At 59.7% G+C, this 57,259-nt stretch carries 53 protein-coding genes and 1 other RNA gene (2 of these 54 running past the window's edge); 22 read left to right on the top strand and 32 right to left on the bottom strand.

What is annotated here, in order from left to right; translation table 11 throughout:
• The 3 genes in view from AB4N43_RS22325 to AB4N43_RS22315 are tightly spaced (at most 14 nt apart) and all read left to right on the top strand, a layout consistent with a single transcriptional unit that may run on beyond the window.
• Positions 1 to 976, top strand: the 3' portion of a protein-coding gene (locus AB4N43_RS22325) for an alkaline phosphatase D family protein (RefSeq protein ID WP_027922728.1). 941 nt of this gene lie to the left of the window's left edge; the window shows 976 of its 1,917 coding nt (coding positions 942–1,917); its start codon lies beyond the left edge, outside the window; it ends in the stop codon at positions 974 to 976.
• A gap of 14 nt (positions 977 to 990) precedes the next feature.
• Entirely contained in the window at positions 991 to 1,488 is a 498-nt protein-coding gene (locus AB4N43_RS22320) for a P-loop NTPase family protein (RefSeq protein WP_027922727.1), read from the top strand.
• An 11-nt stretch (positions 1,489 to 1,499) separates the two neighbouring features.
• Positions 1,500 to 1,952, top strand: coding sequence for a bleomycin resistance protein (locus AB4N43_RS22315; protein WP_460151947.1), 453 nt, complete (start codon positions 1,500 to 1,502; stop codon positions 1,950 to 1,952).
• A 144-nt stretch (positions 1,953 to 2,096) separates the two neighbouring features.
• Here the strand turns inward: AB4N43_RS22315 and AB4N43_RS22310 are convergent, their stop codons facing one another.
• Positions 2,097 to 3,272 (bottom strand): aspartate aminotransferase family protein, encoded by a 1,176-nt coding sequence (locus AB4N43_RS22310; RefSeq protein ID WP_027922725.1) that lies wholly within the window; start codon positions 3,270 to 3,272, stop codon positions 2,097 to 2,099.
• Positions 3,273 to 3,374: 102 nt separating this feature from the next.
• Between AB4N43_RS22310 and AB4N43_RS22305 the strand changes: the two genes are divergently transcribed.
• Both AB4N43_RS22305 and AB4N43_RS22300 read left to right on the top strand, forming a co-directional pair.
• Positions 3,375 to 4,280: a LysR family transcriptional regulator gene (locus AB4N43_RS22305; RefSeq protein WP_027922724.1), complete on the top strand. Its 906-nt coding sequence runs from the start codon at positions 3,375 to 3,377 to the stop codon at positions 4,278 to 4,280.
• Between the two features lie 75 nt (positions 4,281 to 4,355).
• The gene (locus AB4N43_RS22300) at positions 4,356 to 5,369 is read left to right on the top strand and encodes a sensor domain-containing diguanylate cyclase (protein WP_059182192.1); all 1,014 of its coding nucleotides are present in this window, start codon (positions 4,356 to 4,358) and stop codon (positions 5,367 to 5,369) included.
• Between the two features lie 20 nt (positions 5,370 to 5,389).
• On the opposite strand, the gene msrA is transcribed toward AB4N43_RS22300, so the two are convergent.
• From msrA to msrB, 3 genes are read right to left on the bottom strand one after another with little or no spacing between them, the layout of a single operon-like run.
• Entirely contained in the window at positions 5,390 to 6,094 is a 705-nt protein-coding gene (gene msrA, locus AB4N43_RS22295; protein WP_059182191.1) for a peptide-methionine (S)-S-oxide reductase MsrA, read from the bottom strand.
• A gap of 30 nt (positions 6,095 to 6,124) precedes the next feature.
• A complete protein-coding gene (locus AB4N43_RS22290; protein WP_059183054.1) occupies positions 6,125 to 7,888 on the bottom strand; it encodes a cytochrome c biogenesis protein DipZ in 1,764 nt (587 codons plus the stop codon).
• 43 nt (positions 7,889 to 7,931) lie between these two features.
• Positions 7,932 to 8,450, bottom strand: a complete 519-nt coding sequence (gene msrB, locus AB4N43_RS22285) for a peptide-methionine (R)-S-oxide reductase MsrB (RefSeq protein WP_059182190.1) — start codon at positions 8,448 to 8,450, stop codon at positions 7,932 to 7,934.
• 152 nt (positions 8,451 to 8,602) lie between these two features.
• Here msrB and AB4N43_RS22280 point away from each other — a divergent pair, with 152 nt between their 5' ends.
• From AB4N43_RS22280 to AB4N43_RS22265, 4 genes are all read left to right on the top strand, one after another.
• Positions 8,603 to 9,319, top strand: a complete 717-nt coding sequence (locus AB4N43_RS22280) for a response regulator transcription factor (protein ID WP_027922719.1) — start codon at positions 8,603 to 8,605, stop codon at positions 9,317 to 9,319.
• Positions 9,316 to 10,833 (top strand): sensor histidine kinase, encoded by a 1,518-nt coding sequence (locus AB4N43_RS22275; protein ID WP_027922718.1) that lies wholly within the window; start codon positions 9,316 to 9,318, stop codon positions 10,831 to 10,833. The genes AB4N43_RS22280 and AB4N43_RS22275 overlap by 4 nt, the downstream gene beginning before the upstream one ends.
• 66 nt (positions 10,834 to 10,899) lie before the next feature.
• On the top strand, positions 10,900 to 11,415 hold the full coding sequence (locus AB4N43_RS22270) for a hypothetical protein (RefSeq protein WP_027922717.1): 516 nt from the start codon (positions 10,900 to 10,902) through the stop codon (positions 11,413 to 11,415).
• A gap of 135 nt (positions 11,416 to 11,550) precedes the next feature.
• Entirely contained in the window at positions 11,551 to 12,255 is a 705-nt protein-coding gene (locus AB4N43_RS22265) for a hypothetical protein (RefSeq protein ID WP_027922716.1), read from the top strand.
• Between the two features lie 57 nt (positions 12,256 to 12,312).
• Here the strand turns inward: AB4N43_RS22265 and AB4N43_RS22260 are convergent, their stop codons facing one another.
• Positions 12,313 to 12,807, bottom strand: a complete 495-nt coding sequence (locus AB4N43_RS22260; protein WP_027922715.1) for a RidA family protein — start codon at positions 12,805 to 12,807, stop codon at positions 12,313 to 12,315.
• A gap of 121 nt (positions 12,808 to 12,928) precedes the next feature.
• Between AB4N43_RS22260 and AB4N43_RS22255 the strand changes: the two genes are divergently transcribed.
• Positions 12,929 to 14,338: an aminotransferase-like domain-containing protein gene (locus AB4N43_RS22255; protein WP_194940607.1), complete on the top strand. Its 1,410-nt coding sequence runs from the start codon at positions 12,929 to 12,931 to the stop codon at positions 14,336 to 14,338.
• Between the two features lie 88 nt (positions 14,339 to 14,426).
• On the opposite strand, the gene AB4N43_RS22250 is transcribed toward AB4N43_RS22255, so the two are convergent.
• The 8 genes from AB4N43_RS22250 to hmpA form a co-directional block, all read right to left on the bottom strand.
• Entirely contained in the window at positions 14,427 to 14,966 is a 540-nt protein-coding gene (locus AB4N43_RS22250) for a hypothetical protein (protein ID WP_194940608.1), read from the bottom strand.
• A gap of 191 nt (positions 14,967 to 15,157) precedes the next feature.
• Complete coding sequence (cyoE, locus tag AB4N43_RS22245; RefSeq protein WP_027922713.1) at positions 15,158 to 16,045, bottom strand: heme o synthase; 888 nt, start codon at positions 16,043 to 16,045, stop codon at positions 15,158 to 15,160.
• 11 nt (positions 16,046 to 16,056) lie between these two features.
• Positions 16,057 to 16,398, bottom strand: a complete 342-nt coding sequence (cyoD, locus tag AB4N43_RS22240) for a cytochrome o ubiquinol oxidase subunit IV (protein WP_027922712.1) — start codon at positions 16,396 to 16,398, stop codon at positions 16,057 to 16,059.
• Complete coding sequence (locus tag AB4N43_RS22235; RefSeq protein ID WP_027922711.1) at positions 16,398 to 17,024, bottom strand: cytochrome o ubiquinol oxidase subunit III; 627 nt, start codon at positions 17,022 to 17,024, stop codon at positions 16,398 to 16,400. The genes cyoD and AB4N43_RS22235 overlap by 1 nt, the downstream gene beginning before the upstream one ends.
• Before the next feature lie 3 nt (positions 17,025 to 17,027).
• The gene (cyoB, locus tag AB4N43_RS22230) at positions 17,028 to 19,058 is read right to left on the bottom strand and encodes a cytochrome o ubiquinol oxidase subunit I (protein ID WP_027922710.1); all 2,031 of its coding nucleotides are present in this window, start codon (positions 19,056 to 19,058) and stop codon (positions 17,028 to 17,030) included.
• Positions 19,059 to 19,061: 3 nt separating this feature from the next.
• A complete protein-coding gene (gene cyoA / locus AB4N43_RS22225; protein ID WP_027922709.1) occupies positions 19,062 to 20,006 on the bottom strand; it encodes a ubiquinol oxidase subunit II in 945 nt (314 codons plus the stop codon).
• An 817-nt stretch (positions 20,007 to 20,823) separates the two neighbouring features.
• Positions 20,824 to 21,333 carry a disulfide bond formation protein B gene (locus AB4N43_RS22220; RefSeq protein WP_027922708.1) on the bottom strand — a complete coding sequence of 170 codons (510 nt, stop codon included), beginning with the start codon at positions 21,331 to 21,333 and terminating at the stop codon, positions 20,824 to 20,826.
• A 206-nt stretch (positions 21,334 to 21,539) separates the two neighbouring features.
• Positions 21,540 to 22,721, bottom strand: a complete 1,182-nt coding sequence (gene hmpA / locus AB4N43_RS22215) for an NO-inducible flavohemoprotein (protein WP_059182187.1) — start codon at positions 22,719 to 22,721, stop codon at positions 21,540 to 21,542.
• Positions 22,722 to 22,869: 148 nt separating this feature from the next.
• Between hmpA and norR the strand changes: the two genes are divergently transcribed.
• The 5 genes from norR to AB4N43_RS22190 all read left to right on the top strand — a co-directional run bounded on the left by norR (position 22,870) and on the right by AB4N43_RS22190 (position 27,294).
• Positions 22,870 to 24,420 (top strand): nitric oxide reductase transcriptional regulator NorR, encoded by a 1,551-nt coding sequence (norR, locus tag AB4N43_RS22210; RefSeq protein ID WP_027922706.1) that lies wholly within the window; start codon positions 22,870 to 22,872, stop codon positions 24,418 to 24,420.
• A gap of 266 nt (positions 24,421 to 24,686) precedes the next feature.
• Positions 24,687 to 25,589: a chemotaxis protein CheV gene (locus AB4N43_RS22205; protein WP_027922705.1), complete on the top strand. Its 903-nt coding sequence runs from the start codon at positions 24,687 to 24,689 to the stop codon at positions 25,587 to 25,589.
• A gap of 27 nt (positions 25,590 to 25,616) precedes the next feature.
• On the top strand, positions 25,617 to 26,075 hold the full coding sequence (locus tag AB4N43_RS22200; protein ID WP_027922704.1) for a GNAT family N-acetyltransferase: 459 nt from the start codon (positions 25,617 to 25,619) through the stop codon (positions 26,073 to 26,075).
• A 59-nt stretch (positions 26,076 to 26,134) separates the two neighbouring features.
• Positions 26,135 to 26,461: a hypothetical protein gene (locus AB4N43_RS22195; RefSeq protein ID WP_460151946.1), complete on the top strand. Its 327-nt coding sequence runs from the start codon at positions 26,135 to 26,137 to the stop codon at positions 26,459 to 26,461.
• Between the two features lie 83 nt (positions 26,462 to 26,544).
• Positions 26,545 to 27,294 carry a YkgJ family cysteine cluster protein gene (locus AB4N43_RS22190; protein WP_027922702.1) on the top strand — a complete coding sequence of 250 codons (750 nt, stop codon included), beginning with the start codon at positions 26,545 to 26,547 and terminating at the stop codon, positions 27,292 to 27,294.
• 153 nt (positions 27,295 to 27,447) lie between these two features.
• Here AB4N43_RS22190 and AB4N43_RS22185 read toward each other — a convergent pair whose 3' ends face one another.
• A complete protein-coding gene (locus tag AB4N43_RS22185) occupies positions 27,448 to 27,705 on the bottom strand; it encodes a hypothetical protein (RefSeq protein WP_027922701.1) in 258 nt (85 codons plus the stop codon).
• A 263-nt stretch (positions 27,706 to 27,968) separates the two neighbouring features.
• Between AB4N43_RS22185 and AB4N43_RS22180 the strand changes: the two genes are divergently transcribed.
• The 6 genes from AB4N43_RS22180 (at position 27,969) to AB4N43_RS22155 (ending at position 36,355) form a co-directional block, all read left to right on the top strand.
• Entirely contained in the window at positions 27,969 to 29,129 is a 1,161-nt protein-coding gene (locus tag AB4N43_RS22180) for an efflux RND transporter periplasmic adaptor subunit (RefSeq protein ID WP_027922700.1), read from the top strand.
• Positions 29,126 to 32,227, top strand: coding sequence for a multidrug efflux RND transporter permease subunit (locus AB4N43_RS22175; protein ID WP_460151945.1), 3,102 nt, complete (start codon positions 29,126 to 29,128; stop codon positions 32,225 to 32,227). The genes AB4N43_RS22180 and AB4N43_RS22175 overlap by 4 nt, the downstream gene beginning before the upstream one ends.
• A 9-nt stretch (positions 32,228 to 32,236) precedes the next feature.
• The gene (locus tag AB4N43_RS22170) at positions 32,237 to 32,914 is read left to right on the top strand and encodes a heavy metal response regulator transcription factor (RefSeq protein ID WP_007943491.1); all 678 of its coding nucleotides are present in this window, start codon (positions 32,237 to 32,239) and stop codon (positions 32,912 to 32,914) included.
• On the top strand, positions 32,904 to 34,268 hold the full coding sequence (locus AB4N43_RS22165) for a heavy metal sensor histidine kinase (RefSeq protein ID WP_194940611.1): 1,365 nt from the start codon (positions 32,904 to 32,906) through the stop codon (positions 34,266 to 34,268). The genes AB4N43_RS22170 and AB4N43_RS22165 overlap by 11 nt, the downstream gene beginning before the upstream one ends.
• 162 nt (positions 34,269 to 34,430) lie before the next feature.
• Positions 34,431 to 34,649 carry a hypothetical protein gene (locus tag AB4N43_RS22160; protein WP_059182184.1) on the top strand — a complete coding sequence of 73 codons (219 nt, stop codon included), beginning with the start codon at positions 34,431 to 34,433 and terminating at the stop codon, positions 34,647 to 34,649.
• Positions 34,650 to 34,906: 257 nt separating this feature from the next.
• A complete protein-coding gene (locus AB4N43_RS22155; RefSeq protein WP_460151944.1) occupies positions 34,907 to 36,355 on the top strand; it encodes a sensor domain-containing diguanylate cyclase in 1,449 nt (482 codons plus the stop codon).
• 203 nt (positions 36,356 to 36,558) lie between these two features.
• Here the strand turns inward: AB4N43_RS22155 and lpxC are convergent, their stop codons facing one another.
• From lpxC to rsmI, 18 genes are all read right to left on the bottom strand, one after another.
• Positions 36,559 to 37,470, bottom strand: coding sequence for a UDP-3-O-acyl-N-acetylglucosamine deacetylase (lpxC, locus tag AB4N43_RS22150; RefSeq protein ID WP_008060300.1), 912 nt, complete (start codon positions 37,468 to 37,470; stop codon positions 36,559 to 36,561).
• A 112-nt stretch (positions 37,471 to 37,582) separates the two neighbouring features.
• A complete protein-coding gene (gene ftsZ / locus AB4N43_RS22145; protein WP_007943486.1) occupies positions 37,583 to 38,776 on the bottom strand; it encodes a cell division protein FtsZ in 1,194 nt (397 codons plus the stop codon).
• A 71-nt stretch (positions 38,777 to 38,847) separates the two neighbouring features.
• Complete coding sequence (gene ftsA / locus AB4N43_RS22140; RefSeq protein ID WP_027922695.1) at positions 38,848 to 40,107, bottom strand: cell division protein FtsA; 1,260 nt, start codon at positions 40,105 to 40,107, stop codon at positions 38,848 to 38,850.
• 15 nt (positions 40,108 to 40,122) lie between these two features.
• A complete protein-coding gene (locus AB4N43_RS22135; RefSeq protein ID WP_027922694.1) occupies positions 40,123 to 40,992 on the bottom strand; it encodes a cell division protein FtsQ/DivIB in 870 nt (289 codons plus the stop codon).
• A gap of 4 nt (positions 40,993 to 40,996) precedes the next feature.
• On the bottom strand, positions 40,997 to 41,965 hold the full coding sequence (locus AB4N43_RS22130) for a D-alanine--D-alanine ligase (protein ID WP_059182182.1): 969 nt from the start codon (positions 41,963 to 41,965) through the stop codon (positions 40,997 to 40,999).
• A complete protein-coding gene (gene murC / locus AB4N43_RS22125) occupies positions 41,962 to 43,422 on the bottom strand; it encodes a UDP-N-acetylmuramate--L-alanine ligase (protein WP_027922692.1) in 1,461 nt (486 codons plus the stop codon). Before murC ends, AB4N43_RS22130 begins: the two co-directional genes overlap by 4 nt.
• On the bottom strand, positions 43,415 to 44,485 hold the full coding sequence (murG, locus tag AB4N43_RS22120; protein WP_027922691.1) for an undecaprenyldiphospho-muramoylpentapeptide beta-N-acetylglucosaminyltransferase: 1,071 nt from the start codon (positions 44,483 to 44,485) through the stop codon (positions 43,415 to 43,417). Before murG ends, murC begins: the two co-directional genes overlap by 8 nt.
• The gene (gene ftsW / locus AB4N43_RS22115; RefSeq protein WP_027922690.1) at positions 44,475 to 45,692 is read right to left on the bottom strand and encodes a putative lipid II flippase FtsW; all 1,218 of its coding nucleotides are present in this window, start codon (positions 45,690 to 45,692) and stop codon (positions 44,475 to 44,477) included. The genes murG and ftsW overlap by 11 nt, the downstream gene beginning before the upstream one ends.
• Positions 45,689 to 47,035, bottom strand: coding sequence for a UDP-N-acetylmuramoyl-L-alanine--D-glutamate ligase (murD, locus tag AB4N43_RS22110; RefSeq protein ID WP_027922689.1), 1,347 nt, complete (start codon positions 47,033 to 47,035; stop codon positions 45,689 to 45,691). The genes ftsW and murD overlap by 4 nt, the downstream gene beginning before the upstream one ends.
• Before the next feature lie 6 nt (positions 47,036 to 47,041).
• A complete protein-coding gene (gene mraY / locus AB4N43_RS22105) occupies positions 47,042 to 48,124 on the bottom strand; it encodes a phospho-N-acetylmuramoyl-pentapeptide-transferase (protein ID WP_027922688.1) in 1,083 nt (360 codons plus the stop codon).
• Positions 48,124 to 49,491 (bottom strand): UDP-N-acetylmuramoyl-tripeptide--D-alanyl-D-alanine ligase, encoded by a 1,368-nt coding sequence (locus tag AB4N43_RS22100; protein ID WP_460151943.1) that lies wholly within the window; start codon positions 49,489 to 49,491, stop codon positions 48,124 to 48,126. The genes mraY and AB4N43_RS22100 overlap by 1 nt, the downstream gene beginning before the upstream one ends.
• Complete coding sequence (locus tag AB4N43_RS22095) at positions 49,484 to 50,947, bottom strand: UDP-N-acetylmuramoyl-L-alanyl-D-glutamate--2,6-diaminopimelate ligase (RefSeq protein ID WP_194940614.1); 1,464 nt, start codon at positions 50,945 to 50,947, stop codon at positions 49,484 to 49,486. The genes AB4N43_RS22100 and AB4N43_RS22095 overlap by 8 nt, the downstream gene beginning before the upstream one ends.
• Positions 50,947 to 52,686, bottom strand: a complete 1,740-nt coding sequence (locus AB4N43_RS22090; protein WP_172825972.1) for a peptidoglycan D,D-transpeptidase FtsI family protein — start codon at positions 52,684 to 52,686, stop codon at positions 50,947 to 50,949. The genes AB4N43_RS22095 and AB4N43_RS22090 overlap by 1 nt, the downstream gene beginning before the upstream one ends.
• Entirely contained in the window at positions 52,686 to 52,979 is a 294-nt protein-coding gene (gene ftsL, locus AB4N43_RS22085; protein ID WP_027922684.1) for a cell division protein FtsL, read from the bottom strand. Before ftsL ends, AB4N43_RS22090 begins: the two co-directional genes overlap by 1 nt.
• Entirely contained in the window at positions 52,976 to 53,923 is a 948-nt protein-coding gene (gene rsmH, locus AB4N43_RS22080) for a 16S rRNA (cytosine(1402)-N(4))-methyltransferase RsmH (protein WP_027922683.1), read from the bottom strand. Before rsmH ends, ftsL begins: the two co-directional genes overlap by 4 nt.
• Positions 53,920 to 54,375, bottom strand: a complete 456-nt coding sequence (gene mraZ / locus AB4N43_RS22075; RefSeq protein WP_008147486.1) for a division/cell wall cluster transcriptional repressor MraZ — start codon at positions 54,373 to 54,375, stop codon at positions 53,920 to 53,922. The genes rsmH and mraZ overlap by 4 nt, the downstream gene beginning before the upstream one ends.
• A 355-nt stretch (positions 54,376 to 54,730) precedes the next feature.
• An RNA gene (gene rnpB, locus AB4N43_RS22070) (RNase P RNA component class A) lies at positions 54,731 to 55,082 on the bottom strand.
• A gap of 75 nt (positions 55,083 to 55,157) precedes the next feature.
• Entirely contained in the window at positions 55,158 to 56,063 is a 906-nt protein-coding gene (rsmI, locus tag AB4N43_RS22065; RefSeq protein ID WP_460151942.1) for a 16S rRNA (cytidine(1402)-2'-O)-methyltransferase, read from the bottom strand.
• Positions 56,064 to 56,239: 176 nt separating this feature from the next.
• Here rsmI and AB4N43_RS22060 point away from each other — a divergent pair, with 176 nt between their 5' ends.
• Positions 56,240 to 57,259, top strand: partial view of a penicillin-binding protein activator gene (locus AB4N43_RS22060; protein WP_460151941.1) — the 5' portion only. 792 nt of this gene lie beyond the right edge of the window; only the first 1,020 of its 1,812 coding nucleotides appear in the window; the start codon lies at positions 56,240 to 56,242; the stop codon falls past the right edge of the window.

Below are 57,259 nucleotides of genomic sequence, written 5' to 3'. Positions count from 1 at the left end.
CCTGATGATCTTCGATGACCACGACATCACCGACGACTGGAACCTTTCCGCACAATGGGAGGAAACGGCCTACGGCCATCCGTTCTCCAAGCGCATCATCGGCAACGCCTTGATCGCCTACATGCTGTGCCAGGGTTGGGGCAACAACCCCGATGCGTTCAGCGATGTGCTGGAAAAAACCCGTTTGCTCAGCGTCACCGGGGCCGACCGTTACCTCGACAGTCCGGTGCAGGATGACTTGATCGATGCGCTGTTGAGCTTTCAGCAGTGGCATTACGTGCTGCCCACCACCCCCGCCCTGGTGGTGATCGACACCCGCACCCGGCGCTGGCGCAGCGAGATGAACCTCAAGCAACCGTCGGGCCTGCTGGACTGGGAAGCCCTCAGCGAGCTGCAACAGGAACTGCTCGATCATCCGTCGGCGATCATCGTGTCACCCGCGCCGATCTTCGGCGTCAAACTGATCGAAACCGTACAGAAAGTCTTCAGCTGGTTCGGTTATCCCCTGCTGGTGGACGCCGAAAACTGGATGGCCCATCGCGGCGCGGCGCAAGTGATCCTGAACATCTTCCGACACTCGCGCACACCGGGTAACTACGTGGTGCTGTCCGGTGATGTGCATTATTCCTTCGTCTACGAAGTGCTGATCCGGCACCGTAAGGCCGGCCCGAAAATCTGGCAGATCACCAGCAGCGGCATCAAGAATGAATTCCCGCCGAGGCTGCTCGAATGGTTCGACCGCCTCAACCGCTGGCTCTACTCGCCGCGCTCGCCCCTCAACTGGCTGACCAAACGCCGACGCATGCGCATCGTCCCGCACATCCCCGAACACGCCGAGGCCGGCGAACGGCTATGGAACTCGGCAGGCATCGGCCAGGTGTACTTCAATGAGAAAGGGCAACCCCAGGATATCTATCAGCACAACTCAAACGGCTCGCCCAAGACCCGGATGGTTGCGCCTGAACATGACGACTGAAACGGCGAGTCACCATGAACCTCACCCGCACGCTGATCATCGGCAACTCCGGCGCCGGCAAAAGCTGGCTGGCGGAGCGATTGGCCGCACAACTCAAGGTGCCATGGATCGATCTCGACCTGATTTACTGGGTGTCGGACGAACACAGCATCGCCCGCCCATATGCCGCGGCACTGGACATAGCGCGGGTGGCGGCCGCTGAAGATCAGTGGGTGATCGAAGGTGTTTATGGCTGGATTGTCAGAGAACTTATCCACAGGGCAACGGCGCTGATCTGGTTGTGTGTGGATGACGACAGCTGTGTGGCCAATATTCGTCAACGAGAACATAGACCGGACAATGACGAGTTGCTGATAGCGTTGGTGGAATGGGCCGCCAGTTATCGGATGCGCGAAGACGCCAGTGGGTTTACCGTACACCGGCAATTGTTCGCAACGTTCACGGGCTCAAAAATCAAACTCATGGATCGAGGTGAAATCAGCGCTTTCGCCAAGTCCTCCCACACGGTTTAACAAGGATAGGAATGTTTGCACGGAGCAAGTTGGTCCCCGAACTGATGGTCATCGACCTCAAGAACAGCCTTCATTTCTGGACCTCATTGATCGGTTTCAAGATTGCTTACGAACGCCCGGAAGCGGGTTTCGCCTACCTCGATAACAACGGCGCACAGATCATGCTGGAGCAATATGCTCCGGATGACGGCCAGTGGGTGACGGGCGCATTGGAAGCACCGTTTGGTCGAGGTATCAACTTTCAGATCACCGTCGACCTCGTCGAACCGATACTTGAGCGATTGTCGGAAGTCGAATGGCCACTGTTTCGCCCGCGCGCCGATGTCTGGTATCGCGCCGATGCAGTGGAGGTCGGGCAACGCGAATTTCTGGTGCAGGATCCGGATGGGTATCTGGTTCGGTTGGTGGAAAGCTTGGGGGAGCGGCCGTATTCAGATCTGTCTGCTGCCGAGGAGACGGCCTAACTACTACGCTCTCCTGCTAACGCAGAACGCCTGATCAAATCGATTGGTGGCCTGCGCGCGGGGAAGACTAACGCCGGAAAACTTATAGAAGAGTGAACATTTGATCGTTCCCACGCAGAGCGCGGGAACGATCGGGAACGTGTGTCAGGCAATGGTCACGGCCCGACAAACGCCTCTGACAACCATCTCCACTTCCCGCTCATCAATCGTCAACGGCGGCAGCAAGCGAATGGTTTTCCCGCGTGTCACATTGATCAGCAAACCATGATCGCGCGCGGCGATCAGGGTCAGGTCGCGGATCGGTTGCTTGAGTTCGATGCCAACCATCAAGCCTTGACCACGGATTGCCAGGACGTTCGGATTGTCCGCCAATTCGCTGCGTAATCTGGCGAGCAGACGTTCGCCCTGAAGCCTGGCGTTGTCCAGCAGACCTTGTTCTTCGATGATGTCCAGCACGGTGCAACCCACACGGCAGGCCAGTGGATTGCCACCGAACGTGCTGCCATGACTGCCCGGAGTGAACAAATCGGCGGCTTTGCCCCGGGCCAGGCAGGCACCGATGGGGATGCCGTTGCCCAGCCCTTTGGCCAGGGTCATGACGTCCGGAACAATACCCTCGTGCTGGAACGCGAACCATTGGCCGGTGCGGCCGATGCCGGTCTGGATTTCGTCGAGCATCATTAGCCACGAGCGTTTGTTGCAGAGTTCGCGCACCGCTTTGAGATAGCCCGGCGGCGCCAGCTGCACACCGCTTTCGCCCTGGATCGGCTCCATCAGGACTGCCACGATTCGTTGACCGTGGGCTTGCTGCACGGCATCCAGTGCACTGAGGTCACCGAACGGGACCTTGACGAAATCCCCCGGCAATTCATTGAACCCCAAGCGCACGGCCGGGCCATCGCTGGCGGATAACGTGCCCAGCGTCCGGCCATGAAAAGCATTTTCCATGACCACCACCAGCGGCTGCTCGACGCCTTTGTGCCAGCCATAAAGCCGTGCGAGTTTCAGCGCGGTTTCGTTGGCTTCGGCACCGGAGTTGTTGAAGAACGCCCGCTCCATGCCGGACAACGCTGTCAGCCGCTGCGCCAACCGTTGTTGCCAATTGATGCTGTAGAGGTTGGACGTGTGCAACAGCAAACCGGCTTGCTCAGTGATCGCCGAGACGATTCGAGGATGGGAGTGGCCAACGTTAGTCACCGCCACGCCCGCCACGGCGTCCAGGTATTCACGACCCGCGTCATCCCAAAGGCGCGTGCCCACCCCTTTGCTGAAACTCAGGGCCAGCGGTTGGTAAGTGCTCATCAGGCAGGCGGCGGTCATGGCATCAAGCTCCATCAATGGTCGGTGTTTTTGCAGTATGGTTAGCCACCTGAGCTGGATAAACGCTGCAATACTTCAATCATCTTAAAGCCGAGCTTGATAATGGATTTGTTCCAGGCAATGACCGTTTACGTACGCGTGGTGGAAGCCGGCAGCATGACGGCCGCCGCGCAGCAGTGTGAAATGTCCACGACCATGGTCGGCAATCACCTGCGGGCGCTGGAGCAACGCCTGGGTGTACGCCTGCTCAACCGCACGACACGGCGCCAGCGCCTGACGGAGTTCGGCTCGGCCTATTACCAGCGTTGCCTTGAAGTATTGGGATTGGTCGCCGATTCCGAACGCCTGGCTGAACAGAGTCAGGACGCGCCCAGTGGCACCTTGCGTATCACGGCACCACTGACCTTCGGCACGGAAAGACTCGCGCCTGCGCTCAGCGAATTTTCGCTGCAATGCCCACAGGTCAAACTGGACGTGGTGCTCACCAACGGGCGCCCTGACCTGCTCGAAAACGGCCTTGATGTGGCGTTTCGCCTGGGCGCCATTGAACCATCGAACCTGATCGCCCGGCCGCTGATCGACTACACCCTGACCATGTGCGCATCACCGGAGTACCTGGCACGCCGATCTACGCCGGAAAAACCCGAAGACCTGCAACATCACGATTGCTTGTCCTTTGCCTACCCGGTCGGGGATGACTGGCAATCGGTCGAAAAACAATGGCGCCTGAGCGGGCCCGAAGGCGAAGTGATGGTGGCCGTCAGTGGTCCGATGTTGATCAACAGTTCGGCGGGGTTGCATCAGGCGGCCCGTACCGGGATGGGCATCGTGATGCTGCCCGATGCGCTGGTGGAACAGGACCTGCTCAACGGAAAACTGGTGGCATTGATGCAGCACTATCAACTGCCGAGCCGGCCCATGCACCTGGTGTACGCCCAGGATCGCTACCGGCTGCCGAAATTACGCCACTTCGTCGACTTTGCCATGCAGTTGTGGGGCAAACACTAGCCGTGGCAATGCGCCATGAACTAATCTCGACCCCCAGGCGAATCAATTGATATTTGCGCGTCAGGGAGAGCGGTGATGGGGGAAGCATCAAATATCACGCCGTTGAAATTCAATGTGTCAGATTTTAGCGAAGACCTGCTCCACACCATTCTGGAGCTGGTCAGCGATGGCATTTGGGACTGGAACGCCAACACCGGTTTTGTTTACCGCAACCCTGGTTGGTACAAGATGCTCGGCTACGAGCCTCATTCCCTGGACAACACCGCGTTGACCTGGGAAAACCTCATCCACCCTGACGATTACCCCCGCGTCATGGCCGTGTTTGATGACTACCTGAAACAGCGCGCCCCCACCTATCAAGCCGAATATCGCTGCCGCATGCTGGACGGCAGCTACACCTGGATCGAAGACCGCGGCTATGTGCTGTCCCGCAATGCCGACGGCACGGTAGCGCGGATGGTCGGCGCGCACCGCAGCATCGACGACAAGCGACGTCTGCTCGAGGAACTGGAGCGACGCGCTCATTCCCTTGAAGCCATCGTTGAAGAGCGCACCCGGGAATTGTCCCGGGTCAATCAGCAGCTGCAGATTCAACTCGAAGAGAACCGCAAACTCGCGGAAACCGACACGCTTACCTCCATCGCCAATCGCTACCTGATGGAAAAAAGCCTGCCTCAGGCATGCGAACGCGCCCAGCGCTTTCGACGCCCCCTGTCCCTGATCGCCATGGACATCGACGACTTCAAGATCATTAACGATCACTACGGCCATGCCTTGGGTGATGCCGCCATCGTGCAGGTGGTCGAGGGCGTGAAGCACTTCGTGCGCGAAGGCGATCTGCTGGCGCGATGGGGCGGTGACGAGTTCATCATGATCCTTCCCGATACCCCGTTGGCTGACGCCAGACTCCTGGCCGAAAAAATCCGCGATGGCCTGTCGAGCCTGCCCCCGGTGGGCGCGTTTCACGTGACCATGAGTTTTGGCGTGGTCCAGCGTTTTGAGGAAGAACAACAGACCGGGTTGCTGGCTCGGGCTGATCAGGCGCTTTATCGGTCGAAGGTGTCGGGCAAGAATATGATTTCGGGGTAACCCCCCGTTATCGCTTCCACTCACATCCCCGCCTTCACCAACACCGGCTTCTCCTGATAACGATCGGGATACAACTGCTTCAACTGCGCCACTTTCGGTAGATCGTTGATCACGATGTACGGATAGGTCGGGTGCTCGGTCAGAAAATCCTGGTGCTCCTCCTCCGCCGGGTAGAAGCCGTTGTAGGTTTCCAGCTTGGTCACTATAGGTTTGTTGAACGAATGAGCAGCGTCGAGCTGGGCAATGTAAGCCTGGGCGACGCGTTGCTGTTCGGTGTTCTCAGTGAAAATCGCCGACCGGTATTGAGTGCCGCTGTCGGGGCCTTGGCGGTTCAGTTCGGTGGGGTTGTGGGCCACCGAAAAATAGATCTGCAGCAGCGTCCCGTAACTGACCTGAGTCGGGTCGAACGTGACCTCGACGGACTCCGCGTGGCCGGTATCGCCCTCGCTGACCCGTTCATATTGGGCGGTGTTGGCCGCACCGCCGGCGTAACCGGAAACCGCTTTCTTCACGCCTTTAACGTGCTGGAAAACGCCTTGGACGCCCCAAAAACACCCGCCGGCAAACACCACTTTTTCGCTGTGGACCTGGGTCGTTTCATCCAGCGCCGGCGGAGGGATGACGACGGCTTCTTCGGCTCCGAACGAGAACGCCGAGCACTGACTGATAATGCCGGCAGCGGCCATCCCCAACAGGGTGCGGCGCCAGGTGAACAGGGTTTTCATGGAGCAGACTCCTCAACAAATGAAATGACTTCAACCGAACGTAAACGCGTACGCCGAAACACCCGGATCGAGAAACTCGATGCTGAACGTGCGGTCGGTCACGCCGCCGCTCTGGCGTACCAATTGATACAAACGCTGTGAATTCACACGGCCGCTGCCATCGGGTGCCACATCAGTGCCGTGGGCATCGCCTGGGGCTTTGCCGTCAATGAGCACTTTGAATCGCACCGGTTTACCGTCGGCACCGGGGCCCAGTACCAAGTGCAGATCACGGGCATGGAAGCGATAAACGATGCGACTGGCTGGCGCGCTGGAAGTCGCACGCTCTGAACCGACATTCCACTTTCCGTCCAGGCTCCAGTCGTTGAGTGCCAGCTCGGCGGGAGGGCTGTACGCGGCCACTTTGTCAGGCACAAGGCCGGTTTCGGGGACGAAATGCTCCGCCCGCTGGAAACCGACATAGGTTTCCGGTGATTGCACTTCGCTCATGTCCGGCGCGAGCTGAACCCCTGTCGCCTCCGCGTTGATCAAACCGTCCGCGACGTTCACCGTGCCCGCTTCACGCAGCAGTTGCTGGATGACCCTTTCCGATTCGGCGTATTCGCCTTCACCAAAGTGGTGATAACGAATGCGCCCCTGAGCATCGGCAAAGTAGTGAGCCGGCCAGTATTCGTTGTTGAAGGCACGCCAGATCTTGTAGTCGTTATCGATGGCCACGGGGTAGTTGATACCCAGGTCCTTCATGGCCTTGGTGACATTACCGACGTCGCGCTCAAAGGCGAATTCAGGGGCATGGACGCCGATCACCACCAATCCCTGATCGCGATACTTCTCGGCCCAGGCTTTCACATACGGCAAGGTGCGCAGGCAGTTGATGCAGGAGTAAGTCCAGAAATCCACCAACACAACTTTGCCCTTCAAGGCCTGCGCGGTCAGAGGTGGGGAATTGAGCCATTGCACCGCGCCATCCAGCGCTGGGAGATTGCCTTCAATCGGCAACGCGCCCGATGCCTTGTCACTCGCTTTCATCGCGCCACCCGCGGCCATCATCGCCCCGCTGTTGTTCGGCGACTTGCCGGCCAATCGGCCCACCAGGGCTTGCTCGATCCCGCCGGTGGACGCGGTCGAAACCCGTGCCAGAATCCCGGTATCCAACCCCAGGGCAATCGCGGCGACACCCGCCAGCATGGCGGCCCCAAGACCGCGCCGAACCCATTCCCCGGCGCCAATCGAGCGCTTCATTGCCGCGAAGACTTTACCGCCGAGCAGCAGTGCCACGGCGAGCGACGTGGCGGCACCGGCCGCGTACGCCAGCAGCAACAGCGTGGTTTCGATGCTGGCTCCTTGCAGCGCCGCCCCGGTCAGCAACAGACCCAGGATCGGCCCGGCGCAAGGCGCCCAGAGCAAACCCGTGGCGACGCCGATCAGGAACGAAGCGCCGGGACGCGGCCGGGCATCGGCGCCGGCGGCTTCCGACAATCGACTGCCGGCCGCCACCAGTGGCCGAGTCAGACGCTCGGCGAGTCGTGGCAGCAGCAGCGTCAGCCCGAACAGTGCAACGAACAGCAACGCGAGCCAGCGACCGTACTGATTGACTTGCACCACCCAACCGCCGCCCACCGCCGCCAACGTCGCGACCAGGGCGAAGGTCAACGCCATCCCCGCCAACAGCGGCAAGCCACTCTTCATAAACGGCTGCCCGGTTCGCGCGAAGACAAAGGGCAGCACCGGCAGAATGCAGGGGCTGACAATCGTCAGGACACCACCGAGATAAGCGAGAACCAAAAGCCACATAGCGTCGACCTGCATCAAGTGAGTGAAATGAAATGCCCATGAATCAAGCTGCCTGTGGCTCGAACGTCAGCGCCAGACCGTTCATGCAATAACGCAGGCCGGTAGGCTTGGGCCCGTCATCGAAGACATGCCCCAGATGACCGCCACAGCGCCGACAGTGGACTTCTTCACGCAGCACGCCGAAAGACCGGTCCTGACGAGTGGCCACCGCTTTGTCCAGGGGGGCCCAGAAACTCGGCCAGCCGGTGCGACTGTCGAACTTGGTATCGGATGAGAACAGCGGCAGATCACACCCGGCGCAGGCGAAAACGCCCTCGCGATGCTCATTGTTCAACGGGCTGCTGTAGGCCCGCTCGGTGCCCTCTTTACGCAGGATTTCGTACTGCTCGTCACTGAGCATGGCGTGCCATTCGCTGTCGCTGTGGGTCACCTCGAATACCTCCGCGGCACTGGCATCACTGACCAGTGCGGTACTGGCGGCAAATTTTGGCAACACACCGATCACCAAGGCTGCAGCGCCCAGCCCGCCGCCCGCTACAAGAAACTGTCGCCGTGAAAACATGGCCTTCTCCAAAATTCCCGATGCCTGATAAGGAACACAGCCTAGGCTTGGGTTGATCGCCAAATCCTCACGAGCAGTTAAACAATTCGTGATAACTCGGACTGAGGAAAACCCGCACAATGTGCCCATTGCGCTACAAAGGATTGAGCTTTATGGAACAGACCAAACGCGTCCTGGTGGTCGAGGACGACCTGCACATCGCCGACCTTATCTGCCTGCATCTTCGCGATGAGCAGTTCGAGGTGGTGCACTGCGCCGACGGTGACGAAGGCATGCGCCTGTTGCAGCAAGGAAGCTGGGACGCGTTGATCCTCGACCTGATGCTGCCCGGTGTCGATGGCCTGGAAATCTGCCGTCGGGCACGGGCGATGGCCCGCTACACCCCGATCATCATCACCAGCGCACGCTCCAGCGAAATGCACCGGATCCTGGGGCTGGAACTCGGCGCCGACGATTACCTCGCCAAACCCTTTTCGATGCTGGAACTGGTCGCCCGGGTCAAAGCGCTGCTACGCAGGGTCGACGCCATGGCCCGCAACCTGAAGATGGACTCGGGCAGCCTGATGACGGACGGCTTGTCCATAGACCCGATCACCCGCGACGTTTCGCTCGACGGTCGTCGCCTGGACCTCACGCCACGGGAATTCGACCTGCTGTATTTCTTCGTCCGCCAACCCGGCAAAGTCTTCTCGCGCATGGATTTGCTCAATGCGGTCTGGGGTTACAGCCATGAAGGTTACGAACACACGGTGAACACCCACATCAATCGTCTACGGGCCAAGATCGAAACCGATCCGGCGCTGCCCGCGCGCATCCTCACGGTGTGGGGGCGTGGCTACAAATTCGCCGTCAAGGAGGAGCAGCCATGAGGCTGACCCTGACACAACGCCTGTCCCTGGTGTTCGCCATTCTGTTGCTGGTGTGCTGTGGCACATCGGCCTGGATGCAAGTGCGCTCCAACAAGATGCATGAACTGGAAGTGGTCCAGGGGCTGTCGCGCGATCTGGCGCAACACATCGCCCATGACACGGTGCTGATGGACAGCAGCGGCTTGATGCCCAATGCCATTCGTGAACTGTTCAGCAAACTCATGCAGGTCAATCCCAGCGTTGAGGTTTATCTGCTGGACACCGAGGGCAAGATTGTCGGAAGCGCCGCACCGGAGGGACGGATACGTCGGGAGCGGATCGATCTGGCCCCCGTCCAGCGCCTGCTCAAAGGCGATGCCCTGCCGATTCTCGGTGATGACCCGCGCAGCGCCGACGGGCGCAAGGTGTTCAGCGCTGCGCCATTGCAGGTCAACGGCCAGCCCGCCGGTTACCTGTATGTGGTACTGCTCAGCGAAGAACACGACCGCTTCGCCGAACGCGGTGCCACCAGCGCCGCACTCAATACCGCCCTGTTGTCCATCGGTCTGGTGGCATTGCTGTGCCTGATTGCCGGTCTGACGGCATTTGCCCTGATTACCCGACCGCTGCGGCGCTTGACCGAAAGAGTCAGTCAGTTCGACATCGACGGCGTGCCCTCCACACCGCCCACCTCCGAGCCGATGGAAAAAGCCGCCAGTCACGATGAAATCGCCGTGCTGGACGCCGCCTTCCGGCAGATGCAAACCCGCCTCAGTGAACAGTGGCGCTCGCTGACGCGTCAAGACCAGGAACGCCGCGAACTGGTGGCGAACATTTCCCATGACCTGCGAACACCACTGGCCTCGCTGCATGGATACCTGGAAACCCTGTCGCTCAAGGACGCCACGTTATCCCCCGTCGACCGGCGTCGCTATCTGGGCATCGCCCTCGATCAAAGCCGCAAGGTGGGAGGCCTGGCGCAATCGCTGCTGGAACTGGTCAGGCTGGAACACGGTTTTGTGCAACCGGTGCTGGAGCGCTTCTCACTGACCGATCTGGTGCAGGACATTTTCCAGAAATTCGAACTGACCGCCGAAGCGCGCCAGATCGAACTGAAGGCCACTTTCGCCCCTAACGTTTCCGCCGCCTGCGCCGACCTGGGATTGATCGAGCGCGTGCTGACCAACCTGTTCGACAATGCCCTGCGCAACACCCCTCAAGGCGGAGAAATCGAGCTGAGCCTGCGCCCTCAGGGGCCATTTATAGAAGTCACGGTCAGCGACACCGGCCCCGGCATCGCTGCGCCGCTGCGCGAAGGCCTGTTCCTGCGTCCCTTCAACATTGGCGGTGCACGGCGCGATGGCGGGTTGGGGCTGCGCATCGTGCATCGGATCCTGCAGTTACACGGACGTGAGATCCAGCTGATCGATCTGCCCGGACGAGGCGCGACCTTCCGCTTCTCCTTGCCGGTGGATCAGCAAACGGCGGAACAATGGGCGGTTCACTCGATGAACCTGAATTCGATGGGGAAATAGCCGACCGCACCTGCTCCGGTAACGACTATTATCCCGGCACTTGTTTTTCGGCATGGACGCTGCGTGATGCTCAATACCCTGCAACACACCCCGCTGTGGGTTTATGCGGTATTCCTGGTGCTCTGCTACTACGGAATCAAAGCGCTATCCCCGACTGAGGAAAGCAAAACCTCGCTACGCGTGACTCCGCCGATCTTGCTCGGCTGGTCGCTCTATTCACTGAACCTGTCGTTGAACCCCACCGCCTCCCTCGGTTGCTGGTTGATCGCCGTTGTTCTGGGAGGTCTGGCTGCGCTGGTGCTTTCCCAAAGCAGAGGCGTCGAACTCAATAAGCCGAAAACCGGACTGGTCGTGCCGGGAACAGCGAAAACCCTGGTGCTCTACCTGCTGTTTTTTGCCGTGAACTACTACTTCGGCTACCAGGATGATGTTCACCCGGAACAGGCCACCACGCTTGAGATGTTACTGCTCAAGGCCTCCGCATCCGGGTTTGTCTGCGGATTGATCAGTGGTCGCTCTTTGCAGTTTTATCGGGCGCTATCAGCGCTTCAGTCACAACGACCGCAAATGGCCATCGACTGAGGCCTTCTCGCAAAAATCATGACCAACCGCCTGTTCATCCGTGACAACTCGGCGTGGGTCCAATAGATTAGGCGACCTGAAAAGGCCCTGTGCTTTCTCGCCTCAATTCAAGTTAAAAGAAGTAGTGAAATTTCAATGTCCGATTCCAACACCGCTGAATCCGTAGTCACCCTGTCGTCCAAAGCGGAATACGAAAACTCCATCAATCTTTCACAGCATGTGCCTCAGGCCAAGACCATCAGCGAGATGGTCCTGGACGCTTTTCAATCCACCCGGGAAAGCGACCAGATCCGCGAACTGCGCGCCGCAATTCGCCAGGCACACGACAGCTTCGACGACGATAAAGCCTATGAACTGATGGGCGAACTCAAACAACTCAAGGACGCGGAAGCGGCCGACATTGCCGCTCTCGAAGACCTGAGCAGCAAATTCCCGATCAGCCGGATTCTCTCCAGCTTCAAGGATGACCCGGCGTTTCAGGAAATCGTCTACGGCCTCGCGCTGAAAGTGCTGAACCAGACTCACCAAGCCATCAGCAACCCAAGCAGTGGCAAAAGCAAAGTGGCTCGCGCCAAGAAAGACCTCGAAGTGTTCACCATCAGCAAGGACGGCATCAACGTCACCCTGCCACTGCGCACCCCGCGTTCAAGCCTGAACGTTGACCGCAAAGCGTTGGAGTTCCTCGGCTTTACCTTCGTCGGCGAAGGCGAAGACGCCGTGATTGAAAGCGAGACGTTCCTGGATAACGCCGGCGTCGAACAAGCGGTCAACCGCAAGAACATCATCACCGCACTGCAGCAACAAACCGCGTTCGACGGCTACAGCATCGCCGCGCAGTAACACGGCCCAACCCAAAAGCCCCGCCCTTGCAGCGGGGCTTTTTATTGCCTGCAAAAATCAGGAAATCGAAGGATGCAGCGCCGCAATCATGTCCACTTCCACCGGCGCGTTTTTCGGCAACTGATAAACACCGACCGTCGTGCGCGTATGTTTGCCAGCATCGCCCAACACTTGGGTGAAGACATCCGACGCGCCGTTGGCCACCTCACTGAGGTCGACGAAATCGAACGTGGATTTCACATAAACGGTGACACGAAGCAGGGCCTTGACGTTATCCAGTGAGCCGACGGCCTCGCGGATCAATGCCAGACCGCGTATCGCGCTGATGCTCGCGGCCTCTTGGGCATCGGCCAAATTAAGCTCCAGGCCCACCCGGCCCGGGTACTGGATTTTGCCGTTCATGCGCGGCACCAGGCCACTGACATACAGCTCATCGACATGCCGAAGCAGTGGCGCGTAATGCCCCCCGGCCGCGTTCTCGTCGTAGATATCGAAGCCATGCTCTTTCGCCATCTCGAGGAAACGTTCGTCGCGGGTTGTTTGCCTAATCATCTACTGAGCCCTCTTGATCCACCATACAAACGCGATTTTGATGGTAGAGACAGACGCTTCTCTTGATCAGGGCAAGTTCGTATAGAATCCAGCGAACTTTACTGCCAGGGAGACCAGTAAAATGCAGGCTCAACGCGCTGTGATCGCCGCCATCGAGTTCCAGCCGGGGGTGCCGCTGGTGCAGCAGATTGTCGATCAGCTGTCCGAAGCCATCAGCCAGGGAGGCCTGCCGCACGGGGCCAAGTTGCCGCCGATTCGCGAACTCTCCGAATTGATGAACGTCGGAAAATCCACCGTGGTGGACGCCCTCGACCGATTGCGGGCCAAGGGACTGGTGGTCTCACGCCAGGGCTCGGGGCATTACGTCCACCGGGCAAGCACTCAGCCCCCAACCGCTACTGCCCCAGACCTGCAACCGCAAGACACCCTCAGCCGTGTCCGCCGTGCGATTCTTGTGGATAACGACGCTCTACGTCCCGGTTGTGGATTTCTACCCGGCTCGTGGTTACCGGCGGATGAACTGCTCAAAGCCGTGCGCGGCACCCTTCGTGCGACATCGCTGCGCATGGGCGAATACGGTGAGGTCGGCGGTTACCGGCCGCTGCGCGAGGCATTGCGGGTCAAGTTGTCGGGCTTCGGCATCGAAGTGCCGGTGGAACAAATCATCACCACCGCCAACACCATGCAGGCCATCGACCAACTGATGCGCCTGTTGATAAAACCCGGCGATACGGTGCTGCTCGACGATCCGTGCTACTTCAACCTGCACACCAATCTGGCGTTGCACGGCGCCAAGGTCCTCACCGTTCCCCGCGATTGCAGCGGGCTGGATCTGGAGACGTTCGAGCACCTGCTGATCGTCCACCGCCCCGTGCTCTATATGACCAACAGCACCTTGCATAACCCGACCGGGCACTCGTTTTCGGCGGCGCAGGTGTATCGCCTGCTGGAGTTGAGTCACCGCTACGGTTTTCACATTGTTGAAGATGACCTGTACGGCGATCTCCAGCAACGACGCACCCCGCGCCTGGCCGCCAGCGGGCTCGACAATGTCAGTTACGTGTCCGGTTTCTCCAAGACCCTGACGGCCAATAGCCGGGTCAGCTACGCAGTGCTCTCGCCGCAACTGGCCGCACGGTTGATCCGCTTGAAGATGAGCTGCGGCGGCGTGACTTCAGAGTTGGCGGAACAAATTATCTGCACGATGCTCACCAACGGCACTTACGCCAAACACACCCGCCGCACCGTCGATCGCCTCTACGAATCGAGCAGCCGCGTGGCGCGCTGGCTGGTAGAGGCCGGATGCTCGGTGTCTTCGCTGCCGGGCGAAGGCCTGTTCATCTGGAACCGTTTGCCCGAAGGATTGCACGCCGAGACGCTGGCCAGTAAAGGCCTTGAAAACGACCTCGTCCTGGCACCCGGCACGTTGTTGAGCAAAGCGGCTGATGCCAACAGCTTCCTGCGCTTCAACGTCGCGCACAGCGATAGCCCGCAGGTGCGGGAGGGGTTTTTGCGATTGCTTGATAGCTGAGTTTTTCTGATAAACCGAGTCGCGGCCCACCAGAAAAGCCCCAACAAAAAGCCCCGCTCTTCTCTCGAAGGCGGGGCTTTGCTTTATATTATGGCAACAAGTTCTCCATTGATGAAAAAGACGTCGCCAAGTTTCTATATATCAACTCATCATCCTTATCAATATCCTTATCACCGTCCGCATCTATTGTATCTATGACAGTTCGATATCTTCCATACGAATCGCGATTTGACGCCTTAACAATAAAATCAGGATTTTTGAGATCTCTATTACCTTTTTTGTAATGCATAATATTGACGTCTTGCTCACTATGATCAGAAAATGCAATCAAAACCCGATCAAACAGTCTATTACTCTCATCCATTGGACTTAGGGTGGCCATCTCTGCCACCAGCCTGGCTGCGATCATGTAGTAGGATTGGTCGTCTTCATCATGATCACCATCTCCATCCGCATCGTTCGTAGCGGAAGTGATGTCATACTTCCAATCATCATTGGAAGAATATATTGTAATCCTGGTATTTGGATTATCCAGGCTGTAATTTCCTTCGTCATAACGAGACATTACAACTTCTGGTTTCCCGGCGCCGTCCGTATTTATGAATTCATAAAGTTGTTTATATTTCATATCAACACCTCAGCTTTCCATGTGATTTGTAAATACCCTCCTTTAAAAAATACTCCGCCCCACCGTACCTATCTACTGTCAAAGCTGACAGGTGGTTATCTAACCAGGAACACGATCAACGCATCAATGCAGCAACAAAAAAGCCCCGCACTTCTCTCGAAGGCGGGGCTTTTGTTTACAGCATCCGACGCTTAAGGCGCGTACGTCAGCAGCAGCTCGGTCGGCACTTTGAAGTCCAGGGACATCATCACGCTCAACGCGGTAATGGTGAAGATCGAGAACACGAACAGCTTGCGTGCCCAAACCGTGTCATCCACTGCCTTGTAACCGGTCCAGGCCATGTACAACCAGTACATGCCCATGGCCGCGGCGACGGCGAGGTAGCTCATGCCGGCGTAGCCGCTGAAGGTCAGCATCAAGGTCGCCACAAGGAAGGCCAGGATGTAGATCAGGATGTGCTTCTTGGCCACCTGGATTCCGCGCTTCACTGGCAGCACCGGAATCGATGCGGCCAGGTAATCGTTGAAGCGGAAAATCGCGATGGCGTAGGAATGCGGCATCTGCCACAGGCTGAACATCACCAGCAACGTCAGTGCGGCCATGTCGAAGCTGTTGGTCACAGCGACGTAGCCAATCACCGGCGGCATGGCGCCCGACAGACTGCCCACCAGCGTGCCGTGAACCGACTTGCGCTTGAGGTACAGGCTGTAGAAGCCGACGTAGATGACGAAACCGATCACGGCGAACAGCGCGGCCAACGGGTTAGCCACCTTGTACAACAACGCAACGCCGGCAACACCCAGGACGGTCGCAAAGGCCAGGGCCAGTTTCAGGGAAATCAAGCCCTGGACCAGCACGCGGTTCTTGGTGCGTTCCATCTTCAGGTCGATGTCGCGGTCGATGCAGTTGTTGAACACGCAACCGGAAGCCACCACCAGGGACGTGCCGATCATGGCGGCCAGGAAGATGGCCAGATCGACATGCCCTTTCGAGGCCAGGAAAAATCCGCCTGCCACAGAAAGCACGTTACCGAAAATGATCCCCGGTTTGGTGATTTGGATAAAGTGCTTAAAGGACATCCGGACTTTCCTCAGTGCGCCATCATGACGGTGTGGATGCTGAACATGATCCACAGCGACAGGCCTACCAACAGGACGATTACCAATGCAGCGAAGACAAACGCGATCACGTTGTTACGCTGGGCAGCGGAGCGGTCCAGGTGGAGGAAGTACACCAGGTGCACGAGCACCTGGATCACGGCGAAGGCCAGTACGATCCACAGGGTCATGGCTTTCGGCAGCGACGGGTACATCACCAGGCCGAAAGGAATGATCGTCAGGATCACCGACAGGATGAAACCGATGGCATAGGACTTGACGCTGCCGTGGCTGTCGTCGTGGCCGTGGCCATCGTGGGAGTGTGCATTAGCCATTACAGGGTCCCCATCAGGTAAACAACGGTGAATACGCAGATCCACACCACGTCCAGGAAGTGCCAGAACAGGCTCAGGCAGCTCAGACGGGTCTTGTTGGTCGCCGTCAGGCCGTTTTTCTGGACCTGATACATCATGATCGCCATCCAGATCAGACCGCTGGTCACGTGCAGACCGTGGGTGCCGACCAGGGTGAAGAACCCGGACAGGAAGCCGCTGCGGTTAGGACCGTAGCCTTCGGAGATCAGCATGTGGAACTCGTTGATCTCCATGCCGATGAAGCCCAGGCCGAACAGGAAGGTGATGGCCAACCAGCCCAGTACCGCCTTCTTGTTGCCCTTGAACAACGCCAGCATGGCGAAGCCGTAGGTGATCGAACTGAACAACAGGCAGGCGGTTTCGCCCAGCACGTATGGCAGCTCGAAGATGTCGTGGCCCGACGGGCCACCCGCTACGTTATTAACCAGTACCGCGTACACCGCGAAGATCGACGCAAACAGAATGCAGTCGGTCATCAGGTAGAGCCAGAAACCGAATACGGTCATCTCGCCCGAGTCGTGGTGATGGTCATCGTGCCCATGTCCATCGACATGGGTGTGTCCAGCATTGGTCACTAAGTTCGACATGGTTTAAGCCTGTTCCAACGAGGTTTCAACACGGGTGGCAGTGGCCGGGATTTTCCCTGCGGCTACCAGACGTTTGCGCTGCTCGGCTTCGGTGCGCTCGATCACGTCGACCGGCACCATGTAGCCCTGGTCATCACGGGCAGCGTGGATCACGAAGTAGATCACGGCGCCGGCGAGGCCGAAGATGGCCATCCACCAGATGTGCCAGATCATCGCGAAACCGAACACGGTCAACAGAGCACCCATGACCAGGCCGGTCGCGGTGTTGTTTGGCATGTGGATCGGCTCGTACTTGACCGGAGTCTGGTACGCAGTACCGTCTTCCTTGGCTTCAGTGAACGGGTCGATGCAGTCGGCTTTTGGCAGTACGGCAAAGTTGTAGAACGGTGGTGGCGACGAGGTCGACCATTCCAGCGTGTGGGCATTCCACGGGTCACCGTGTTCGCACATGTTTTCCGGCTTCTTACGGTCACGAACACTGACGTAGAGCTGGATCAACTGGCAGGCGATACCGCAGGCGATCATGACCGCACCGAACATGGCCACGTACAGGTACGGCACCCACTCAGGGTTGGTGGTGGCGTTCAGACGACGGGTCATGCCCATGAAGCCCAGAGCATAGAGCGGCATGAACGCGACGAAGAAGCCCGAGATCCAGAACCAGAATGCTGCCTTGCCCCAACCTTCGTGCAGCTTGAAGCCGAACGCTTTAGGGAAGTAGAAGCCGAAACCAGCGATATAGCCGAACACGGCGCCGCCGATGATCACGTTGTGGAAGTGAGCAATTACAAACAGGCTGTTGTGCAGGACAAAGTCAGCACCCGGAATGGCCAGCAGTACGCCGGTCATGCCGCCGATCGCGAAGGTCACCATGAAGCCCAGGGTCCACAGAACCTGGCTGGTCATGCGCAGACGGCCCTGGTAGATGGTGAACAGCCAGTTGAATAGCTTCACCCCCGTCGGGATCGAGATCAGCATCGTCGCCAGACCGAAGAAGGCGTTGACGTTGGCACCCGAACCCATGGTGAAGAAGTGGTGCAGCCAAACCATGAAGCCCAGGATCGAGATCGCGCCCGAGGCGTAGATCATCGAGTGGTGGCCGAACAGTTTCTTGCCGGAGAACGCCGAGATGACTTCGGAGAAGATCCCGAACGCCGGCAGAATCAGGATGTAAACCTCGGGGTGACCCCACGCCCAGAACAGGTTGACGTACATCATCGGATTGCCACCAAGTTCATTGGTGAAAATGTGGAAATCCATGTAACGGTCAAGCGTCAGCAGTGCCAGGGTAGCGGTCAGGATCGGGAAGGAAGCGACGATCAGAACGTTGGCCCAGGTGCAGGTCCAGGTGAAGATCGGCATGTCCATCAGTTTCATGCCCGGGGTACGCATTTTCAGCACGGTGGCCAGGAAGTTGACCCCGGTTAGCGTCGTACCTAGCCCGGATAGTTGTAGCGCCCAGATGTAGTAGTCCACACCCACGCCAGGGCTGTAGCCCAGTTCCGACAGCGGTGGATACGCCACCCAACCGGTACGGGCGAATTCGCCGACACCCAGGGACACGTTCACCAGCACGACGCCAGACATCAGCAGCCAGAAGCTCAGGGAGTTCAGGAACGGGTAGGCAACGTCACGCGCGCCGATCTGCAGCGGCACTGCAAGGTTCATCAGGCCGGTGAAGAATGGCATCGCCATGAAGATGATCATGATCACACCGTGAGCGGTGAAGATCTGGTCATAGTGCTCAGGCGGCAGGTAGCCCGGCGAGCCTTCGGTGGACAGGGCCAACTGGGTACGCATCATGATGGCGTCGGCAAAACCGCGCAGCAGCATGACCATGGCGACGATGATGTACATCACGCCGATTTTCTTGTGGTCGACCGAAGTCAGCCATTCGGACCACAGGTAGGTCCACTTCTTGAAATAGGTGATTGCAGCGAACACGCCCAGACCGCCGAGCGCGATCATGGCGATGGTCACCATCACGATCGGTTCGTGGAACGGGACCGCTTCCCAACTTAATTTACCAAACATCGTTTACTCCTCTGCCCCGGCAGCTGAATGCGAACTCATGTCCATCCCTTCCATCTGGGCCACTTCTTTCTCTTTCTTCTCGTGGTCCACTTTCGGACCTGGTTTCATGCCTTCGTACTTGTCGACGATGGTCTGGAACAGGTTCGGCGTGAACGAGGAGTAGAGCGCTACTGGATTGTTCTGGCTTGGTTTGGAAAGGGCTTCGTATTCAGCTTTTTCAAGCTGTTTAGGTGCCTTCTTGACATCACTGACCCAGGCATCGAAGTCCGCCTGAGAGGTGGCGATTGCTTTGAACTTCATGCCGGTGAAACCCGCGCCGCTGTAGTTGGCGGAGATCCCGTCGAATTCAGCGTTCTGGTTGGCAATCAGGTGCAGCTTGGTCTGCATGCCCGCCATCGCGTAGATCTGACCGCCCAGGCCCGGAATGAAGAACGAGTTCATCACGGTGTCGGAAGTGATCTGGAAATTGATCGGCGTGTTGGCCGGGAAGACGATCTTGTTGACCGTGGCAATCCCTTGTTCCGGATAGATGAACAGCCACTTCCAGTCCATCGATACCACTTGAATGGTGATCGGCTTGACGTCGGATTCCAGTGGTTTGTACGGGTCCAGAGCGTGGGTCGACTTGTAGGTGACATAACCCAGGGCAATGATGATCAGCACTGGAATAGCCCACACCGCGATTTCAATCTTGGTGGAGTGCGACCACTTCGGCGTGTAGACGGCGTCGGTGTTGGAGGCGCGATATTTCCAGGCGAACAGGAAGGTCATGACGATGACCGGTACCACGACAAGAAGCATCAGCAGCGTTGCGGTGATGATCAGGTTTCGCTCGTCCAGGCCAACCTGGCCCTTGGGATCGAGCAAGGTCATGTTGCAGCCTGACAGCAACAATGTGCCAATCAGCGGCAATAAGCCTAGTAGTCTGGGGTACCTGTTTTTACTCATCTCACGACCTCTAAAGCAGCTTGCGCAATGCAGTTGGGTTTTGATCGCCAACACTTCACCCTGCCAAGGGTTGGCATTTTTCTTGGATTGAATAAGGGCCGCCCGTCGCGCGTCAGACGCTGCTCGACAAATCCTGGGACAGCGGTAAGTTCTTATTCGAATTCGTGGTCAAAGGCCTTGTTACAGACCAATTCCATTTGGTGCGGATAGTTGGAAGGCTCCGACACCTGGGAGTCGCATGAGGCGTTCAAGCCTCTCGACGCCCTACTTTCTGCTCATGATGAGCAGTGCCGGGAATTCAGTGCGGGCGATTGTAGATATGTAACGATTCATAAACCATGTCTCATCCCGAAATAATTTTTATCCATTCCAGCAACAATCATTAACGGATTTCGCAAAAGTCCGGCATGGTATCGAAATTGATTCTCAACAAAAACACTAAAAATAGTAGGTCTACCTAACGCAGTTCAGACAGCTTCGGGGTGACTGCGCCCTCCCCCTACCCTGCTCAACCCCCTATGTGACAAGGGCTTTGGCAATTTGCCAGACCCTGTTAAAACTGCCTGTTCCAGCATTTCCGGGGTCAGATGATGTGCCGCGGCAACAGACCAATTTTGTTGCCCGCCCCCATGCCAATTCAGCCCCTTGAAATGCCTTGCGACACTCGCGCTGTGACAACATGTCGCACACGTGCCGCACCGTTGCTTGTCGCGCATCAAGGTCTTTTTACCTGGCCTCTGAAAATGCAAAACGCCCCGGCCCCCTCAACGAGGGCCGGGGCGTTTTTATGGATGACGCAGCAGTGCGGCGAACCGCCTCAGCGCAGCGCTTTACGGTTACGCGAAGTGAGCAACGGCACCAGAATCACGATCAGCACGAACGCTAACAGCGCCCATTGCGCCAGCGACAGACCGAGGATCGGCGGGTACGGCGTGGAGCAGAAGCCATCCACCTGGAAGCCCAGCGGGAAGATCTTCGCCAGCGGCAGACCATCGACAATCGGCTGCAGCACATCGATGCCGCAACTGACCGCAGGGTAGAACTGGGTGTAGACGTGATGCCCGGCCACCGCTGTGCCTGCCAGGGCACTGATGACCACCAGCGTCTCGAACACGGTAATGCTGCGACGGGTACGCGTGGCCGCGCCGATGAAGGCAAACACCGCGATAAACAACAACGCATAGCGCTGGAGAATGCACAGCGGGCATGGCGCCTCGCCCAACACAATTTGCATGTACAGCGCGCCGCCGATCAGCGCCAGGCAGATGATGCCCAGTAACACCAGATAGCGCCGTTCGCGCCCCAATCGCATTGTTTCCTCGCTCATCGCGTTTCCCTTTTAGATAGCAGTTGCCGCCAGTCTACACGCAGGCTCGGAGGTTTGAGAGCCTGGCGCGTGCCGGTGGATTGGGGGGAATAAACGATAGGCCGGTTAAGAAGGGATTAACTTTTCTGACTGTCATCAAGAATTGAGACCGTGGTGCGGCCTGCTCGCGAAGAAGGCGACTCGGTCTCCCGAGTCGCCACATACAGTTACTCCAACGCCGAAGCCGGCCCAAAGAACTCATAACGGCTCTGCTTCTCCGGAACCCCCAACGCCTTGAGGTGGCGCTTGATCGCCGCCATGAACCCCTTAGGCCCCAGGAAATAAGCATCCAGGTCACGCTGCTCGGGCAACCACTCGCCCAACTGCTCGCGGCTCAACAACCCGACCTTGTCCGCCGCCGGACTCACACCGTCATCCTCGGCGTAGCAATAGAAGCGCTTGAGTTGCGGATGACGCTCAGCCAACCCATCGATCCAGTCGCGGAAGGCATGCACGCTGCCGTTACGCGCGCAGTGGATAAAATGCACCGGGCGCTCGGTGGCCAGCGCGGCTTCGAGCATCGCCAGTGTCGGAGTAATGCCGACACCGCCGCTGATCAGCACCAGCGGTTTGTCGCTGGCCGTCAGGGTGAATTCACCTGATGGCGGGAACAGCTGGATGCTCGCCCCGACATGCAACTGATCGTGCAAATGGTTGGACGCCCGCCCACCGGTTTCACGCTTGACGCTGATGCGGTACTCGCCCTTGTTTGCCAGCGCCGACAGTGAGTAGTTGCGACGGATCTCTTCGCCGTCGAGGATCAGTTTCATGCCGATGTACTGGCCAGGCTCAGCCTCAAGAATCGGGCCTTTGTCGGCAGGTTCGAAGTAGAACGAGGTGATTTCCGCGCTTTCTTCAACCTTGGCCGTGACGATGAATTCCCGCGCCCCGCGCCAGCCGCCGGGCGCCTGTTCCTTCTGATCGTAGATGCTGGTTTCGGCACCGATCAGAATCTCGGCGAGTTGCCCATAAGCAGCGCCCCAGGCCGCGATGACTTCAGGGGTGGCGATTTCTTCGCCCAGCACTTCGGCGATGGCACGCAGCAGGCAGGTGCCGACAATCGGATAGTGTTCCGGCAGGATTTGCAGGGCCACGTGCTTGTTGATGATCTTGGCCACCAGGTCGCCCAACTGGTCGAGCTGGTCGATGTGCCGTGCGTACATCAAGACACCGTTGGCCAACGCACGCGGCTGATCACCGCTGGCCTGGTGGGCCTGGTTGAACAGCGGGCGGACTTCCGGGTATTCGGAGAGCATCATGCGGTAGAAGTGAGTAATCAGCGCTTCGCCGCCGCTTTCCAGCAACGGTACAGTGGATTTGACGATGGCACGGTCTTGAACGCTCAGCATAAGGACGACTCCGGAGCTTGATGTGTATTTCCTTAGACTTATCAGTTTCCGTGCCAAGTAATAAAACCATATAAATCAATAGTTTAAGAACATCGTAGTCATATCGACACACACTGTTTTATAGTCATGTCGACTACACGGAGTCACTATGACTGCAAAATCCCTGCTCACCGCCCTGCTGCCCCTGGTCTCCGACCTGTCCCGCGAACTGCCCGAAGGCGAGCGTTATCGACGCTTGCTCGAAGCCATGCGCGCCCTGCTCCCCTGCGATGCCGCGGCCCTGCTGCGCCTTGATGGCGAATGGTTGGTGCCGCTGGCCGTCGATGGCTTGAGCACGGACACCCTGGGCCGGCGCTTCAAAATCAGCGAGCACCCGCGATTCGAGGCTTTGCTGAGCAGCCACGGCCCGACCCGTTTTGCGGCCGACAGCGACTTGCCCGACCCTTACGACGGACTGGTCGAGGGTCTCGACGATCATCTGGAAGTCCATGACTGCATGGGTTGCCCGCTGTTCATCGACGAGCGCCCATGGGGTTTGCTGACCCTCGACGCCCTCGACCCGGAGCAATTCGAACCGATCGAACTGGATGCCCTGCAAGCCTTTGCCAGCCTCGCTGCGGCCACAGTCAACGCTGCCGAGCGCATTGAGCGCCTGGCCAACCGCGTCGAAGACGAGCACCAGCGCGCCGAGGTTTACCGTCAAGCCAGCGGTCAGCAGAACCGCGAGTTGATCGGCCAGAGCAAGTCCCACAAACGCTTGGTGGAAGAGATCAACCTGGTGGGTGGCAGCGACCTGACCGTGCTGATCACCGGCGAAACCGGGGTCGGCAAGGAACTGGTCGCGCAGGCGATTCACGCCGCCTCTGCCCGCGCCGACAAACCGATCATCAGCCTCAACTGTGCGGCACTGCCCGACACCTTGGTCGAAAGCGAATTGTTCGGCCATGTGCGCGGCGCGTTCACCGGCGCGATGAATGATCGTCGCGGCAAGTTCGAACTGGCCAATGGCGGCACGCTGTTTCTCGATGAGGTCGGTGAACTGTCACTGACGGTGCAGGCCAAGCTGCTGCGCGTCCTCCAAAGCGGCCAGTTGCAGCGCCTCGGCTCGGACAAGGAACACACAGTGGACGTGCGCCTGATCGCGGCGACCAACCGTGACCTGGCCGAAGAAGTGCGCAACGGTCGCTACCGTGCCGACTTCTACCATCGCTTGAGCGTTTACCCGTTGTTAGTCCCGGCACTGCGCGATCGCGGGCGGGATGTATTGCTGCTCAGCGGCTTCTTCCTGGAGCAAAATCGTTCACGCATGGGCCTCAACAGCCTGCGTTTGAACAGCGACGCCCAGGCGGCCTTGCTGGCCTACAACTGGCCGGGGAATGTGCGGGAGCTGGAGCATTTGATTGGTCGCAGCGCGCTTAAAGCGCTGGGTAATTGCAAGGATCGACCGAAGATTCTCAGCCTGAGTGCGGCGGATCTGGATTTGCCTACTGGCAGTGTCGAGGTGCTTACCGAACAACCCGTCGTCAGCCCTGTGTCATTAGTAGCCGGTGATCTGCGTGAGGCCACGGAGAATTATCAGCGGCAATTGATCAGCGCTTGCCTGGAGCGGCATCACAACAACTGGGCGAGCGCGGCGCGCGAGTTGGGCCTGGATCGGGCGAACCTCGGGAGGATGGCCAAGCGCCTAGGGATGAAATAACCCCCCCACTGTGGCGAGGGAGCTTGCTCCCGCTCGGCTGCGAAGCAGCCGCAAAACCTGAAAATGCGGATAGTCTGAAAACACACATCACCTGATCGGGAGTGCTTCGCACTCCAGCGGGAGCAAGCTCCCTCGCCACAGGGTTCGCCGTTGGGCCGGGAATGGGTATTTAGCCTAAAGCCTGCCCCCAACAAGTCGATAACCCGGCATCAATAGTTTTTGGCGACTTTTTACTCGCCCATCACCTTTTTCCACAGAAGGTTTTTATGTCCACCAACAAAGCCCGCGCAGATTCACTTTCGCTTTTGCTGTTTACCTTGCGCAGCGGCAAGCTGATGGCGATCAACCTGCTCAAAGTCAGCGAAATCATCCCCTGCCCGCCGCTGACCCGGCTGCCGGAGTCGCATCCTCACGTTAAAGGCATCGCCACCCTGCGCGGCGCTTCGTTGTCAGTAATCGACCTGAGCCGTGCCATCGGCGAACGCCCGCTGGAAGACCCGAACGGTGGCTGCCTGATCGTCACCGACGTCAGTCGCTCCAAGCAGGGCCTGCATGTTCAGGCCGTGAGCAAGATCGTCCACTGCCTCACCACCGACATCCGCCCGCCACCCTTTGGTTCCGGCGGCGTGCGCTCGTACATCACCGGCGTGACCTCGGTCGACGGCACGCTGGTGCAAGTGCTGGACATCGAAAAAGTCATCCACGGCATCGCCCCGGCACAGATCGAAACGGCCCCCACCGAACTGAGCATGGAAGACGCTGAAGTACTGGGCAGCGCACGCATTCTGGTGGTCGATGACAGCCAGGTCGCCCTGCAACAATCCGTGCATACCCTGCGCAACCTCGGCCTGCAATGCCACACCGCCCGCAGCGCCAAGGAGGCCATCGACTGCCTGCTGGACCTGCAAGGCACGGCCCAGCAGATCAACCTGATCGTCTCGGACATCGAAATGTCGGAGATGGACGGCTACGCGTTCACCCGCACCCTGCGCGAGACGCCGGACTTCTCGCACCTTTATGTGCTGCTGCACACATCGCTGGACAGCGCGATGAACAGTGAGAAAGCGCGTCTGGCCGGGGCCAACGCGGTGCTGACCAAGTTCTCTTCGCCCGAACTGACCAAATGCCTGATCGAGGCGGCCCGGGCTGTCGCTGAACAAGGTCATTAAGAGGTGGCCGAGCACTTTTGCTATTTGATGCGGCGCAACCTCGCCGAGGCTGTGCCGGTGATCACCTGGCCTGAAGGCATCGTCCTCAGCCAATACCGCCCTGAATTGGCAGTCGCCGTTCATCACTTGATGGAACAGGGTTACCAGGACGGTGGCGGCCGCGTCCCGATACTGGAGGTGTGGCAGCAGCGGTTTGAAACCGATCCCGAATACGATCCAGCCCTGTGTTTCATTGCGCTGGATGCCGACGGCATCGTCGGTGTATGCCAGTGCTGGACCAGCGCCTACATCAAGAACCTGGTGGTCCACCCGCGGGCGCAACGCCTCGGGCTGGGCCGCGCCTTGTTGCTGCAGGCGTTTCACGTGTTTCAGCAACGTCGGGAAGGGTTTGTCGATTTGAAGGTATTGGAAGACAACCTTCGGGCGCAGCGGCTGTATGAAAGTGCCGGGATGTATGTGGTCCGCCGGGAGCCGGTTCCCGTCTGACCCGCGTCATCAGACCTTAAGGCATACTCGGCCATACAAACCCAATGGATGCCCGACCAATGAAAGCCGCCACCCTGACCTTCCTCTGCCTCACCGCCCTCGCCTCCCAGGCCCACGCCTCCAGCCCCGACGCCTGGGCCGCCTACGACAAAGCCGTCCTCACCAGTTGCACCAAAGCCAGCGGCCAGAAAAACGCCAAGCCCGTCGGCAACCCTGCGCAATTCGATGACCGGGTCGACTACACCGCCCTCCTGCTGCAAGGCCAATACCCGCAAAAACACATGAAAGGCCAGCAAGGCACCGAGCTGTGCCTCTACAACAAGAAGACAAAAACCGCCTATGTGACCGAGTGGGACTCCGTTCACCCGACCGCCAAGTCCCAGTGAATGGCGCATAACTTGCTTCATCGCTGAGCAGTGCGGTGACATTCTGTCGCCGTTTCTTGCCCTCACATGCGGCCCGGCGATCAATGAACACAACGTTTTCCTGCGTAGGTTGCGGCAAGTGCTGCACCGACCACCACGTCCCCCTGACCCTGGCGGAAGCCCGCATGTGGGCGGCCGATGGCGGTCAAGTGATCGTGCTGGTCGAGGGTTTTCTGGGTAACGGCCTGGGCTTGCCGGTGCAGCAACGCGAACACGCCGAACGCCGTTCGGTGCTGGTTCGAAGCGGCGCGTCCGAGGCGTACGTGGCGATCACCTTCGCCGCCTATAACGTCGGTCGCTGCCGGAATCTTGACGAAGACAACCTGTGCCGCATCTACGAGCGCCGACCGCTGGTGTGCCGTATCTACCCGGCAGAAATCAACCCGCACATCCTGCTGAACACAGCGATCAAGGATTGTCCGCCCGAGTCATGGGAACAGGGCCCGGATTTGATCATCGGCGGTCAGGTGGTGGATCAGGAGCTGGTGGAGTTGATCCAGCGTTCTCGCCAGGCGGATCGCGATGATATTCAGGCCAAGGACGCGATTTGCGCGTTGCTGGGGATTCGCACGACAGCGCTGAAGGGCGATGGGTTTACCGCTTATCTGCCGGACATGAACGCGTTTGCCACGGTTATTGATCAAGTGTCAGCGCAACCACTGGCGGCGCCGGAGGGTGAGTGGCTGTTTCATGTGTCGGGGGATGACATTGCCGGGCAGGTGCAGGCGGCGGGTGCGCAACTGGTGACTGAAGCACCGGTGAACTATGCGTTTATTTCGTTGCGGGCGGCTTGATTCAGGATTGATGTCGCCGGGTATGGCCCATCGCGAGCAAGCTCGCCCCCACAGTGGTTCTTCGTCGTACACAGAATCTGTGACCTGTGACGTTAACTGTAGGAGTGAGCCTGCTCGCGATGACGGCAGATCAGGCACCGCTCAAGTCAAATCCTAGCGCTTGCCCATCGAACGACGCGTACCCGGAGGCGCCGCCCCAGGCGTCTTGGTATGACCATTCTTCGCGCCATTCTTGTACCAGGGCTGACTGGCGTTCTTCGCGGCAGCCAGATCACCTGGTTTGAACGGGAACTTGAACGCCGGGATCGCGGTTTTGGTTTCGCTGTCTGCGCTGGAGTCGACGCTGTCTGGCAGGTCTGCCTGGTCGTCGCTCAAAGCGTCGGCAACCGGCGGTTGTGTCGGGGAAGTCATGAAAGCTCCGGGTGATGCACATAGAGTCGGGCCCGGTCAGCGAGCCGCGAAAGGCGGCAGTATACCTGTGTCGAGAGCCGCAAGCTTCACACCGCGCGTGAGTCCGTCGGGTTTTGTGCTGGCGGGCCCATCGCCGCAAATTTGAAAATCCCAAACTGACAGCCCCGTCAGTTAGCAGTCACCTTCCTGACGGGCTGACAGGGTTATAAAGAAGGGTATAAACCTGAAAATACCCCAACCTCTCAGCCCGGCGCCCCACTCGCATGCGAATTCAGAAAAAACCCGCCTTGATCGCAGGTCTGCTAATGGCCTTGGCAGCGCTGGGCACCTGGTACCTCGTCAAACCGGCCACCGCCAAGCTCACCGCCCCGACCGCCATCCCGGTGCGCGTGGTCAACGTCGTTGAGAAAGATGTGCCGCGTTATGTCAGCGGTATCGGGTCGGTGTTGTCCTTGCACAGTGTGGTGGTGCGCCCGCAGATCGACGGCATTCTCACCAAAATCATGGTCAAGGAAGGCCAATTGGTGAACAAAGGTGACCTGTTGGCCACCATCGATGACCGCTCGATCCGTGCCAGCCTCGATCAGGCCCGCGCTCAACTGGGAGAAAACCAGGCGCAGTTGCAAGTGGCACTGGTCAACCTCAAGCGTTACAAATTACTGAGCGTTGATGACGGCGTGTCCAAACAGACCTACGACCAGCAACAAGCGCTGGTCAATCAGCTCAAGGCCACCGCCCAGGGCAACCAGGCTTCAATCGACGCCGCTCAGGTGCAGCTCTCCTACACACAGATTCACTCGCCGGTCACCGGGCGCGTCGGTATTCGTACAGTGGATGAAGGCAACTTCCTGCGCATGACCGACGCCCAGGGCCTGTTCACGGTGACGCAGATCGACCCCATCGCCGTTGAGTTCTCCCTGCCGCAGCAAATGTTGCCGACCCTGCAAGGGCTGATCGGCGACCCGCAACGCGCACAAGTGAAAGCCTACATTGGCGCCGACACCGACGGTGAAACCGGCAATTTGCTGGGCGAAGGTCACTTGACCCTGATCGATAACCAGATCAACGCCAACACCGGCACCATCCGCGCCAAGGCCGAATTCAACAACCCCGGGCAGAAACTCTGGCCGGGCCTGCTGGTGACGGTAAAAATTCAGACTGCCTTGGAGAAAGATGCGCTGGTGGTGCCACCCACCGTCGTACAACGCGGTCCCGATCAACACTTCGTGTACCGGGTCAACGGCGACAAAGTGGAAACCGTGACCGTGCAGGTGGTTGCCCAAGGCAGCAGTCAGGACATCATCAAAGGCGTGAAACCGGGCGATGTGCTGGTCAGTGATGGCCAGTCGCGACTCAAACCGGGGTCGACCGTGCAGGTCATGAGCGATCCGCCACAAGTGGTGCAAACGGAGCCGAAGCCATGAAGGGCCACGGCTCGGTCTCGGCCTGGTGCATCGATCACCCGGTCGCCACCATCCTGCTGACCTTTGCGCTGGTGCTGCTCGGCGCCATTGCCTTCCCGCGCCTGCCGATTGCGCCGCTGCCGGAAGCCGAATTCCCGACCATTCAGGTGGCCGCGCAATTGCCCGGCGCCAGCCCGGAGACCATGGCGTCGTCGGTGGCCACGCCGCTTGAAGTGCAATTCAGCGCCATTCCCGGCGTGACCCAAATGACGTCGAGCAGCGCCTTGGGCTCGACCAACCTGACCCTGCAATTCACCCTCGAAAAAAGCATCGACACCGCCGCCCAGGAAGTCCAGGCCGCGATCAACACCGCCGCCGGCAAACTGCCCAAGGACATGCCAACACTGCCGACCTGGCGCAAGGTCAACCCCGCCGACAGCCCGGTGCTGATCCTCAGCGTCAACTCCACGCAAATGCCCGGCACCGAGCTCAGTGACCTGGTGGAAACCCTGCTGTCCCGCCAGATCAGCCAGATCGAAGGCGTAGGCCAGATCAACATCACCGGTCAGCAACGTCCGGCGATTCGCGTTCAAGCCTCGGCGGACAAACTCGCCGCTATCGGCCTGACCTTGGCCGACATACGTCTGGCAATCCAGAACACCAGCCTCAACCTGGCCAAAGGTGCGTTGTACGGCGAGTCGAGCATTTCCACGCTGTCGACCAACGACCAGTTGTTTCACCCCGAGGAATACAGCCAACTCATCGTCTCCTACAAGGACGGCGCTCCGGTTCACCTGCGGGATGTCGCCAAAGTCGTCAACGGGTCAGAAAATGCCTACGTGCAAGCCTGGGCCGGTGACAAGCCGGGGGTGAACCTGGTGATTTCCCGGCAACCAGGCGCGAACATCGTCGAGACCGTGGATCGAATTCAAGCCGCGTTGCCGGCGCTGGAAGCCATGCTCCCCGCCTCGGTGCAGGTCGAGGTACTGGTCGACCGCACCCAGACCATCCGCGCGTCCTTGCATGAAGTGGAAATCACCTTGCTGATCGCGATCATGTTGGTGGTGGCGGTGATGGCGCTGTTCCTGCGCCAATGGTCGGCGACGCTGATTGTGTCTGCAGTGTTGGGCGTTTCCCTGATCGCGAGTTTCGCCCTGATGTACATCATGGGCTTCAGCCTGAACAACCTGACCCTGGTGGCGATTGTGGTGGCCGTGGGGTTTGTGGTCGACGATGCGATTGTGGTGGTCGAGAACATTCACCGACACCTTGAGGCTGGCGAGGGCATGCGCGAAGCGGCGATCAAGGGCGCGGGCGAGATTGGTTTTACCGTGGTCTCGATCAGTTTCTCGCTGGTGGCGGCGTTCATTCCGCTGCTGTTCATGGGCGGCGTGGTCGGGCGGCTGTTCAAGGAATTCGCCCTGACCGCGACGTCGACGATCATGATTTCGGTGGTGGTGTCGCTGACCCTGGCGCCGACGCTGGCCGCGCTGTTCATGCGTGCGCCGGTGCACCACGCCCACAGCAAACCGACGTTCGGCGAACGCTTGGTGGGCGGCTATGAAAAACTGCTGCGCCGCGCCCTCGCCCATCAGAAATTGATGATCGGCGTGTTTGGTCTTTCCCTGTGCCTGGCCGTCGTCGGTTACATCTTCATTCCGAAGGGCTTCTTCCCGGTGCAGGACACCGGTTTTGTCCTCGGCACCACCGAAGCAGCCGCCGACATTTCCTACGGCGACATGGTGAAAAAACACCTGGCGATGGCCGAGATCGTCGCGGCGGATCCGGCGGTTGCGGCGTTTTCCCACTCGGTCGGGGTGTCGGGCAGTAACCAGACCATCGCCAACGGGCGCTTCTGGATTTCCCTGAAAAAACGCGGCGACCGCGACGTCTCCGCCAGCCAGTTCATCGACCGGATTCGCCCACAACTGATGAAAGTCCCCGGCATCGTGCTGTACCTGCGCGCCGGCCAGGACATCAACCTCAGCTCCGGCCCGAGCCGCGCCCAGTACCAATACGTGCTCAAGAGCAACGACGGCGCGACCCTCAGCACCTGGACCCAGCGCCTCACGGAAAAACTGCGCAGCAACCCGGCGTTCCGCGATATTTCCAATGACCTGCAACTGGGCGGCAGCATCACCCACATCAGCATCGACCGCAGCGCCGCGGCGCGTTTCGGCCTGACCGCCAGTGACGTCGACGAAGCGCTGTACGATGCGTTCGGTCAACGACAGGTCAATGAATTCCAGACCCAGATCAACCAGTACAACGTGATTCTGGAACTGGACACCCAGCAACGCGGCAAAGCCGAAAGCCTCAACTACTTCTACCTGCGCTCGCCGCTGAGTGGGGAAATGGTGCCGCTGTCGGCGCTGGCCAAATTTGACGCACCCACGGTCGGTCCGTTGTCCATCGCCCACGACGGCATGTTCCCGGCCGCCAACTTGTCGTTCAACCTCGCGCCTGGCGTGGCGTTGGGCGATGCGGTGATCATGCTCAACCAGGCCAAGGCCGACATCGGCATGCCAGCGGCCATGAGCGGCAATTTCCAGGGCGCGGCCCAGGCATTCCAGAGTTCGCTGGCCAGCCAGCCGTGGCTGATTCTGGCGGCGCTGGTGGCGGTGTACATCATTCTCGGCGTGCTTTACGAGAGCTTCGTGCATCCGCTGACCATCATCTCGACGCTGCCGTCGGCGGGGCTGGGGGCGGTGATCATGTTGTGGATTTGCGGCCAGGACTTTTCGATCATGGCGCTGATCGGGCTGGTGCTGCTGATCGGTATCGTGAAGAAGAACGGCATCCTGATGATCGACTTCGCGCTAGACGCCCAGCGCAACCGTGGCTTGCCGCCGGAAGAGGCGATTTTCCAGGCCTGTATCACGCGGTTCCGACCGATCATCATGACCACCCTCGCCGCCTTGCTCGGTGCGCTGCCACTGATGCTCGGCTACGGCACCGGCGCCGAACTGCGCCAGCCCCTGGGTATCGCGGTGGTTGGCGGCTTGCTGGTGAGCCAGGCGCTGACGCTGTTCACCACTCCGGTCATATACTTGTGGCTTGAGCGGCTATTTCACGGGCCCAAACCTTCGCCGGTACCGGCGTTGGCGACCACAGACTGAGGCGGGGTCATGCGCGTTCTGATTATCGAAGACGAAGAAAAAACCGCGGACTATTTGCACCGCGGCCTGACGGAACAGGGGTACACCGTGGATGTGGCGCGGGACGGCGTTGAAGGCCTGCACCTCGCGCTGGAAAGTGACTACGCGGTGATCGTCCTCGACGTCATGCTGCCGGGCCTCGACGGCTTCGGCGTGCTGCGCGCCTTGCGTGCGCGCAAGCAAACTCCGGTGATCATGCTCACCGCCCGCGAGCGCGTCGAAGATCGCATCAAAGGCTTGCGCGACGGCGCTGACGATTACCTCGGCAAGCCGTTTTCCTTCCTTGAACTGGTGGCGCGCCTGCAAGCGCTGACCCGGCGCAGCGGCGGTCACGAACCGGTACAAGTGAGTATCGCTGACCTGTGGATAGATTTGATCAGCCGCAAAGCGACCCGCGCCGGCACACGCCTGGACCTGACCGCCAAAGAGTTCTCGCTGCTGAGTGTGCTGGCTCGTCGGCAAGGCGAAATCCTCTCGAAAACGGCGATTGCCGAGATGGTCTGGGACATCAATTTCGACAGCGACGCCAACGTCGTCGAGGTCGCGATCAAGCGTCTGCGGGCCAAGCTCGACGGGCCGTTCGACGAGAAGCTGCTGCACACGATTCGTGGCATGGGTTATGTGCTGGAGAGCCGTGGTGTCCAGTAACTCCATCGCACTGCGCCTGAGCGGGATGTTCACGTTGGTGGCGCTGTTGGTGTTTTTGTTGATCGGCTGGGCGTTGTATCAGCAGGTCGACAAGGGCCTGGGTCTGTTGCCCGAAGCCGAGCTGGATGCGCGCTACAGCGTGCTCGAATCCACGGTTGGCCGTTACGGCACGCCCGAGCATTGGGTGAAGATCAACAACAAGCTCAAGCTGCTTGGCGAGGAAGACAAGCGCATCAGTTTCTGGATTATCAGCGGCGATCCGACGTACGAATATGGCAACCCGACGCCGCAGATTCGCGCCTTCGCCGAAGGGCCGCTGGGCATGCGCGACTTGCAGTTGCCGGATCATCCTTATCCGCTGAAAGTGCTGGTGAGCCAGTTCCCGGCCAAGGATCAACGCCCACCGCTGCGCTTCATGATCGGCATCGACACCGAAACATTTTTCGAGACTCAGCATCACCTGCTGATCGCGCTGATCAGCCTGGCGATTGTCGGCGTGTTGCTGGCGTCCGCGTTAGGGTACTGGGTGGCGCGCATCGGCCTTAAACCCTTGATCAAACTGTCCCAGGAAGCCCAGCGCCTGGCGCCGCCGCTGCGTTCCGGACGCTTGCGCCTGTCGTCGCTGCCGCCGGAGTTGAATCAATTCGTCAACTCGTTCAACTCCACACTGGAGCGGGTTGAGCAGGCCTATTCGCGGCTGGAGTCGTTCAACGCCGACGTCGCCCATGAATTGCGCTCGCCGCTGACCAACCTGATCGGCCAGACCCAGGTCGCGCTGACGCGCGGGCGCTCGGCCGAACACTATTTTGAAGTGCTGCAATCGAACCTCGAAGAACTGGAACGGCTGCGCTCGATCATCAACGACATGCTGTTTCTCGCCAGCGCGGACCAGGGCAGCAAGGCCACCAAACTGACGTCCACTTCCCTCGCCGTTGAAGTGGCGACAACGCTGGAGTATCTGGATTTCATTCTTGAGGATGCACAGGTTCAGGTGCAGGTCAGCGGCGATGCGCAGGTGCGGATCGAGATCGCGCATCTGCGCCGGGCGTTGATCAATTTACTGAGCAACGCGGTGCAGCACACTGAGCCCGGGCAAGTGATTCAGGTACGGATCGAGGTTGAGGAACATCAAGTGAGCATTGGTGTGGCCAACCCTGGATCGCCGATTGCCAGTGAGCATCTGCCACGGTTGTTTGAACGGTTTTATCGGGTGGATGCGTCGCGCAGCAACAGTGGCAACAATCACGGATTGGGGCTGGCGATCGTCAAGGCGATTGCGCTGATGCATGGCGGCGATGTGTTTGTGCGCAGCGACCACGGCATGAATACCTTCGGTATTCACCTCCCCGTCTGACCCCACCCATGATCATTCCCACGCAGAGCTTGGGAATGATCACTGGCAAACTGTTGCTTCTGGCGCAACAGTCCTTTCTTCGATTGGCTCTGTTTCCCATCGGCCAAGATCCTTATCTTTGCCCGCACCAAACAGCACTTGCCAAGCAAGAAGGTTTAAAAGATGTCCAACATTACGGGTATTGCCAGCGCTTTCGTTTTGTCCTCATTGTTTCTGTCTCCGTTCGCAATCGCGGAAGAGTCGCAGACGTTCGTCGCGCAAAATGCTGCACGCGCCGCCGCCTACGATCAGAGCGAAATGACGGCCAAGGCTCAAGACGCCGCGCAAACCCCTCAAGCGTCCACTTCCGCCACCCAGCAACGGGTTGAGAAAGACAGCTGACTCATCGAACACCTGTTTCCCTCGACACTTTTCATCGGCTCTTCCCTTTGAAAAGTTGTCTTCAAAGCCGCTGCTATCAGCGGCTTTTTTTCATTGGGGATTGGCGCAAGTGCGTTCCCGCTCAATGTCTTCTAAGCTTGAATAAGTAAAGGCCAGCGCGTTTTGCTGGCCTTTTTTATGCTCTTCAAGCAGACAAACGCCCCATGCCAGTGAGCCCCCCCCAACACCTATCAGGCAAGACCGGACGACCTGAGCTCATGGTGATGCTTGGCAGCCTGCTGACGGTGATCGCGATTCTCAGCATCGTCGCGTTTCTGCTGATCCGCGAACACGCCAACGCCCAGCAGGCCGCGACCCGCGGCGCGACCACCATTGCGCAGTTGATCGACACAGACGTGCTGCGCACCGTCGAGCTCTACGACTTGACCCTGCAAGGCCTGATTGCCGCGTCGCAGCGCGAAGACCTGAAACAGGTTTCGCCGCAGATTCGCCATCTGGTGCTGTTCGATCGCTCCACCACCGCGCGCTTCAAGGGCGATATTTTGTTGTTGGACAAGCACGGGGACGTCCTCGCCGACTCATCGCTGATCGATCCCAAGCCCGGCAACTTTGCGGACCGCGACTATTTCCTCGCCCATGCGTTTAACAGTGACACCGGCATGTTCATCAGCCGGCCATTCAAGCCCCGCTGCGACTGCGACGACAGCGAGGAATGGCGGATCAGCTTCAGTCGACGCATCTCCTCGTCCACTGGCGAGTTTCTCGGCGTCGCCGTGGCATCGATGCGCCTCGCGTACTTCGAACAATTATTCAACAGCCTGGACATCGGCAACGACAGCACCCTGAGCATCATCAATGACGACGGCATTCTGCTCGCACAAAAACCTCATCTGATCAACGACCCCATCGGCAAGAACTTCGCCGGCAGGCCCAATGTCATGCGCATCCTGCGTGAGGGCGCGGGCAGCTTCGACAGCGTGTCGAGCGTCGATCATCTACAACGCCTGTACACCTTTTCCAGGGTCGGCAACCTGCCGTTGACGGTCATCGTCGCGCTCTCCGGCAACGAAGTGTTCGCCACCTGGAAGCGCACCGCGATTGTCATCAGCGGTGCCACCGGCGTGCTGTGCATCGGCCTGCTCTGGCTGACCTGGTTGCTGTGCCGCGAGCTACGCCTGCGCCATCACGCCGAACAGGAGTTGGCACTTTTGGCCGCCACCGATGCCCTGACCGGTGTCGCCAACCGCCGAACCCTGGATCAGACCCTGCGCCATGAGTGGTTTCGTGCTCAACGCTCGGGTAAGCCGCTGTCGGTGCTGATGGTTGATGCAGACCACTTCAAGGCGTTCAACGATCGCCATGGCCATCAGGGTGGCGATGATGCGTTGCGGGCCGTGGCCAAGGTGATCTGCACCAATGTACGGCGGCCCGGGGACCTGGTGGCGCGGTATGGCGGTGAGGAGTTCTCGGTGATCCTGGCGGAAACGGACAACGCAGGGGCCCGGCAGATTGCCGAAAAAATCCGCGTGGCAGTGGAGCAGATGCCATTGGTGGCGGGGGCGGAAACACCGATCACTGTCAGTATCGGGATCAGTACCTGGACGACGGAAAAGGAAATCAGTCTGGAGCAGTTGCTGTTTATGGCGGACAAAGCGCTGTATCAGGCCAAGGAAGGTGGGCGCAATCGGGTGGTGACTGCGCAGTGAGTCCTGCGTTGCAGCGCAGGGCCTCATCGCGGGCAAGCCCGGCTCCCAAGTAATGCGTCGGAGCTAAATCTGTGGCTCTCCAAATAACCTGTGGGAGCCGGGCTTGCCCGCGATGAGGCCGGAACGAACATCGCACGACTTTCCCAGGGGCATAAAAAAAGGCCACCCGAAGGCAGCCTTTAAAAACTAGAGAGGTTTTTTGCTTACACGGCCGCGACGGGACGCATGTAAGAGATCGGTGCAGTGCTGGCGTCTTCGAAAGTCACGACTTCCCAAGCATCTGTCTGCTCAATCAACTTGCGCAGCAGCTGGTTGTTCAATGCATGTCCGGACTTGAAGCCCTTGAACTCACCAATCAGGCTATTGCCCAGCAGGTAGAGGTCACCAATTGCATCGAGGATCTTGTGCTTCACGAATTCGTCTTCATAGCGAAGACCGTCTTCGTTCAGTACGCCATCCGCGTCGACCACAATAGCGTTTTCAACACTGCCGCCGAGTGCGAGGTTGTGCTTGCGCAGGTACTCGATATCACTCATGAAACCAAAGGTACGGGCGCGGCTGACTTCTTTTACGAACGAAGTGCTGGAAAAATCCACGCTTGCACTTTGTGTGCGGTCACGGAAAACCGGGTGATCGAAATCGATCTCGAAGCTCACCTTGAAACCTTCGAAAGGGACGAAAGTGGCGCGCTTGTCGCCATCTTCCACTGTCACTTCCCGCAGGATCCGGATGAACTTCTTGGCTGCGTCCTGTTCTTCCAGGCCGGCCGACTGAATCAGGAATACGAAAGGTCCAGCGCTACCATCCATGATCGGTACTTCGGACGCGGAGAGCTCGACGTAGGCGTTATCGATGCCCAGGCCAGCCATGGCCGAGAGCAAGTGCTCCACCGTGTCCACTTTGACGTCACCGTTAACCAGTGTGGTCGACATAGTGGTTTCGCCAACGTTTTCTGCGCGAGCAGGAATCTGCACCACAGGATCGAGGTCAGCACGACAAAACACGATGCCGGTGTCGATAGGCGCGGGCTTGAGGGTCAGGTATACCTTCTCCCCGGAGTGCAGGCCTACACCTGTGGCACGGATAATATTTTTCAGTGTGCGTTGTTTAATCATGGCTTGGGCCGCTTCAGCGCAAATTGCGAACTGGTATCAACAAAGGCTGGCGATGATAGCAGACCAGACCTTTGCTGAACACCAATCAACTTCATAGCCCTGATACATTCCATCAATCAGCCTGACGACGCAGGAAAGCCGGGATGTCCAGGTAGTCCAGATCATCTTGCGGATTCATCTTCGCGGCAGTCGCAGCACCGGCCTGAGCCTGGTTGCGCATGACGGTCGGACGGTCCAGGTCACGGTAGTTCACCGCAGGCTGTTCCTGACGAGCGGGCGCCGATTGTTGCGGCTGGGAGGCCATCGAGGTGTGAACGGTGTTGTCGATGACCTTCACAGGCTTCTCGATTTTCGCGCCCAGACCGGTAGCAACCACAGTCACGTGCAGTTCGTCGCGCATGTCCGGATCGATAACGGTACCGACCTTGACCATGGCGTGCTCGGAAGCGAAGGCTTCGATGATGCTACCCACGTCGGAGTACTCACCCAGGGACAGGTCAGGACCGGCGGTGATGTTCACCAGGATGCCGCGTGCACCTTGCAGGTTCACGTCTTCGAGCAACGGGTTGCGAATGGCCGCTTCGGTGGCCTCGCGTGCACGGTTCGGACCGCTGGCGCAGCCAGTGCCCATCATCGCCATGCCCATTTCGCTCATCACGGTTCGGACGTCGGCGAAGTCGACGTTGATCATACCCGGACGCTTAATGATGTCGGAGATACCGCGAACGGCACCGGCCAGTACATCGTCAGCCTTGGCGAATGCGGACAGCAGGCTTGCGTCCTTGCCAAGGATGGTCAGCAGTTTCTCGTTGGGAATGGTGATCAACGAGTCGACGCTTTCGGACAGCAGACGGATGCCTTCGTCCGCGATCTGCATGCGCTTGCGGCCTTCGAACGGGAACGGACGAGTCACCACCGCAACGGTGAGGATCCCCATTTCCTTGGCCACTTCGGCAATGATTGGCGCCGCACCGGTACCGGTACCGCCGCCCATGCCAGTGGTGATGAACACCATGTTGGTGCCCTGCAGGACTTCGGCAATGCGCTCACGGTCTTCGAGAGCGGCCTGACGACCTACTTCAGGGTTGGCGCCGGCGCCCAGACCTTTGGTCACACCGGTACCCAGTTGCAGGATGGTCCGCGCGCCGATGGATTTCAGCGCCTGGGCATCAGTGTTGGCGCAGATGAATTCAACGCCTTCAATGTTGCTCTTGACCATGTGGTTGACAGCGTTGCCGCCGCCTCCGCCAACACCGATAACTTTAATAACCGGGCTTGCGGGGATGTTGTCTACGAGTTCGAACATTTTCCCTCTCCTTTACGTTCTCTAGTTTTTTCGCCTACTGCCTGTATCTACAACGGTGCTGCGATAAATCTTTAGAAGTTGCCTTGTACCCAGCTCTTGATGCGATCGAGCAAGGCGGCTTTCGGTTCTTCATTGCTGTAGCTGTCACGGCTGCTGATGCCCGAGAACGAAATCCCGTCGGACTGCTTTTGCAGGCCGTACATCAACAGGCCAACGCCGGTGGAATAAATCGGGTTGCGGACCACGTCGTCCAGGCCCTTGACGCCATGCGGCACGCCCAGGCGGACCGGCATGTGGAAAATCTCTTCAGCCAGCTCGGTGGCGCCTTCCATCTTCGACGTACCGCCGGTCAGCACGATGCCGGCCGGGATCAGGTCTTCGTAGCCGCTGCGACGCAGTTCAGCCTGGATCAGCGTGAACAGCTCGTCGTAACGCGGCTCGACCACTTCGGCCAGGGCCTGACGGGACAGCTCGCGTGGAGGACGGTCGCCAACGCTTGGGACCTTGATGGTTTCACCGGCACCGGCCAGCTTGGCCAGGGCGCAGGCGTAGCGAATCTTGATTTCTTCGGCGTACTGGGTCGGGGTGCGCAACGCCATGGCGATGTCGTTGGTCACCTGATCACCCGCAATCGGGATCACCGCAGTGTGGCGGATTGCGCCTTCGGTGAAGATGGCGATGTCGGTGGTGCCGCCGCCGATGTCCACCAGGCAAACACCCAGCTCTTTCTCGTCGTCGGTCAGCACCGAGTAGGCCGAGGCCAGTTGCTCAAGAATGATGTCGTCGATTTCCAGACCGCAGCGACGCACGCATTTTTCAATGTTCTGTGCGGCGTTGACGGCGCAGGTGACCACATGGACCTTGGCTTCCAGACGCACGCCTGACATGCCCAGTGGCTCGCGAACGCCTTCCTGGTTATCGATCACGTAATCCTGCGGCAGGGTGTGCAGCACGCGCTGGTCAGCCGGGATCGCCACAGCCTGGGCAGCGTCGAGAACGCGCTCAAGGTCGGCCGAGCTGACTTCGCGATCACGAATCGCCACGATGCCGTGGGAGTTCAGGCTGCGGATGTGATTGCCGGCCACGCCGACAAACGCCGAGTGAATGCGGCAACCGGCCATCAGCTGCGCTTCTTCGATGGCGCGCTGGATCGACTGCACGGTGGACTCGATGTTCACCACCACGCCTTTCTTCAGGCCACGGGACGGATGAGTACCGATCCCGACGATTTCCAGCGTGCCGTCGTCCGAAACCTCGCCGACCAGCGCCACCACCTTGGAGGTGCCGATATCGAGACCGACGATCATTTTGCCGCTTTGCACGTTTGCCATGGGTCCTGCCTCTTCTTAATTCTTCGCGACAGCGGGTTGGGCTGTCGTGGGCGCTACAGGTTCCCGCCAGCCAACAGCGAGGCCGTTGGCGTAGCGCAGATCGATGCGCGCAATGTTCGTAATCTGTTCTTTGAGCGTCTTGTCATAGATGGCAATGAAACGGCGCATCTTCTCCACCAGGTTGCCGCGCCCCAGCAGCAGTTCGATCCCCGGGCCGGCACTGCCGGCGCCGGTGGTCAGGAACCAGCTGCCGCGTTCACGCAACTCCAGGCGTGCAATCGAGAAGCCCAGCGGCCTGAGCATCTGGCTCAGCACCTGGTATTGCTGCATGACCTGCTGTTGAGCCCGTTGTGGGCCGAACAGCTGCGGCAAATGTTCGTAGTTCGCCAGTTCACGCGGGGTGAACGCCTGGCCCTGGTTGTTCAACAGCGACTCATCGCCCCAACGGGCCACCGGCAGTTGTTCTTCCAGGCGGATCACCACCTGATCCGGCCACACCCGACGCACTTCGGCGTGGGCAATCCATGGCATCGTCTCAAGCTCGGTGCGCATGCTTTCCAGGTCGATGGTGAAGAAGCTCGACGCCACGTACGGGGCGATCCGCTGCTGCACGGCTTGCTGGCTGATGTAACTCAAATCACCCTGCACGTTGATCTTGGTGATCGGCCGGTCGGCGTACGGCAGCAAACGCTGTGCGCCTTCGTAAGTGCCAAACCCCAGTGCAACCAACAGCACTGGCCAGAACAACGCTTTGAGAAAACCAAAATTGGCTTTCGGCAGGCGCATCGACATCGGCTCTTTGGCCACCATTCGGCTGGCACCCCGTGGCACCGGCTTGCGGCCGGGTGCTGGGGGTGGCTGATGTCTTAGCTGCGCGCCTTGCATGGTCTTACCCTCGCGGCTCGTTATTGCCGGCAATGCTGGCGGCCAAAATCGCCAGAACCAGTTGCTGGAAATCCAGACCGGCGGCACGGGCCGCCATCGGCACCAGGCTGTGATCGGTCATGCCCGGCGCGGTGTTCACTTCCAGGAACCAGAACTGCCCGTCAGCGTCCTGCATCACGTCTGCCCTGCCCCAACCGGCGATACCCAGCGCCTCGCAGGCTTTCGCCGTGAGGTCCATGAGTTCCTTTTCCTTGGTACTGTCGAGCCCGCATGGAATGCGGTACTGGGTATCGTTGGCGATGTACTTGGCGTCGTAGTCGTAGAAGCTGTGCGTCGTGCCCAGGGCAATCGGAGGCAACACCTGGTCACGCAGGGTGGCGATGGTGAACTCCGGACCGTGAATCCATTGCTCGACCAACACTTGCGAATCGTAGGTACTGGCCGCTTTCCAGGCGTCGATCAACTCGGACGCAGAACTCACTTTGGCCATACCGATACTTGAACCTTCATGCGCCGGTTTGACGATCAAAGGGAAGCCCAGTTCCGTCGCTGCCGAAATACAATCGGCCTCGCTGCTCAACACGGCATGGCGCGGCGTCGGAATACCCAGGCTGTGCCAGACCTGCTTGGTGCGCAGTTTGTCCATGGCCAGTGCCGAAGCCAGAATGCCGCTGCCGGTGTACGGAATGCCCAGGCATTCGAGCAGGCCCTGCATGCTGCCGTCTTCACCGCCACGACCGTGAAGAATGATGAAGGCGCGGTCGATTTTTTCGTTGAGCAAACGCTGCAACAGGTCATCGCCGACGTCGAGGCCGAACGCATCCACACCAGCACTTTGCAGTGCAGTAAGGACCGCGTTACCGGACTTCAGCGAAACCTCACGCTCGGCACTCTTGCCGCCGAACAGCACGGCGACGCGGCCGAAGTCTTTCGGCGCGACGGTGGAGACGAGATTGGCGTAAGCAGCAGTCATTTCAACTTCCCCACGGCAGGTGCAGCAACGGCACCCGCGAACAACGGACTGTTCAACAGTTTTGGTGCGAGACCGCCGATATCACCGGCGCCCTGGCACAACAGGATGTCGCCGGCACGCAGCAGCGGCTTGACCAGCGGCGCGAGGTCGACACCGCGCTCGATGTAGATCGGGTCCAGCTGACCGCGCTGACGGATGCTGTTGCACAACTTGCGGCTGTCAGCGCCCGGGATCGGCTCTTCGCCGGCCGGATACACTTCCATCAGCAGCAGGACGTTGGCGTCGGCCAGTACATTGACGAAATCGTCGTACAGGTCGCGGGTGCGGCTGTAACGGTGCGGCTGGTAAACCATCACCAGGCGGCGCTCCGGCCATCCACCGCGTACGGCCTTGATCACGGCGGCAACTTCGGTCGGGTGGTGACCGTAATCGTCGACCAGCATCACGTTGCCGCCTTCGACCGGCAGTTCGCCGTAGACCTGGAAGCGTCGGCCGACACCCTGGAACCCGGACAGGCCCTGGACGATGGCTTCATCGCTGACGCCCTCGTCAGAGGCGATGCAGATGGTCGCCAGCGCGTTCAATACGTTGTGGTTGCCCGGCATGTTCACCGAGACATCCAGCGGCTCGCGTTCAGGGCGCAGCACGGTGAAGAAGGTCTGCATGCCCTGCTGACGCACATTGATCGCGCGCACGTCGCAGTCATCGCCGAAGCCGTAGGTGACAGTCGGGCGCTTGACCAGCGGGAGAATTTCACGCACCACCGGATCGTCCAGGCACACCACGGCCAAACCGTAGAACGGCAGGTTGTGGAGGAACTCGACGAAGGTTTTCTTCAGTTTGTTGAAGTCACCGTCGTAGGTCGCCATGTGGTCGGCGTCGATGTTGGTGACCACGGCCACCAGCGGCTGCAAGTGCAGGAAACTGGCGTCGCTTTCGTCGGCTTCGGCGATCAGGTAACGGCTGGTGCCGAGCTGGGCATTGGTGCCCGCGGCATTCAGGCGGCCACCGATGACGAACGTCGGGTCCAGGCCACCGGCCGCGAACACCGAAGCGATCAGGCTGGTGGTGGTGGTTTTGCCGTGGGTACCGGCGACGGCGATACCGTGGCGGTAACGCATCAGCTCGGCCAGCATCTCGGCGCGCGGCACCACCGGGATACGGCGTTCCAACGCAGTCGCGACTTCCGGGTTGGAGGTGTTGACGGCACTCGACACCACCAGCACATCGGCAGCCGCGGCGTTTTCGGCGCGGTGGCCGATAAAGATATGCGCGCCGAAAGATTCCAGGCGCTCGGTAACCGGCGAGGCTTTCAGGTCGGAACCGGACACTTCATAGCCCAGGTTCAACAACACTTCGGCGATCCCGCACATGCCCACTCCGCCGATGCCCACGAAGTGGATTTTACGGATGCGGCGCATTTCCGGTTGCGGCATGGCTTTCTGATTCTCAACCATGAGCCACCTCCAGGCAGGTATCGACCACGTTACGGGTGGCATCGGGTTTGGCCAGGCGGCGTGCCGCGTTAGCCATATCGTTGAGTCGTTGTGGTTGCATCAGGACCTCTGTCAGGCGAGCGGCAAGATCCGCTGCGCCAGTCGTTCTTTGCGGCATCAGGAAGGCAGCGCCTTCACGGGCCAAATAATCGGCGTTGCGGGTCTGGTGATCGTCGATCGCGTGGGGCAAAGGCACCAGCATCGAGGGCAGACCGGCGGCGGCCAGTTCACTGATGGTCAGCGCGCCTGCGCGGCACACCACCAGGTCGGCCCAGCCATAGGCTTGGGCCATGTCTTTGATGAAAGGCTGCACTTGCGCCTCGACGCCAGCCGCGCGATAGCGCTCTGCAGTCACTTCATCGTGGTTTTTACCGGCCTGATGAAACACTTCCGGACGCAGGTCGGGGGCGACTTGCGACAAGGCTTCAGGCAGCAATTTGTTCAACGGTTCTGCGCCCAGGCTTCCACCCAGGATCAGCAAACGCGCCTTGCGACCGGCCAGGGCTGGTCGCGCCGTTTCGAGGAACAGCTCGGTGCGCACCGGGTTACCGGTGGTCCGACGGCTGTCCGACAGGGTAAAGGTGTCGGGGAACGCTTCACAGACTCGGGCGGCCAACGGCACCAGCAACCGATTGGCGGTACCGGCCACGGCGTTCTGTTCGTGAACGATCACCGGCACACCGGCCAGTTTGGCGGCAACTCCACCAGGGCCGGTCACGTAACCACCGAAGCCGACCACACACACTGGCCGCAGCTGACGAATGATCGCCCGCGCCTGCCAGACGGATTTAAGCAACATGAACGGTGCCTTGAGCAGGGACAATTTGCCCTTGCCGCGCAAGCCACTGGCGTTGATCCGGTGCAGTTCGATCCCGGCCATCGGCACCAGGTCGTTCTCGATGCCGCGCGGCGTCCCGAGCCAATGCACGGTGTAACCGCGGGCCTGGAATTCGCGAGCGCAGGCCAGTGCCGGGAAAACGTGCCCCCCGGTGCCGCCCGCCATGATCAATACGTTAGCGCCCATGGGGTGGCTCCTCGGCGAAGTCACTTTCATGGAACTCCATCTCCTCACTGCCCAGGTGGGTTCGACTCTCCCACTCGATGCGCAGCAACAAGCCGAGACAGGCACCGCAAATCACCAACGAACTGCCGCCGTAACTGAGGAACGGCAGGGTCAGGCCTTTGGTCGGCAGCAGGCCGACGTTCACGCCGATGTTGATCAGGAACTGACCAATCCACAGGAACGACAGACCGTAAGCAATGTAGGCAGCGAAGAACTGCTTGGCCTTCTCGGCCCAATAACCGATGTACATGCCACGAATACAGACAAAGACGAACAGCGCCACGGTGCACAACGAGCCCACGGCCCCCAGCTCTTCAGCCAGCACCGAGAACACGAAGTCGGTGTGGGCTTCTGGCAGGTAGAACTGTTTCTGTACGCTGTTGCCCAGGCCAACGCCCAGCCATTCGCCGCGACCAAACGCGATCAATGCCTGGGACAACTGATAGCCGGCACCAAACTGGTCGGCCCACGGGTCGGCAAAGTTGGTCAGACGCGCCATTCGATACGGCTGCACTTGAATCAACAGCACCACCGCCGCAACGGCCAGGACCACCATCAAGGAAAACCGGAACAGCCCGACCCCGCCCAGGAACAGCATCGCCGCCGCCGCCCCCATCATCACGACGGTTGCACCGAAGTCCGGTTCCATCAGCAGCAGACCGGCCATTGGCAGCAACACGATGAATGGCTTGAAGAAACCCATCCAGCTTTCGCGCACTTCTTTCTGGCGACGCACCAGATAGCCAGCGAGGTAGATCACCACGAACACCTTGGCGATTTCGGAAGGCTGAACGTTGAAGAAGCTGAAACCGATCCAGCGCATCGAACCGTTCACTTCACGGCCGATCCCGGGAATGATCACCATCACCAGCAAACCGAATGCACCCAGCAGCATCAGCCAGCCCAGGCGTTGCCAGGTGGCGATCGGGATCATCATGGTGATGACGCAGGCACCCAGGCCCAGAACAATGTAGATAAGGTGGCGAATCATGTAATACAGGGCACTGCCCGATTGCACTGCGGCAACTTCGGTCGAGGCCGATGCAATCATGACCAGCCCCAGGCCGATCAAGGCCAGGCAACCGGCGAGCATCGGGAAGTCGAGGTCGACCCCGCGCCCGGTGATGATCGGCGACGGATAAGGCTTGATGATGTTTCTCAGGCTCATGCCAGTTCCTCCACGGCTTGGACGAACTGATGACCACGGTCTTCGTAGTTCTTGAACATGTCGAAACTGGCGCAGGCCGGTGACAGCAGCACCACGTCACCGGGGTGGGCTGCCGCGCGGCATTGCTCCACGGCTTCGACCAGCGAACCGACACGAATCAGCGGCACGGCATCGCCGATGGCCTGGCCGATCTTGTCTGAGTCACGGCCCATCAGGATCACAGCGCGGCAGTTGGCAGCCACCGGATCACGCAGGTCATTGAACTCGGCACCCTTGCCGTCGCCACCGGCGATCAGCACGATCTTGCCGTCGATGTCCGCGCCCAAACCTTCGATGGCCGCCAGCGCGGCCCCCACGTTGGTGGCTTTGGAATCGTTGTAGTAGCTGACGCCGTCCAGATCACGCACCCACTGGCAGCGATGCTCGAGGCCGGCAAAGCTGCGCAGGGCCGTGAGCATGGCGTCGAATGGCAGACCGACGGCATGGCCCAGGGCCAATGCCGCCAGGGCGTTGGACTGGTTGTGGGCGCCACGAATTTTCAACTCGCGCACCGGCATCAGGTTCTGGAATTCGAAGGCCAGGTACTTCTCGCCGTCTTCTTCGCGGATACCGAACGCCTTGAAATCAGGTTTGCTCAAACCGAAGGTCCAGCACGGCTGGCCCTCGCCCATCAGCGGACGGCTCAGGGCGTCCTGACGGTTGACCACAAACTGTCTGGCGCCACGGAAAATCCGGTGCTTGGCCAGGTGATAGGCCGGCAGACCGCTGTAACGGTCCATGTGGTCTTCGCTGACGTTGAGCACGGTCGCCACTTCGGCGTTCAGTTGATCGGTGGTTTCCAGCTGGAAGCTCGACAGCTCCATCACGTACAGCTCGATGTCATCGTCAAGCAGGTCCAGCGCTGGCGTACCGAGGTTGCCGCCGACCGCCACACGCTTGCCCGCCGCGACGGCCATCTCGCCAACCAGAGTGGTGACGGTGCTTTTCGCATTGGAACCGCTGATGGCGACAATCGGCGCCTTCGCGTTACGCGCGAACAGCTCGATGTCACCGGACAATTTCACGCCACGGGCGGCGGCAGCCTGCAGGGCCGGGGTCGCCAGCGCCAGGCCGGGGCTCACGTAGAGCTCGTCGGCACGGCACAGGAACTCGACGTCCAGCTCGCCACAACGCACTTCCACGTGCGGATAGTCACGCTTGAGCGTGGCCAGTTCCGGTGGATTTTCCCGCGTATCGGCCACAGCAAACGACGTGCCCCGGTTCGCCAGGAAGCGAACCAGGGACATGCCGCTCTTGCCGAGGCCGACAACGATGCGGAAGTGGTCAGAAGCGATCAGAGACACGAGTTTCTACCTCAGCTTCAGGGTGGCAAGGCCGACCAGCACGAGAATCACGGTGATGATCCAGAAACGGACGATCACGCGTGGCTCAGGCCAGCCCTTGAGTTCAAAGTGGTGGTGAATCGGTGCCATGCGGAACACGCGGCGACCGGTCATCTTGAAAGAAGCAACCTGGATGACCACCGACAGGGTCTCCATCACGAACACACCGCCCATGATGAACAGGACGATTTCCTGACGGACGATCACCGCGATGGTGCCCAGCGCGGCGCCCAGCGCCAGTGCGCCGACGTCGCCCATGAACACTTGAGCCGGATAGGTGTTGAACCAGAGGAACCCGAGGCCCGCCCCGATCAGCGCACCGCAGAACACGATCAGCTCACCCGCGCCCGGTACATAAGGAATCAGCAGGTATTCAGCGAATTTCACGTTACCCGACAGGTAGCAGAAGATCCCCAGACCGCCGCCGACCATCACGGTCGGCATGATCGCCAGGCCATCGAGGCCGTCAGTCAGGTTGACCGCGTTGCTCGAGCCAACGATCACGAAGTAGGTCAGGACGATGAAGCCTGCGCCCAGCGGAATGCTGTAATCCTTGAGCATCGGCAAAATCAGGGTGGTTTCTACCGGGGTGGCCGCGGTCATATAAAGGAAGACCGCAGCGCCCAGACCGAACACCGACTGCCAGAAGTACTTCCAGCGACTCGGCAAGCCACGGGAGTTCTTCTCGATCACTTTGCGGTAATCGTCGACCCAGCCGATGGCACCGAACAGCAACGTCACCAGCAGCACGGTCCAGACATAACGGTTGCTCAGATCAGCCCAGAGCAGGGTGCTGACACCGATGGACGACAGAATCAACGCGCCGCCCATGGTCGGCGTACCCGACTTGGACAAGTGCGACTGTGGACCGTCGTTGCGAACGGATTGGCCGATCTGACGGTTCTGCAGGGTGCGGATCATCCACGGGCCATAGCACAGCGACAAGACCAGCGCGGTCAGCACACCGAGAATCCCGCGCAGGGTCAGGTACTGGAAGACCGCGAAGCCTTTGTAGAACTGTTGCAGATACTCCGCTAGCAGCAGCAGCATTAATGTTTCTCCAGACTGGACCCGCACAAAGCGGCGACGATGTTTTCCATCGCAGCGCTGCGCGAACCCTTGATCAAAATGGTGGTATTGGTGTCTTGCTCGGCGCCCAGCGCCTTGATCAGTTCAGCCTGAGTGCTGAAGTGAAAGGCCTGTGGACCGAAAGCGTTTACGGCGTGAACCATCATGGGTCCGACGGCATACAGCGCAGATACTTTGCCGCGGGCGTATTCGCCCACATCGCGGTGCCCCTGCTCCGCCCAATCGCCCAACTCGCCGATATCCCCGAGCACCAGAACGGTGCGACCGGAAAAGCCGGCGAGTATATCAACGGCAGCGCACATGGAGGTCGGGTTTGCGTTGTACGTGTCATCAATCACGCGCATGCCGTTGGTGGCCAATTGCGCGACAGAGCGGCCCTTGACCGGTTGCACGGCGGCCAGGCCGGTGGCAATGCCGAACAGCGACACGCCCAAGGCATGAGCGGCTGCGGCAGCGGCCATGGCGTTGGCGACGTTATGCGTGCCGAGCAGGTTCAATTGAACACGCTCCACACCGTCAGGCGTGTGCAGGTTGAACGCCGGGCAACCACGAGCGTCGCGGTCCAGGTCGCTGGCATAGAAGTCGGCGCTGAGGTTGCTCAGGGCGAACGTCAGCACTTTGCGACCGGCAGCGCGGGTCTTCCAGATTTCAAAAGCCTTGTCGTCGAGATTAAGAACGGCGATGCCATCGGCCTCAAGCCCTTCGATAATTTCGCCTTTGGCTTCAACGATTTTTTCCGGCCCGCCAAACTCGCCAACGTGGGCAGTCCCGGCGTTGTTGAGGATGGCCACGTGGGGTTTGGTCATGCCCACGGTGTAGGCAATTTCGCCAAGGCGCGAAGCACCGAGTTCGATCACGGCGGCGGTGTGTTCCGGCGCGAGTTCGAGCAAGGTCAGCGGCACGCCGAGGTCGTTGTTCAGGTTGCCACGGGTCGCCAGTACCGGACCGCGCGTGCGCAGGATGCTCGCAAGCATCTCCTTGACCGTGGTCTTGCCGCTGGAACCGGTGACGGCTGCAACCGGGTGGGTGAACGCGGCACGGTTCAATGCGCCCAGTTGACCGAGCGCTTGACGAGTGTCCTTGACCAGCAGTTGTGGCAACGCGCTGTCGGCGACTTCACGCTCGACCAGCGCCGCTACGGCACCTTTGTCGGCCACGTCGTTCAGGTAGTCATGACCGTCGAAACGCGGGCCGGTCAGGGCAATAAACAGTTGGCCGGGCTTGATCGCACGACTGTCGATGCTGACGCCATCAAATGTGGCATCGGCATTGAGCAGTTGGCCATTCAATGCGCCGGTCAGCTCGCTCAGTTTCAAGGCTTTAAGCATGGGCCACCTCCCACGCGGTCAGGGCATGATCGGCCTCGACCAGATCGGAAAAATCGTGACGCTCGCCGTTGATTTCCTGATAGTCCTCGTGACCTTTGCCGGCCAGGACAATCACGTCATCCGCCGAAGCGCTGGCGATCAATTGGGCAATCGCCTGGCCACGACCGGCCACGAACGTCACTTTATCCACAGCCGTGAAGCCGGCGCGGATGTCATCGAAGATCACTGACGGGTCTTCGGTGCGAGGGTTGTCATCGGTGACCAGTACGCCGTCGGCCAGACGCTCGACCACTTCGGCCATCAGCGGACGCTTGCCGCGATCACGATCGCCGCCGCAGCCGAACAGGCACAGCAAGCGCCCCTTGGCGTGTGGACGCAGGGCCATCAGGACTTTTTCCAGCGCATCCGGGGTGTGGGCGTAATCGACCACCACCAATGGCTGAGTACCGCCACCGAGGCGCTGCATGCGACCGGCCGGGCCTTCGAGCTTCGGCAGGACGTTGAGAATTTCGTCCAGCGCATAATCCAGACCGAGCAACGCGCCGACGGCGGCCAGCACGTTGCTCAGGTTGAAGCGACCGAGCAAGGTGCTGCGCAAATGGTGCTCGCCCTGCGGCGTCACCAACGTGGCGCGCACACCTTCGTCATCAAATTGCGCTTCACGGCAATACAGGTAGGCGCTGCTGTCTTCGAGGCTGTAGGTGATCAAACGCGACTCACGCTTTTCGGCGGCCAGTTGCCGGCCGAAGTCGTCGTCGAGGTTCACCACCCGGCACTTCAAATCATTCCAGGCAAACAGCCTGGCCTTGGCTTCGCCGTAGGCCTGCATGGTGCCGTGGTAATCAAGGTGATCGCGGGACAGGTTGGTCATCACCGCCACATCAAACGCCAGCGCCGTGACGCGGCCCTGATCCAGCCCGTGGGACGAGACTTCCATGGCGACCGCTTTGGCGCCGGCCTTTTTCAGGTCGGCCAGGGTCGCTTGCACGGCGATTGGATTCGGCGTGGTGTGCAGGCCGCTTTCCAGCGCGCCGTGGAAACCGCAGCCCAACGTGCCGACGATGCCGCAATGTTGGCCAAGCAGATCAAGCGCCTGGGCTACCAATTGGGTCACGCTGGTTTTGCCGTTGGTGCCGGTCACGCCCACCAGGTTCAAATGACGGCTCGGGTCGCCATAAAAGCGCCCGGCGATGTCCGACAGCTGTGCGGCCAGGCCTTTGACCGGAATCATCGGCACGTCGGTGATCGGCAATACGGTCGAGCCTTCGACTTCATACGCCACCGCGGCAGCGCCGCGTTGCAGCGCGTCGGCGATGTGCGCACGACCGTCGAAACGCCCGCCAGGAACAGCGAGAAACAAGTCGCCAGCGCGCACGTTGCGGCTGTCGAGCGCCAATTCGCGGATCAATAGATCGCGGCCAGCGTGGGCGAAAATTTTATTCAGACTTAGAGACATCAGCCGCGCCCTCCATTGGCTTTCAGCGGAACAACGGGAGTCGCGTTCGCGGTTTGTGTCGGCGGCAGGTTGTCCGGCGTGATGTTCATCAGGCGCAGCGTCCCGGACATCACTTTGCTGAACACCGGCGCCGAGACCAGACCACCGAAGTAACCGGCCTTGGTCGGTTCGTCGATCACCACGACGATGGCGTAACGCGGATCGCTCATCGGGCCGAAGCCGGCGAACAGCGAGCGGTAAGAGTTCTCGGCGTAGCCCTTGGTGCCCACCGACGTTTTACGTGCAGTACCCGACTTGCCGGCCACGTGATACGCCGGCACCTGCGCACGGAACACACCGCGCGGCGCTTCGATGACCTGGGTCAGCATGCCTTGCATGGTTTTTGCGACGGCTTCCGGCAGCACTTGCGTGGTCTGCGGCGCCTTGTCGGTTTTGATCAGGGTCAGCGGCGCGAGACGACCGTTGTTGGCCAGCGCCGAGAAGGCGTGCACCAGCTGGATCGCCGTCACGGAAATACCGTAGCCATAGGACAGCGTGGCGGTTTCAGCCTTGCGCCATTCGCGGTAGTTCGGCAGGTTGCCGACGCGCTCGCCCGGGAAGCCAAGGCCGGTGTCCTGGCCGAGGCCGACTTTTTGCGCCAGACGGAAAATCGTTTCGCCGCCGATATCGAACGCGACCTTACTCATGCCGACGTTACTGGAATTGATCAGAATCCCGGTCAGGTCGAGCACCGGGCCTTCGGTCTTCGAGACGTCCTTGATGGTGTACTTGCCGATCTGCAAGGAGCCTGGGTACACCTCGACGGTATCGCTCGGTTTCCAGCGGCCGGTCTCGATGGCGGCGCTCATCGAGATCGCTTTCATGGTCGAACCCGGTTCGAACACGTCGATCATCGCGCGGTTACGCATCATCGCCGGTTGCAGGTTGCGACGGTTGTTCGGGTTGTAGGTCGGCTGGTTGACCATGGCGAGGATCTCGCCGGTCTTCACGTCCATGATCACCAGGCTGCCGGCCTTGGCGCCATTCTCGATGATCGCGTTACGCAGTTCGCGGTTGGCCAGGTATTGCAGGCGCAGGTCAATGGACAACGCCAAGGGCTTGCCGGCCTTGGCGTTTTTGGTGACCTGGACATCCTTGATCAGCCTTCCGCGCCGGTCCTTGATGACTTGACGCTTGCCAGCGACCCCGGCGAGCCATTCGTCATAAGCCAGTTCGACGCCTTCACGACCGTGGTCATCGATGTCGGTAAATCCGACCATGTGCGCGGTCACTTCACCGGCCGGGTAGAAACGCCGGAACTCCTCAATGCCGTAGACGCCCGGCACTTTCAGGTCGAGCACTGACTGGCCCTGCTCGGGGGTCAGCCCACGCACCAGATAGATGAATTCTTTGTTGGCCTGGGCTTCGAGACGTTCAGCCAGGGCTTTCGGGTCCTGACCCAGCGCTGCCGCCAGTGCCGGCCATTTTTCCTTGGCCGTTTGCATTTCCTTGGCGTTGGCCCACAGCGTGGTGACCGGCGTACTCACGGCCAAAGGCTCGCCGTTACGGTCGGTGATCAGACCACGGTGAGCCGGGATAGGAATATGACGAACACTGCGCGCATCGCCCTGACCTTTAAGAAAGGCACGGTCGATGACTTGCAGGTCGATGATGCGCCAGGAGATCGCCGCAACCATGATGCCGAGCAGCCCCAGCACCACGCGAAAACGCCATGGGAACATTGCCCCTTCGAGTTTCATCATGGCGTCACCATCTGCACTTCAGCGGCGCCAGGAATGCGCATCTTCAGTTGTTCGGTGGCCAGCACTTCGATACGGCTGTGGGCGGTCCAGGTGCTCTGCTCGAGAATCAGGCGGCCCCACTCGGCCTGCGCCTTGTCGCGCACGCTCAGCTCGTTGTACAGCGAGTTCAACAGCTGACGGTTCCAGTGAGCGCTGTACGACACGCCGATCGCCGAAACAAGCACGGCCACAAACAGCAGCAGCATGAAAAAGCTTCCGCCGGGCAGTGGCTTGGCGAAAAGCTTGCTCACCGCAGCTTCTCCGCGACGCGCATGACGGCGCTACGGGAACGTGGGTTGGCTTTGAGTTCGGCCTCGGAGGCGGACTGCGCTTTGCCATGGATTTTGATGATCGGTTCGAAGGCGACGTGACGCACCGGCAGATTGCGCGGCAGGTTGTCGGCTTCACCTTTAACCAGTTTGCGCATGAACAGTTTGACGATGCGGTCTTCCAGCGAGTGGAAGCTGATGACGACCAGGCGGCCGCCGACTTCCAGGCATTCCAGCGCCGCTTCGAGGCCGGCTTCCAGATCGCCCAATTCGTTATTGACGTGAATGCGCAGGCCCTGGAATGCACGGGTCGCCGGGTTCTTGCCCTTTTCCCACGCCGGGTTGGCGACTTTCAGGACTTCGGCCAGGTCGGCGGTGCGCTCGAACGGCTTGATGTCGCGGCGCTCGGCGACGGCACGGGCCATACGACCGGAGAAACGTTCTTCGCCGTACTCTTTGAACACACGAGCGATTTCTTCGACCGGCGCGGTGTTGACGAACTCGGCAGCGCTGATCCCGCGGGACGGGTCCATGCGCATGTCCAGCGGGCCGTCATTGAGGAAACTGAAGCCGCGCTCAGGGTCGTCGAGCTGCGGCGAAGACACGCCGAGGTCGAGCAAAACGCCGCTGACCTTGCCGGCCAGACCGCGGTCGGCGACTTCCGAACCGAGCTCGGCAAAGCTGCGCTGCACAACGACAAAGCGGCCGTCTTCGGCCGCTAGCGTCTGCCCGGTGGCAATGGCTTGAGGATCCTTGTCAAATCCGAGCAACCGGCCATCAGGCCCCAGCTGACTCAAGATCAGCCGGCTGTGGCCACCGCGCCCGAACGTACCGTCCAGATAGCAGCCATCAGGACGTACGGCGAGAGCCTCGACGGCTTCGTCAAGCAGTACGGTGATGTGGTTAAAGCCGCTATCAATAGTCACAGGATCAAATCACGCAGTTCATCAGGCATGGCGCCCGGTTGTTGAATAGCAGCCAGGTCAGCGGCAGAAACCGCATCCCAGGCATCCTCGTCCCACAATTGGAACTTGTTCAGTTGGCCTACCAACATCGCGCGCTTATCCAACTTGGCATATTCACGAAGACGCGGTGGAACCAGAAAACGACCACTGCCATCGAGCTCGAGGTCGACGGCATTACCAATCAGTAAACGTTGCAGGCGGCGGTTCTCTTCGCGAAGCGAAGGCAGTGCGCGCAGTTTGGTTTCGATAATTTCCCACTCATCGAGGGGGTAAACACACAAACATGGATCAACGGCATCGATTGTGACGATTAACTGACCGGAACTACGCGAAACGAGCTCGTCACGGTACCGGCTCGGCATGGCGAGACGGCCCTTTGCATCGAGACTGATAGCGTTAGCTCCGCGAAACACGTCAGCGTTTCTCCAAATTTTAGCGTTTTACGTTCAAAAAACCCACTTCATGCCACTTTCCGCCACTTGCGCACACTATAGGAATGCGGCCACCGCACCGTCAAGGCGCGGATTAAAGGAAAACCCTTACAGAACTGAGATTTAGGAGCACAGAAGGAGGTGTTACGGGAATCTGACGTGTCATTCGACCCAATAACTTGAATCAGCACGGATGGCTGCGTTCGAAAGTTAAAGTAGTTTGTTAAGAGTAAGATTTTTTTGGTATTACGAAAGTGCTTCTGCTGATGATTCTGAACGGAGGGAAATTGCCATCACTGGCGCCCTGTTCAACGATTCAAACAGGGAGGGGGAAAAGGTGGAGAGTCGATCTGTAAGCCGGGTTCTGTCTTGAACAGTCATTCGTCTACGATGGCCATCACTGGACATCTTTAGCAACCTACCCGGTCCCAGCGCGGGCCACGCCTTGGGACCCTATTTGGTCTTGCTCCAAGTGGGGTTTACCTAGCCACGAACTGTTGCCAGACGTGCGGTGCGCTCTTACCGCACCTTTTCACCCTTACCGGCGCCGAAGCGCTTAGGCGGTTATTTTCTGTGGCACTTTCCGTAGGCTCACGCCTCCCAGGCATTACCTGGCACTTCGCCCTATGGAGCCCGGACTTTCCTCCCCCCTAATTTTCATAGAGGGCAGCGACTGTCCGATCGACTCTCCGCCGCGAAGGTTAACGGCAGAGCGGCCGAAGAACAAGCGCTAAACGCCTTTGGCCCCTCCTGCACGTCGGGTTTTACTCGCCCTTCTGTTTATCCAGTGCGACCTGATACAGCACATTCTTGCGCTCGCCGGTGATTTGCGCCGCCAATGCCGCTGCACGCTTGAGCGGCATCTCCTCTAACAACAAATTGAGGATGCGCATCGCTTCGCTGCTGACGGCGTCCTCGGTCTCAGGCGCAGCCCAGCCAGCCACCAGCACCACACACTCACCGCGCTGCTGATTGCTGTCCGACTCGACGAACTCGCGCAACTCGGCCAATGGCAGGCCTTTAAGGGTTTCAAAGGCTTTGGTGATTTCCCGAGCCAGCAACGCCTGACGCTCACCACCGAACACCAGCTCCATGTCTTGCAGGCATTCAAGGATGCGGTGCGGGGCTTCGTAGAAAATCAGCGTGCGTGGTTCTTCCTTTACCAGTTCAAGACGAGCGCGACGACCGACAGCCTTGGCCGGCAGGAAACCCTCAAAAATGAACCGGTCGGATGGCAAACCCGCTGCCGACAGCGCCGCGATCAAGGCGCAGGCTCCCGGCACCGGCACCACATTGATCCCCGCAGCACGGGCCTGACGCACCAGGTGATAACCGGGATCGGAAATCAGCGGCGTACCGGCGTCGGAGATCAGCGCCACATCGTCACCGGCCAGCAGGCGGGTGATAAAGCGGCTACCTTCATCCCGCTCGTTGTGTTCGTGACAGGCGGCCAACGGTGTCGGGATACCGAAATGCTGCATCAAACGCTGGGAGTGACGCGTGTCTTCGGCAGCAATCAACGCGACGTCGCGCAGGATCTTCAGCGCACGCGCACTGATGTCGTCCAGGTTGCCGATGGGCGTCGCCACCACATAAAGCGAGCCAGCAGCGGAATTCAAAGCACCTGGAGCAGTCAAAGCGCACACCTCATGATCGGTAAAAGGCGACATTGTAGCGCGTAGCGGCGCTTGCGATACGTCTGGCCCTTGACGGGTTTTTCCGCCATTTGTGCAGTGCTGCAACATTTACACGAGCTAAATTGATCGATTCACGCCAGTAACATCGCGCCCCGGCCAGTGCTTGGGTACAATTCCACGCTAATTTGATCGAGTATCAGGAACACTACATGATCGCTTGCCTGCGGCTGTTCACTGCCCTCTGCCTCGCTGCCTTGCTGGCGGCTTGCGCCAGCTCGCCCTCCTCCAGCCTTGGCGAACTTCCACGGACCCCGGATGCCAGTATCGAGCAACTGCTCGAGCAGGCGAATCAAAGCAAGGATCCGGAAAAAGCCGCCCTGTTGCGCTTGAGCGCAGCGGACGCAGCCTACCGACAAGGGAATGCCGGCCAGTCCGCGCAAATCCTGCAGTTGGTTCCGATCGAGCAACTCAAGCCTGGCCCACAAGTCTTCGCCAGCACGCTGGCGGCGGAACTGGCGATGGTGCGCAACCAGCCCAAAGCGGCACTGACTGCCTTGAGCCATCCGAGCCTGCAACACCTGAGTGAATTGCCCGTCGAGCAACAGGTTCGCACGGGTACTGTTCACGCTCGCGCCCTTGAAGCCGATGGCCAGACGCTCGCCGCCGCACGGGAGCGTATTTTCATCGCGCCGATGTTGAGCGGTGAAGCAGCCAGCAAAAACCACGAAGCGATCTGGACCCTGATCGCCTCACTGCCTACCGAGCAGCTGCAACCCACCACCTCCGACGACCTCGGTGGCTGGATGGGCCTGGCGCTGGCCGTGAAATCGGCCGGTACGCTGGAACAACAGCAAGCCGCGATTGATAACTGGCGCGCGCAAAACCCTAAACACCCTGCCGCCGTTCATCTGCCGCAGGCACTGACCAACCTCAAGGAACTGGCCAGCCAGCCCCTGAGCAAGATCGCCCTGCTACTGCCACAGGACGGCCCGCTGGCCTCGGTCGGCAAAGCATTGCGCGAAGGTTTCATGGCGGCTCACTACCAGGCACAACAAGCCGGGCAGAAGCCACCGGCCATCGAGTTCTATGACAGCTCGAAGCTGACGTCGATGGACGAGTTCTACCGCAAGGCCCAGGCCGATGGCGTGCAACTGGTGGTTGGCCCGCTGGAGAAGCCGCTGGTCAAACAGCTTAGCTCGCGTCCGCAACTGCCAATCACAACCTTGGCA

The organism is Pseudomonas sp. S2_B07 (genome assembly GCF_054668435.1).
The sequence above is the reverse complement of the archived record's forward strand: the minus strand, read 5'-3'. Positions and strand labels throughout refer to the sequence as shown.

Excerpts from the sequence above, each read along its gene's own strand:
- AB4N43_RS22180 (WP_027922700.1), top strand. The coding sequence starts at position 27,969 with ATGCGAATTCAGAAAAAACCCGCCTTGATCGCAGGTCTGCTAATGGCC.
- AB4N43_RS22190 (WP_027922702.1), top strand. The coding sequence starts at position 26,545 with ATGAACACAACGTTTTCCTGCGTAGGTTGCGGCAAGTGCTGCACCGAC.
- AB4N43_RS22175 (WP_460151945.1), top strand. The coding sequence starts at position 29,126 with ATGAAGGGCCACGGCTCGGTCTCGGCCTGGTGCATCGATCACCCGGTC.
- AB4N43_RS22280 (WP_027922719.1), top strand. The coding sequence starts at position 8,603 with ATGGAACAGACCAAACGCGTCCTGGTGGTCGAGGACGACCTGCACATC.
- msrB (WP_059182190.1), bottom strand. The coding sequence starts at position 8,450 with ATGTTTTCACGGCGACAGTTTCTTGTAGCGGGCGGCGGGCTGGGCGCT.
- AB4N43_RS22320 (WP_027922727.1), top strand. The coding sequence starts at position 991 with ATGAACCTCACCCGCACGCTGATCATCGGCAACTCCGGCGCCGGCAAA.
- AB4N43_RS22160 (WP_059182184.1), top strand. The coding sequence starts at position 34,431 with ATGTCCAACATTACGGGTATTGCCAGCGCTTTCGTTTTGTCCTCATTG.
- mraY (WP_027922688.1), bottom strand. The coding sequence starts at position 48,124 with ATGCTGCTGCTGCTAGCGGAGTATCTGCAACAGTTCTACAAAGGCTTC.
- rsmI (WP_460151942.1), bottom strand. The coding sequence starts at position 56,063 with ATGTCGCCTTTTACCGATCATGAGGTGTGCGCTTTGACTGCTCCAGGT.
- AB4N43_RS22155 (WP_460151944.1), top strand. The coding sequence starts at position 34,907 with ATGGTGATGCTTGGCAGCCTGCTGACGGTGATCGCGATTCTCAGCATC.
- ftsZ (WP_007943486.1), bottom strand. The coding sequence starts at position 38,776 with ATGTTCGAACTCGTAGACAACATCCCCGCAAGCCCGGTTATTAAAGTT.
- AB4N43_RS22270 (WP_027922717.1), top strand. The coding sequence starts at position 10,900 with ATGCTCAATACCCTGCAACACACCCCGCTGTGGGTTTATGCGGTATTC.
- murG (WP_027922691.1), bottom strand. The coding sequence starts at position 44,485 with ATGGGCGCTAACGTATTGATCATGGCGGGCGGCACCGGGGGGCACGTT.
- AB4N43_RS22130 (WP_059182182.1), bottom strand. The coding sequence starts at position 41,965 with ATGACTGCTGCTTACGCCAATCTCGTCTCCACCGTCGCGCCGAAAGAC.
- AB4N43_RS22100 (WP_460151943.1), bottom strand. The coding sequence starts at position 49,491 with ATGCTTAAAGCCTTGAAACTGAGCGAGCTGACCGGCGCATTGAATGGC.
- AB4N43_RS22200 (WP_027922704.1), top strand. The coding sequence starts at position 25,617 with ATGCGGCGCAACCTCGCCGAGGCTGTGCCGGTGATCACCTGGCCTGAA.
- AB4N43_RS22205 (WP_027922705.1), top strand. The coding sequence starts at position 24,687 with ATGTCCACCAACAAAGCCCGCGCAGATTCACTTTCGCTTTTGCTGTTT.
- AB4N43_RS22235 (WP_027922711.1), bottom strand. The coding sequence starts at position 17,024 with ATGTCGAACTTAGTGACCAATGCTGGACACACCCATGTCGATGGACAT.
- lpxC (WP_008060300.1), bottom strand. The coding sequence starts at position 37,470 with ATGATTAAACAACGCACACTGAAAAATATTATCCGTGCCACAGGTGTA.
- cyoE (WP_027922713.1), bottom strand. The coding sequence starts at position 16,045 with ATGTCCTTTAAGCACTTTATCCAAATCACCAAACCGGGGATCATTTTC.
- ftsA (WP_027922695.1), bottom strand. The coding sequence starts at position 40,107 with ATGGCAAACGTGCAAAGCGGCAAAATGATCGTCGGTCTCGATATCGGC.
- AB4N43_RS22265 (WP_027922716.1), top strand. The coding sequence starts at position 11,551 with ATGTCCGATTCCAACACCGCTGAATCCGTAGTCACCCTGTCGTCCAAA.
- AB4N43_RS22195 (WP_460151946.1), top strand. The coding sequence starts at position 26,135 with ATGAAAGCCGCCACCCTGACCTTCCTCTGCCTCACCGCCCTCGCCTCC.
- AB4N43_RS22300 (WP_059182192.1), top strand. The coding sequence starts at position 4,356 with ATGGGGGAAGCATCAAATATCACGCCGTTGAAATTCAATGTGTCAGAT.
- AB4N43_RS22290 (WP_059183054.1), bottom strand. The coding sequence starts at position 7,888 with ATGTGGCTTTTGGTTCTCGCTTATCTCGGTGGTGTCCTGACGATTGTC.
- cyoB (WP_027922710.1), bottom strand. The coding sequence starts at position 19,058 with ATGTTTGGTAAATTAAGTTGGGAAGCGGTCCCGTTCCACGAACCGATC.
- AB4N43_RS22255 (WP_194940607.1), top strand. The coding sequence starts at position 12,929 with ATGCAGGCTCAACGCGCTGTGATCGCCGCCATCGAGTTCCAGCCGGGG.
- AB4N43_RS22095 (WP_194940614.1), bottom strand. The coding sequence starts at position 50,947 with ATGTCTCTAAGTCTGAATAAAATTTTCGCCCACGCTGGCCGCGATCTA.
- AB4N43_RS22135 (WP_027922694.1), bottom strand. The coding sequence starts at position 40,992 with ATGCAAGGCGCGCAGCTAAGACATCAGCCACCCCCAGCACCCGGCCGC.
- hmpA (WP_059182187.1), bottom strand. The coding sequence starts at position 22,721 with ATGCTGAGCGTTCAAGACCGTGCCATCGTCAAATCCACTGTACCGTTG.
- norR (WP_027922706.1), top strand. The coding sequence starts at position 22,870 with ATGACTGCAAAATCCCTGCTCACCGCCCTGCTGCCCCTGGTCTCCGAC.
- AB4N43_RS22185 (WP_027922701.1), bottom strand. The coding sequence starts at position 27,705 with ATGACTTCCCCGACACAACCGCCGGTTGCCGACGCTTTGAGCGACGAC.
- AB4N43_RS22260 (WP_027922715.1), bottom strand. The coding sequence starts at position 12,807 with ATGATTAGGCAAACAACCCGCGACGAACGTTTCCTCGAGATGGCGAAA.
- AB4N43_RS22250 (WP_194940608.1), bottom strand. The coding sequence starts at position 14,966 with ATGAAATATAAACAACTTTATGAATTCATAAATACGGACGGCGCCGGG.
- cyoA (WP_027922709.1), bottom strand. The coding sequence starts at position 20,006 with ATGAGTAAAAACAGGTACCCCAGACTACTAGGCTTATTGCCGCTGATT.
- msrA (WP_059182191.1), bottom strand. The coding sequence starts at position 6,094 with ATGAAAACCCTGTTCACCTGGCGCCGCACCCTGTTGGGGATGGCCGCT.
- murC (WP_027922692.1), bottom strand. The coding sequence starts at position 43,422 with ATGGTTGAGAATCAGAAAGCCATGCCGCAACCGGAAATGCGCCGCATC.
- AB4N43_RS22305 (WP_027922724.1), top strand. The coding sequence starts at position 3,375 with ATGGATTTGTTCCAGGCAATGACCGTTTACGTACGCGTGGTGGAAGCC.
- AB4N43_RS22315 (WP_460151947.1), top strand. The coding sequence starts at position 1,500 with ATGTTTGCACGGAGCAAGTTGGTCCCCGAACTGATGGTCATCGACCTC.
- cyoD (WP_027922712.1), bottom strand. The coding sequence starts at position 16,398 with ATGGCTAATGCACACTCCCACGATGGCCACGGCCACGACGACAGCCAC.
- AB4N43_RS22310 (WP_027922725.1), bottom strand. The coding sequence starts at position 3,272 with ATGACCGCCGCCTGCCTGATGAGCACTTACCAACCGCTGGCCCTGAGT.
- ftsW (WP_027922690.1), bottom strand. The coding sequence starts at position 45,692 with ATGAGCCTGAGAAACATCATCAAGCCTTATCCGTCGCCGATCATCACC.
- AB4N43_RS22090 (WP_172825972.1), bottom strand. The coding sequence starts at position 52,686 with ATGAAACTCGAAGGGGCAATGTTCCCATGGCGTTTTCGCGTGGTGCTG.
- AB4N43_RS22170 (WP_007943491.1), top strand. The coding sequence starts at position 32,237 with ATGCGCGTTCTGATTATCGAAGACGAAGAAAAAACCGCGGACTATTTG.
- AB4N43_RS22275 (WP_027922718.1), top strand. The coding sequence starts at position 9,316 with ATGAGGCTGACCCTGACACAACGCCTGTCCCTGGTGTTCGCCATTCTG.
- AB4N43_RS22220 (WP_027922708.1), bottom strand. The coding sequence starts at position 21,333 with ATGAGCGAGGAAACAATGCGATTGGGGCGCGAACGGCGCTATCTGGTG.